This window comes from Pseudonocardia sp. DxW (assembly GCF_058448985.1).
Window position 1 is genome coordinate 279,148 of the sequence record NZ_JBZFLK010000006.1, and the last position, 57,049, is coordinate 336,196.

General features: G+C 73.6%; 56 protein-coding genes and 1 tRNA gene (2 of these 57 running past the window's edge). 24 read left to right on the forward strand and 33 right to left on the reverse strand.

Translation table 11 applies throughout. The annotated features are described in order from the left end of the window. Positions 1-1,352 carry the 5' portion of an aldehyde dehydrogenase family protein gene (locus ACVJO7_RS12055; RefSeq protein WP_344019465.1) on the reverse strand. Its footprint begins 142 nt before the window's first position, so only the first 1,352 of its 1,494 coding nucleotides appear in the window; the start codon lies at positions 1,350-1,352; the stop codon falls past the left edge of the window. Further along, positions 1,352-2,482 (reverse strand): LLM class flavin-dependent oxidoreductase, encoded by a 1,131-nt coding sequence (locus tag ACVJO7_RS12060; protein ID WP_344019467.1) that lies wholly within the window; start codon positions 2,480-2,482, stop codon positions 1,352-1,354. Before ACVJO7_RS12060 ends, ACVJO7_RS12055 begins: the two co-directional genes overlap by 1 nt. A gap of 239 nt (positions 2,483-2,721) precedes the next feature. Here ACVJO7_RS12060 and ACVJO7_RS12065 point away from each other — a divergent pair, with 239 nt between their 5' ends. The 6 genes from ACVJO7_RS12065 to ACVJO7_RS12090 all read left to right on the forward strand — a co-directional run bounded on the left by ACVJO7_RS12065 (position 2,722) and on the right by ACVJO7_RS12090 (position 8,166). Next, entirely contained in the window at positions 2,722-3,633 is a 912-nt protein-coding gene (locus ACVJO7_RS12065) for a MarR family winged helix-turn-helix transcriptional regulator (RefSeq protein ID WP_344019469.1), read from the forward strand. 117 nt (positions 3,634-3,750) lie between these two features. Beyond that, positions 3,751-4,839: a cupin domain-containing protein gene (locus ACVJO7_RS12070; protein ID WP_491672928.1), complete on the forward strand. Its 1,089-nt coding sequence runs from the start codon at positions 3,751-3,753 to the stop codon at positions 4,837-4,839. Further along, entirely contained in the window at positions 4,836-6,074 is a 1,239-nt protein-coding gene (locus ACVJO7_RS12075; RefSeq protein ID WP_491672929.1) for an FAD-dependent monooxygenase, read from the forward strand. The genes ACVJO7_RS12070 and ACVJO7_RS12075 overlap by 4 nt, the downstream gene beginning before the upstream one ends. A gap of 15 nt (positions 6,075-6,089) precedes the next feature. Further along, complete coding sequence (locus ACVJO7_RS12080; protein ID WP_491672930.1) at positions 6,090-7,007, forward strand: fumarylacetoacetate hydrolase family protein; 918 nt, start codon at positions 6,090-6,092, stop codon at positions 7,005-7,007. Further along, positions 7,004-7,663: a nuclear transport factor 2 family protein gene (locus ACVJO7_RS12085; protein WP_491672931.1), complete on the forward strand. Its 660-nt coding sequence runs from the start codon at positions 7,004-7,006 to the stop codon at positions 7,661-7,663. Before ACVJO7_RS12080 ends, ACVJO7_RS12085 begins: the two co-directional genes overlap by 4 nt. Continuing rightward, positions 7,660-8,166: a flavin reductase family protein gene (locus ACVJO7_RS12090; RefSeq protein ID WP_491672932.1), complete on the forward strand. Its 507-nt coding sequence runs from the start codon at positions 7,660-7,662 to the stop codon at positions 8,164-8,166. The genes ACVJO7_RS12085 and ACVJO7_RS12090 overlap by 4 nt, the downstream gene beginning before the upstream one ends. Here ACVJO7_RS12090 and ACVJO7_RS12095 read toward each other — a convergent pair. From ACVJO7_RS12095 to ACVJO7_RS12115, 5 genes are read right to left on the reverse strand one after another with little or no spacing between them, the layout of a single operon-like run. Further along, positions 8,109-8,600, reverse strand: coding sequence for a dihydropteroate synthase (locus ACVJO7_RS12095; protein WP_491672933.1), 492 nt, complete (start codon positions 8,598-8,600; stop codon positions 8,109-8,111). The genes ACVJO7_RS12090 and ACVJO7_RS12095 overlap by 58 nt on opposite strands. Then, positions 8,597-9,418: a methylenetetrahydrofolate reductase gene (locus ACVJO7_RS12100; protein WP_491672934.1), complete on the reverse strand. Its 822-nt coding sequence runs from the start codon at positions 9,416-9,418 to the stop codon at positions 8,597-8,599. Before ACVJO7_RS12100 ends, ACVJO7_RS12095 begins: the two co-directional genes overlap by 4 nt. Next, on the reverse strand, positions 9,415-10,260 hold the full coding sequence (gene folD, locus ACVJO7_RS12105; protein WP_491672935.1) for a bifunctional methylenetetrahydrofolate dehydrogenase/methenyltetrahydrofolate cyclohydrolase FolD: 846 nt from the start codon (positions 10,258-10,260) through the stop codon (positions 9,415-9,417). The genes ACVJO7_RS12100 and folD overlap by 4 nt, the downstream gene beginning before the upstream one ends. Further along, positions 10,257-11,198 carry a formyltetrahydrofolate deformylase gene (gene purU, locus ACVJO7_RS12110; RefSeq protein WP_491672936.1) on the reverse strand — a complete coding sequence of 314 codons (942 nt, stop codon included), beginning with the start codon at positions 11,196-11,198 and terminating at the stop codon, positions 10,257-10,259. Before purU ends, folD begins: the two co-directional genes overlap by 4 nt. Beyond that, complete coding sequence (locus ACVJO7_RS12115) at positions 11,198-12,559, reverse strand: aminomethyl transferase family protein (protein ID WP_491672937.1); 1,362 nt, start codon at positions 12,557-12,559, stop codon at positions 11,198-11,200. The genes purU and ACVJO7_RS12115 overlap by 1 nt, the downstream gene beginning before the upstream one ends. A 122-nt stretch (positions 12,560-12,681) precedes the next feature. On the opposite strand from ACVJO7_RS12115, the gene ACVJO7_RS12120 reads away from it, so the two are divergent. The 3 genes from ACVJO7_RS12120 to ACVJO7_RS12130 all read left to right on the forward strand — a co-directional run bounded on the left by ACVJO7_RS12120 (position 12,682) and on the right by ACVJO7_RS12130 (position 15,780). Next, entirely contained in the window at positions 12,682-13,395 is a 714-nt protein-coding gene (locus tag ACVJO7_RS12120) for a class II aldolase/adducin family protein (RefSeq protein ID WP_491672938.1), read from the forward strand. Between the two features lie 152 nt (positions 13,396-13,547). Then, positions 13,548-15,029, forward strand: coding sequence for an SNIPE associated domain-containing protein (locus tag ACVJO7_RS12125; RefSeq protein ID WP_491672939.1), 1,482 nt, complete (start codon positions 13,548-13,550; stop codon positions 15,027-15,029). Positions 15,030-15,270: 241 nt separating this feature from the next. Next, positions 15,271-15,780, forward strand: coding sequence for a hypothetical protein (locus ACVJO7_RS12130; RefSeq protein WP_491672940.1), 510 nt, complete (start codon positions 15,271-15,273; stop codon positions 15,778-15,780). A gap of 22 nt (positions 15,781-15,802) precedes the next feature. Here the strand turns inward: ACVJO7_RS12130 and ACVJO7_RS12135 are convergent, their stop codons facing one another. The 4 genes from ACVJO7_RS12135 to ACVJO7_RS12150 all read right to left on the reverse strand — a co-directional run bounded on the left by ACVJO7_RS12135 (position 15,803) and on the right by ACVJO7_RS12150 (position 19,433). Next, complete coding sequence (locus tag ACVJO7_RS12135) at positions 15,803-16,741, reverse strand: DUF5996 family protein (RefSeq protein ID WP_491672941.1); 939 nt, start codon at positions 16,739-16,741, stop codon at positions 15,803-15,805. A gap of 42 nt (positions 16,742-16,783) precedes the next feature. Beyond that, entirely contained in the window at positions 16,784-18,286 is a 1,503-nt protein-coding gene (locus ACVJO7_RS12140; protein ID WP_344019499.1) for an MFS transporter, read from the reverse strand. Positions 18,287-18,363: 77 nt separating this feature from the next. Further along, positions 18,364-18,663: a GNAT family N-acetyltransferase gene (locus ACVJO7_RS12145; protein ID WP_344019501.1), complete on the reverse strand. Its 300-nt coding sequence runs from the start codon at positions 18,661-18,663 to the stop codon at positions 18,364-18,366. A 44-nt stretch (positions 18,664-18,707) separates the two neighbouring features. Then, positions 18,708-19,433: a flavodoxin family protein gene (locus ACVJO7_RS12150; RefSeq protein WP_491672942.1), complete on the reverse strand. Its 726-nt coding sequence runs from the start codon at positions 19,431-19,433 to the stop codon at positions 18,708-18,710. Between the two features lie 137 nt (positions 19,434-19,570). Between ACVJO7_RS12150 and ACVJO7_RS12155 the strand changes: the two genes are divergently transcribed. Next, entirely contained in the window at positions 19,571-22,333 is a 2,763-nt protein-coding gene (locus ACVJO7_RS12155; protein WP_491672943.1) for an AAA family ATPase, read from the forward strand. Positions 22,334-22,359: 26 nt separating this feature from the next. On the opposite strand, the gene ACVJO7_RS12160 is transcribed toward ACVJO7_RS12155, so the two are convergent. From ACVJO7_RS12160 to ACVJO7_RS12195, 8 genes are all read right to left on the reverse strand, one after another. Next, positions 22,360-22,701, reverse strand: a complete 342-nt coding sequence (locus ACVJO7_RS12160) for a hypothetical protein (RefSeq protein ID WP_491672944.1) — start codon at positions 22,699-22,701, stop codon at positions 22,360-22,362. Then, positions 22,698-22,952: a hypothetical protein gene (locus ACVJO7_RS12165; protein ID WP_491672945.1), complete on the reverse strand. Its 255-nt coding sequence runs from the start codon at positions 22,950-22,952 to the stop codon at positions 22,698-22,700. The genes ACVJO7_RS12160 and ACVJO7_RS12165 overlap by 4 nt, the downstream gene beginning before the upstream one ends. Positions 22,953-22,957: 5 nt before the next feature. After that, positions 22,958-23,257 carry a hypothetical protein gene (locus ACVJO7_RS12170; RefSeq protein ID WP_344019511.1) on the reverse strand — a complete coding sequence of 100 codons (300 nt, stop codon included), beginning with the start codon at positions 23,255-23,257 and terminating at the stop codon, positions 22,958-22,960. A gap of 4 nt (positions 23,258-23,261) precedes the next feature. Then, entirely contained in the window at positions 23,262-23,768 is a 507-nt protein-coding gene (locus ACVJO7_RS12175; protein WP_491672946.1) for a hypothetical protein, read from the reverse strand. Positions 23,769-23,970: 202 nt separating this feature from the next. Next, on the reverse strand, positions 23,971-25,626 hold the full coding sequence (locus ACVJO7_RS12180) for an FtsZ/tubulin family protein (protein WP_344019515.1): 1,656 nt from the start codon (positions 25,624-25,626) through the stop codon (positions 23,971-23,973). A 119-nt stretch (positions 25,627-25,745) separates the two neighbouring features. Further along, the gene (locus tag ACVJO7_RS12185; RefSeq protein WP_344019517.1) at positions 25,746-26,045 is read right to left on the reverse strand and encodes a hypothetical protein; all 300 of its coding nucleotides are present in this window, start codon (positions 26,043-26,045) and stop codon (positions 25,746-25,748) included. A gap of 10 nt (positions 26,046-26,055) precedes the next feature. Beyond that, on the reverse strand, positions 26,056-27,543 hold the full coding sequence (locus tag ACVJO7_RS12190; protein WP_491672947.1) for an FtsZ/tubulin family protein: 1,488 nt from the start codon (positions 27,541-27,543) through the stop codon (positions 26,056-26,058). Further along, the gene (locus tag ACVJO7_RS12195; protein WP_491672948.1) at positions 27,533-28,417 is read right to left on the reverse strand and encodes a nitrilase-related carbon-nitrogen hydrolase; all 885 of its coding nucleotides are present in this window, start codon (positions 28,415-28,417) and stop codon (positions 27,533-27,535) included. The genes ACVJO7_RS12190 and ACVJO7_RS12195 overlap by 11 nt, the downstream gene beginning before the upstream one ends. A 369-nt stretch (positions 28,418-28,786) precedes the next feature. Between ACVJO7_RS12195 and ACVJO7_RS12200 the strand changes: the two genes are divergently transcribed. Then, a complete protein-coding gene (locus tag ACVJO7_RS12200; RefSeq protein ID WP_491672949.1) occupies positions 28,787-29,203 on the forward strand; it encodes a MarR family winged helix-turn-helix transcriptional regulator in 417 nt (138 codons plus the stop codon). Positions 29,204-29,264: 61 nt separating this feature from the next. On the opposite strand, the gene ACVJO7_RS12205 is transcribed toward ACVJO7_RS12200, so the two are convergent. Then, positions 29,265-30,329 carry a substrate-binding domain-containing protein gene (locus ACVJO7_RS12205; RefSeq protein ID WP_491672950.1) on the reverse strand — a complete coding sequence of 355 codons (1,065 nt, stop codon included), beginning with the start codon at positions 30,327-30,329 and terminating at the stop codon, positions 29,265-29,267. A 320-nt stretch (positions 30,330-30,649) separates the two neighbouring features. On the opposite strand from ACVJO7_RS12205, the gene ACVJO7_RS12210 reads away from it, so the two are divergent. The 9 genes from ACVJO7_RS12210 to ACVJO7_RS12250 all read left to right on the forward strand — a co-directional run bounded on the left by ACVJO7_RS12210 (position 30,650) and on the right by ACVJO7_RS12250 (position 39,489). Then, the gene (locus ACVJO7_RS12210) at positions 30,650-31,687 is read left to right on the forward strand and encodes an aliphatic amidase (RefSeq protein WP_491672951.1); all 1,038 of its coding nucleotides are present in this window, start codon (positions 30,650-30,652) and stop codon (positions 31,685-31,687) included. A gap of 23 nt (positions 31,688-31,710) precedes the next feature. Then, a complete protein-coding gene (locus ACVJO7_RS12215; protein WP_491672952.1) occupies positions 31,711-32,883 on the forward strand; it encodes an AAA family ATPase in 1,173 nt (390 codons plus the stop codon). After that, on the forward strand, positions 32,880-34,913 hold the full coding sequence (locus ACVJO7_RS12220) for a thioredoxin domain-containing protein (RefSeq protein ID WP_491672953.1): 2,034 nt from the start codon (positions 32,880-32,882) through the stop codon (positions 34,911-34,913). Before ACVJO7_RS12215 ends, ACVJO7_RS12220 begins: the two co-directional genes overlap by 4 nt. 236 nt (positions 34,914-35,149) lie before the next feature. After that, entirely contained in the window at positions 35,150-36,034 is an 885-nt protein-coding gene (locus tag ACVJO7_RS12225; protein WP_491672954.1) for a DMT family transporter, read from the forward strand. 38 nt (positions 36,035-36,072) lie between these two features. Further along, the gene (locus tag ACVJO7_RS12230; protein ID WP_491672955.1) at positions 36,073-36,453 is read left to right on the forward strand and encodes a nuclear transport factor 2 family protein; all 381 of its coding nucleotides are present in this window, start codon (positions 36,073-36,075) and stop codon (positions 36,451-36,453) included. Then, entirely contained in the window at positions 36,450-36,890 is a 441-nt protein-coding gene (locus ACVJO7_RS12235; RefSeq protein ID WP_491672956.1) for a MarR family winged helix-turn-helix transcriptional regulator, read from the forward strand. Before ACVJO7_RS12230 ends, ACVJO7_RS12235 begins: the two co-directional genes overlap by 4 nt. Positions 36,891-37,296: 406 nt before the next feature. Further along, a complete protein-coding gene (locus tag ACVJO7_RS12240) occupies positions 37,297-38,526 on the forward strand; it encodes a DUF418 domain-containing protein (protein ID WP_491672957.1) in 1,230 nt (409 codons plus the stop codon). Between the two features lie 2 nt (positions 38,527-38,528). Next, on the forward strand, positions 38,529-38,828 hold the full coding sequence (locus ACVJO7_RS12245; RefSeq protein WP_491672958.1) for a DUF4177 domain-containing protein: 300 nt from the start codon (positions 38,529-38,531) through the stop codon (positions 38,826-38,828). Positions 38,829-38,910: 82 nt separating this feature from the next. Then, entirely contained in the window at positions 38,911-39,489 is a 579-nt protein-coding gene (locus ACVJO7_RS12250; RefSeq protein ID WP_491672959.1) for a TetR family transcriptional regulator C-terminal domain-containing protein, read from the forward strand. 104 nt (positions 39,490-39,593) lie between these two features. On the opposite strand, the gene ACVJO7_RS12255 is transcribed toward ACVJO7_RS12250, so the two are convergent. The 5 genes from ACVJO7_RS12255 to ACVJO7_RS12275 form a co-directional block, all read right to left on the reverse strand. Further along, positions 39,594-39,998, reverse strand: a complete 405-nt coding sequence (locus ACVJO7_RS12255; RefSeq protein WP_491672960.1) for a hypothetical protein — start codon at positions 39,996-39,998, stop codon at positions 39,594-39,596. Positions 39,999-40,041: 43 nt separating this feature from the next. Next, a complete protein-coding gene (locus tag ACVJO7_RS12260) occupies positions 40,042-41,340 on the reverse strand; it encodes an NAD(P)/FAD-dependent oxidoreductase (RefSeq protein WP_491672961.1) in 1,299 nt (432 codons plus the stop codon). Between the two features lie 122 nt (positions 41,341-41,462). After that, a complete protein-coding gene (locus tag ACVJO7_RS12265; RefSeq protein ID WP_491672962.1) occupies positions 41,463-42,743 on the reverse strand; it encodes a PucR family transcriptional regulator in 1,281 nt (426 codons plus the stop codon). A gap of 93 nt (positions 42,744-42,836) precedes the next feature. Then, on the reverse strand, positions 42,837-44,825 hold the full coding sequence (locus tag ACVJO7_RS12270) for a S9 family peptidase (RefSeq protein WP_491672963.1): 1,989 nt from the start codon (positions 44,823-44,825) through the stop codon (positions 42,837-42,839). Beyond that, positions 44,822-46,960, reverse strand: coding sequence for a prolyl oligopeptidase family serine peptidase (locus ACVJO7_RS12275; RefSeq protein ID WP_491672964.1), 2,139 nt, complete (start codon positions 46,958-46,960; stop codon positions 44,822-44,824). Before ACVJO7_RS12275 ends, ACVJO7_RS12270 begins: the two co-directional genes overlap by 4 nt. A 396-nt stretch (positions 46,961-47,356) precedes the next feature. On the opposite strand from ACVJO7_RS12275, the gene ACVJO7_RS12280 reads away from it, so the two are divergent. After that, positions 47,357-47,581, forward strand: a complete 225-nt coding sequence (locus tag ACVJO7_RS12280; RefSeq protein WP_491672965.1) for a hypothetical protein — start codon at positions 47,357-47,359, stop codon at positions 47,579-47,581. A 72-nt stretch (positions 47,582-47,653) separates the two neighbouring features. Here the strand turns inward: ACVJO7_RS12280 and ACVJO7_RS12285 are convergent, their stop codons facing one another. After that, entirely contained in the window at positions 47,654-48,505 is an 852-nt protein-coding gene (locus ACVJO7_RS12285; RefSeq protein ID WP_491672966.1) for a nuclear transport factor 2 family protein, read from the reverse strand. Here ACVJO7_RS12285 and ACVJO7_RS12290 point away from each other — a divergent pair. Further along, entirely contained in the window at positions 48,479-48,970 is a 492-nt protein-coding gene (locus tag ACVJO7_RS12290) for a tyrosine-type recombinase/integrase (protein WP_491672967.1), read from the forward strand. The two genes, ACVJO7_RS12285 and ACVJO7_RS12290, sit on opposite strands and share 27 nt — an antisense overlap. Before the next feature lie 139 nt (positions 48,971-49,109). On the opposite strand, the gene ACVJO7_RS12295 is transcribed toward ACVJO7_RS12290, so the two are convergent. Further along, positions 49,110-49,180: transfer RNA gene (locus ACVJO7_RS12295), tRNA-Gly, on the reverse strand. Positions 49,181-49,332: 152 nt separating this feature from the next. Here ACVJO7_RS12295 and ACVJO7_RS12300 point away from each other — a divergent pair. Both ACVJO7_RS12300 and ACVJO7_RS12305 read left to right on the forward strand, forming a co-directional pair. After that, positions 49,333-49,884, forward strand: a complete 552-nt coding sequence (locus ACVJO7_RS12300) for a sigma-70 family RNA polymerase sigma factor (protein WP_491672968.1) — start codon at positions 49,333-49,335, stop codon at positions 49,882-49,884. Further along, positions 49,881-50,543, forward strand: coding sequence for an anti-sigma factor family protein (locus ACVJO7_RS12305; RefSeq protein ID WP_491672969.1), 663 nt, complete (start codon positions 49,881-49,883; stop codon positions 50,541-50,543). The genes ACVJO7_RS12300 and ACVJO7_RS12305 overlap by 4 nt, the downstream gene beginning before the upstream one ends. Before the next feature lie 14 nt (positions 50,544-50,557). Here the strand turns inward: ACVJO7_RS12305 and ACVJO7_RS12310 are convergent, their stop codons facing one another. The 6 genes from ACVJO7_RS12310 to ACVJO7_RS12335 form a co-directional block, all read right to left on the reverse strand. Beyond that, a complete protein-coding gene (locus tag ACVJO7_RS12310; RefSeq protein WP_491672970.1) occupies positions 50,558-51,733 on the reverse strand; it encodes a peptidoglycan glycosyltransferase FtsW in 1,176 nt (391 codons plus the stop codon). Positions 51,734-51,802: 69 nt separating this feature from the next. Next, positions 51,803-52,381: a class F sortase gene (locus ACVJO7_RS12315; protein ID WP_491672971.1), complete on the reverse strand. Its 579-nt coding sequence runs from the start codon at positions 52,379-52,381 to the stop codon at positions 51,803-51,805. Positions 52,382-52,409: 28 nt separating this feature from the next. After that, entirely contained in the window at positions 52,410-53,108 is a 699-nt protein-coding gene (locus ACVJO7_RS12320; RefSeq protein ID WP_491672972.1) for a CHRD domain-containing protein, read from the reverse strand. Between the two features lie 86 nt (positions 53,109-53,194). Next, a complete protein-coding gene (locus tag ACVJO7_RS12325; RefSeq protein ID WP_491672973.1) occupies positions 53,195-54,079 on the reverse strand; it encodes a ChuX/HutX family heme-like substrate-binding protein in 885 nt (294 codons plus the stop codon). Positions 54,080-54,102: 23 nt separating this feature from the next. Next, positions 54,103-55,830 carry a sulfite reductase subunit alpha gene (locus ACVJO7_RS12330; protein ID WP_491672974.1) on the reverse strand — a complete coding sequence of 576 codons (1,728 nt, stop codon included), beginning with the start codon at positions 55,828-55,830 and terminating at the stop codon, positions 54,103-54,105. Then, a protein-coding gene (locus ACVJO7_RS12335) for a glutamate synthase-related protein (protein ID WP_491672975.1) crosses the window boundary here: on the reverse strand, positions 55,827-57,049 show its end. Its footprint extends 4,060 nt past the window's final position; the window shows 1,223 of its 5,283 coding nt (coding positions 4,061-5,283); the start codon falls outside the window, past its right edge; it ends in the stop codon at positions 55,827-55,829. Before ACVJO7_RS12335 ends, ACVJO7_RS12330 begins: the two co-directional genes overlap by 4 nt.

The window sequence follows — 57,049 nt, forward strand, 5'->3', positions numbered from 1 at the left end:
CCGGTCTCCAGCGCCCGCGCGACGCGATGGGCCCGCCGGACGTCGTCGGTGAACACGCTGCCGGTCAGGCCGTAGCGGACGCTGTTCGCCAGCGCGACCGCCTCGGCCTCCTCGGTCCAGCGCAGCACCGTGAGGACCGGGCCGAAGATCTCCTCGTTCGCCACCCGGTGGTCGGGGCGCACGTCGTCGAGCACCGTGGGCGCGACGAACAGGGCGTCCCCGGCCCCCTCCGGCGGCCCGCCGCCGGTGACCACCCGGGCCCCCTCGGCGCGGGCGGTGGCGAGGTAGCCGAGCACCCGGTCGTACTGGGTGCGGTTGACCAGGGTGCCCTGCACCGCCGCCGGGTCCAGCGGCGGCCGGTACTCCCGGTCGGCGAGCAGCCGGGCGATCCGGGCGACCAGCTCGTCGGCGACCGAGGCGTGCACGAGCAGCCGCGAGGTGGACCCGCAGGACTGGCCGGACCAGGTGAAGTTCATCCCGCGCACGGCGGCCTCGGCGACCTCGTCGAGATCGGCGTCCGGGAAGGCGATCAGCGCGTTCTTGCCGCCCAGCTCCAGGGTGACCGCCTTGACCGCGACCTCGGCCGCGGCGCGCTGGATCGCCCGGCCCACCGGCTCGCTGCCGGTGAAGCCGATCCGGAACACGTCCGGATGCCGGACCAGCGCGTCCGGCACCTCGACGCCGTCGCCGACGACGATGTTCACCACCCCGGCCGGCAGCACGTCCCGGCAGACCTCGGCGAGCAGCAGCGCCGACAGCGGCGTCGCCTCGGCCGGCTTGAGCACCACCGTGTTCCCGGCGACCAGCGGCGCGGCGATCTTGCCCGCGGCGAACATGAACGGATGGTTGAACGGGATGATCTTGGCGACCACCCCGTACGGCTGCCGCTCGGTGAAGTGCAGGTTGGTGCTCGCCGGGACGGTGTCGCCCTTGAGCTCGAGGGCCAGGCCCGCGAAGTAGCGCAGCGCCGCGACCGCGGCGTGCACGTCGGCGGACATGATCGCGATCGGCGAGCCGCCGTCCACCGTGTCCAGCAGCGCGAAGTCGCGGGCCCGCTGCTCGATCGCGTCGGCCAGTGCGTGCACCGCCGCCGCCCGGTCCCCCGCGCTGCGCGCCGACCACCCGGGGAAGGCCGCGCTCGCGGCCGCCACCGCCCGGTCGGCGTCCGCGCGGCCGCCGTCCGGCACGTGCGCGAGCACCTCGCCGGTGTACGGGCTGCGCACCGGGAACGTCCGGCCGCTCTGCGCGCCGACCAGCTCGCCGCCGATCAGCAGCGACCACTCCCGGTCGAGCAGCTCGGCGGCCCGCCGCTCGTTGGCGGCCAACGCATCGGGCGGGGAGACGACCGTCATCAGCGCACCCCCGCCTCGACCAGCAGCGGATGGGTCTCGGCCTGGAAGCGCGCCATGTCCTGGACGTAGCGCGGCCAGGACAGCAGCACCCCGTCGAGCCCGCCCTCGGTGCTCAGCGCGATCAGCGTCTCGGCGACCTGCTCGCGGGTGCCGACGATCGGGTAGCCGGCCCAGCCGGCGATGAAGTGGAACTTCATCTCCTGCAGCGTCTCCGGGTCGAACGACTGGGAGTTCAGGCCCATGCTGGTGACCAGGTTCTGCGCCGCCTCCCAGTCGCCGCGCTCGTTGACGTAGTGGTCGAGGAAGCGCTTCGCCTCGGCCTCGGTGTCCTCCTGGACGATGTAGGCGTTGGTCCAGACCTTGATCTCGCGGCCGTACTCCTCCCGGGCCAGCCGCTTGAAGTCGTCCACCTTGGCGCGCATCGCCTGCGGGTCCTGCTGGGCGAGATCGGCGCTGACGAACACGACGTCGCAGTTGCGGGCGCCGAAGTGCCGGCCCGGGCCCGAGCCGCCGGCGTTCATCAGCACCGGGTGCGGCCCCTGGACCGGCTTCGGCGCGATCGCGGCGTCGGTGACCCGGAAGTACTTCCCGTCGAAGCTGAACGGCTCGTCGGCGGTCCAGAGCCGGCGGACGATGTCGACCCACTCCTGCGCGACCGCGTAGCGGTCGTCGTGCGCGAGCTGCTTGACCCCGAACATCTCGATCTCCGGGGTGTGCCAGCCGGTGACGATGTTCAGCGCGAGCCGGCCGCGGGAGATGTGGTCGATGGTCGTCGCCTGCTTCGCCGCCATCACCGGATGGATGGTCGGCACGTGCGAGGTGACGAACAGCCCGGCCCGCTCGGTGGCGCTGCCCATCCCAGCGGCCCAGGTGAAGCACTCGAAGCCGGCGCCGTTGAAGTTGGTCTCGCCGCCGAAGCCGCGCCAGCGGCCGACCGGCACGAGCGCCTCGAACTCCATCTCGTCGCCCATCCGGGCCAGGGACAGCGTCTGGTCCCAGGTCGCCTCGAGGACGCCGTCGATCGTGGAGATCGCGCAGCCCCCGCTCAGGTTCGACGAGAACGTCCCCAGGCGCAGGGTCCGGTCGTTGAAGACCGGATGGCGCGCCCCGGCGGTGCTTGCAGTGGTCACGGCGTCCTCCTCGACGGCGTTGGTACTCCCGGTCGATCGTTGCCTGTACCGACGACTCTGCGCCGTCGAAAAACAACGTGTACGGATCGATGGTGACGCTACGAGGACCCGCAACCCCGTGTCAATCGCCCTCTACCGGCTGCGTTGCCTGCCTCATCGAAATCCTCCGTATATCATCTACCTATGTACGCTAGGGTCGCTTGTACACGGAAGGCGACGGCAGTGAAGGATCTCCCGGCGTGACGAACCTGCGGCCCGGTCCAGCCGGGGCGACCTCGGCGCCGATGCTGTCGCTGAGCGAGGCCTCCGGTCACCTCATCCGCCGCTCCCAGCAGCGGCACACCCTGCTGTGGAGCCAGGAGTTCCACGGCGACCTGACCGGCCCCCAGTACGCGGTGATCTGCGCGATCGGCGCGGACGACGGCCTGGACCAGCGGGCGGTCGGCGAACGCGCCTCGCTGGACAAGTCCAGCACCGCCGACATCGTGGCCCGGCTCGACGGCCAGGGCTGGCTGCGCTGGACCCGCGACCCGGACGACGCGCGGCGCAAGACGCTGCGCCTGACCCCGCTCGCCCGCACCGCGCTCGCGGACGTGACCCGGCGGGTCGCGCTGGTGCAGCAGCGGCTGCTCGAACCGCTGTCCGCCGCCGACGCCGAGGCGATGCTCGCCGCGCTGCGCCTGGTCGCCTACGAGGGCGACCCGCCGGTCCCGGGCCGGGCCGACGCGTCCGTCCTCACCCTGGGCAACACCCCGGGCCACCTCATCCGCCGGGCCCAGCAGGTGCACACGATCACCTGGGGCGAGGAGGTCGGCCGCACGATGACCGCCCCGCAGTACGCGGTGCTCAGCGCCCTGTGGGCCCATCCGGACGGCATCGACCAGGGCACCGCCGCCGAGCTCGCGTCGGTGGACAAGTCGAGCATGGCCGACATCGTGCGCCGGCTGGTGACGCGCGGCTGGGTCGGCCGCACCCGCGATCCCGCGGACGCCCGGCGGCGGCTGCTCGGCCTCACCGACACCGTGCGCGCCGAGCTGACCGAGCTCACCCCGGCCGTCCGGCGGGTGCAGGAGCGGGTGCTCGCGCCGCTCGACGCGCAGCAGCGGTCCGCGCTGCTCGACGGGCTGCGCGCACTGGCCTACTCGGAATAGCCGGTACACGGAACATTCCGCCGGTCCGTCCCCCGGCGCTTGACGCCCCACATGCTCCGACGTACGGTCTGCTGAGTTAGTACGTGTACATACTTTTTCAGCCAGATCGGAGTGGAGATGGCGACTCGGCGCTTCAGTGCGACCGACCCGGAGCTGGACGAGCTCTACGGTCACCTCGCCGCGCGGTCCGTCCAGCCGCTGTGGGAGCTGTCCGGGCTGCTGACCCGCGAGCCGCGCGTCGCGGGGGTGCCCTTCCGGTGGGCCGGCCGCGAGCTGCGCGAGCTGGGGGCCCGGGCGGGCGACCTGGTCCCGGTGGACCGCGGTGGCGACCGCCGGGTCCTCGCGTGCTGCAATCCCGGCCTGGGCGGGGCGCCCTACGCGGTGTCGACGCTGTGGGCGGCCGTGCAGTACCTGCGCGGGCACGAGGTGGCGCCGGCGCACCGGCACACCCCGGCCGCGCTGCGGTTCATCGTCGAGGGCGAGGGCGTGTGGACCCTCGTCGACGGCGACCCGCTGCACATGGGCACCGGCGATCTCGTGCTCACCCCCAGCTGGACCTTCCACGAGCACCACAACCCCGGCGACCGGTCGATGATCTGGATGGACGTGCTGGACCTCCCGGTCGTCGCCGCGCTCGACGCGGTGTTCTTCGAGGAGGGCCCGTCGGAGCAGGCGGACACCCGCACCGCGCCGCGCTCGGACTCCGAGGGCTGGTTCGGCGGCGGCCCCGGCCTCACCCCGGTCGGCGCGCCCGCGCTGCCCGCGCACCGGTCGCCGCTGCTGGCCTATCGCTGGGCGGACACCGACCGGGCGCTGTCGGCGCTGCTGGACACGGCCGGCACCGGATCCGCGGCCCTGCGCTACGGCGATCCGGTCCGCGGTGGCGACGTGATGCCGACGATGCGGTGCGAGATCGCCCGGGTGCGCGCCGGGGCGTCCACCGGCACCGCCCGGCAGACCGGCGGCCGGGTGCTGTGCGTGCTGCACGGCACCGGGGAGATCGCGATCGGCGACCAGGTGTTCACCGTGGAGCCCGGCGACATCCTGGCCGTCCCGTCCTGGACGCCGTGGGCCGTCCACGCCACCGAGGAGACGGACGTGTTCAGCACCAGCGACGCACCCGTCCTGGAGAGCCTCGGCCTGATGCGCACCGAGACCCTCGGCGCCCCGCTGCCGACCGCCGTCCTCGCCGGGGCGCAGCGATGAGCGCGATCGTCGTCGGCGGCGGGATCGGCGGCCTGGCCACCGCGCTGTCGCTGGCCCGCAACGGCCGGCCCGTCCGGCTGCTGGAACGGGCCGAGGAGTTCGCCGAGATCGGCGCCGGCCTGCAGTTCGGCCCGAACGCCAGCCGCGCGCTGGACGCGCTCGGCGTGCTCGACGACATCCTGCCGCTGGCTGTGCGGCCCGAGCGCGCCGAGCTGCGCGACGCGCTCACCGGCCGGCTGATCACCACCCTGGACCTGGGCCCGGCCTTCGACGAGCGCTACGGCTACCCCTATCTCGTCCTGCACCGGCACGACCTGCTGGAGACCCTGGTCGAGCACTGCCGGCGGCACCCGTCGATCACCCTGGAGACCCGCCGCAGCGTGACCGACGTGCAGCTGCGCCCGGACGGCGCGGGCCTCACCTGCGCCGACGGGACCTCCTACGAGGCGTCGGCGCTGATCGGCGCGGACGGGCTGCACTCGACGCTGCGCCGGCACGTGCACGACGACGAGCCGGTCTGCAGCGGCTACGCCGCCTACCGCGGCACCGTGCCGCGCGAGCTGGCCGGGCAGTCGGCGAGCTCGAACGACGTGGTGCTCTGGATCGGCCCCGGCATCCACCTCATGCAGTACCCGGTGCGCCGCGGCGAGCTGTACAACCAGGTCGCGGTGTTCCGCAGCCGGAACTTCGCGCAGGGCCGGACCGGGCCCGGCGAGTGGGGCGGGCCGGAGGAGCTCGACGCCGCGTTCGCCACGGCGTGCGCCCCGGTGCGGGACGCGGTGTCCCGGATCGGCCGGTCCCGGCACTGGGCCATGTTCGACCGGGCGCCCGCCCCGACCTGGATCAACGGCCCGCTGGTGCTGACCGGCGACGCCGCCCACCCGATGCTGCAGTACCTCGGGCAGGGTGCCTGCCAGGCCCTGGAGGACGCCGTCGAGCTCGGCTACCGGTTCGGGCTGCACTCCGGACCGGACGGCGTCGACCTCGGCCGCGCCTACCGCGAGTTCGAGGCGGCCCGGCTCCCCCGCACCGCCCGCTGCCAGACCTCCGCCCGGCCGTGGGGCGAGCTCTGGCACACCGACGACCCGCTCGTGCTGGCACTGCGCGAGCGCGTGCTCGGCCGGCGCGCCCCCGACGACTACTGGGAGCTCGACTGGCTCTACGCCCCCGCCGCCGCCGGGTCCGCGGCGCCCGCCCTGACCGTGGCCGGGCCGGCGCCCGCCGTCACCCGCTGACCATCCGGAGTCCCCATGCGCTACCTGTCCTTCCTCGATGCCGCGGGATCGCCGCGGGTCGGTGCGGTCGAGAGCGGATCGTCGGCGACGATCCGGGACCTCACCGACCTGCTCCCGGCCGGTGCCGGCAGCCCGATCCGCAGGCTGATCGGCGGCGTCCCGGCCGGCGGGATCGCCGGCCTGCTCGCCCGTGCCCCGGAGGTCGAGGCCGCCACCACGACCCCGCTGGCCGCCGTCCCCGACCCGACCAAGATCGTCGCCGCGCCGGTGAACTACCGCGCCCACCAGGCCGAGATGAACGAGTCCGCGCACATCGACGCGCTCGGCGTGTTCCTCAAGGCGCCGAGCTCGGTCGTGCCGGTCGGCGGCACCGTCCGGCTGCCCTACACCGACCGGCGCTTCGACCAGGAGGGCGAGTTCGCCGCCGTGATCGGGCGGACCACCCGGAACGTGTCCGAGCAGGAGGCGCTCGACGCCGTCTTCGGCTACACCTGCCTGATGGACATGACCATGCGCGGCGGCGAGGACCGCTCGGTGCGCAAGTCCTTCGACACGTTCACCCCGCTCGGGCCGACCGTCGTCACCCCGGACGAGGTCCCGCCGATCGACGAGCTGGAGCTGCGGCTGTCGGTCAACGACGTGCTGCGCCAGCGCGCCGACCTGTCCGACCTGATCTGGGGCCTGCCCCGGCTGATCGCGTACGTGTCGTCGGTGATGACGCTGCACCCCGGCGACGTCGTCACCACCGGCACCCCGGAGGGCGTCGGCGAGGTGTTCGACGGCGACCGGATCGATCTCGCGATCACCGGCCTGGACCCGCTGTGGGTCGGCGTCTCCGCCGCGGGCGCCGTCGTCTGCCCCACCCGGGGCGCCCGGCGCGGCCCGGTCCCGCCGAGCGGGCTCACCCCGGTCGCCGAGCGCGGCGCGCGGTGACCGCGCTCAGCGCCACCGGGCTGGCCCTGCTCGACGACCGGGTCCCCGACCAGGGCCCGCTCGCCGCGCGGGCCGAGGCGGTGCGCACCGTGCTGCTCGCCGAGCGCACCGCCAAGGACCTCGGCCACTGGGCGGTCATGGCGGCCGCGTTCGCGCCGGTCTCCTGCGTGCAGGTGTCCTGGTTCGAGGGCTCCGGCGCGGACTTCGTCGCCAACGCCCGGGCCCGCGCCGACCGCGGCGGCACCCCGTCGTTCCACGAGATCGGGGCGGTCGCCGTCGTCGTCAAGGGGCGGCGGGCACTCGCCGACGCCTCCTGCACGGTGCACATCCGGACGACCGCCGACGGCGTCGGGATCGACCTGGTCAGCCGCGGCCGGCTGTGCTGGCGGGCCGAGGAGGTCGACGGCCGGTGGCGGATCGTCTCGATGGACATGATCTACATCCGGGACGGCCTGGCGCCGGTCGAGCCGGGCGCCGCGGTCCCGCCGCTGCCGGTGCCGGAGCAGGCCCGGTCCAGCTACGGCTTCCTGCAGCGCGTCATGTCGGCGGCCGGCTACCCGGTCTCCGCCGGGCTGCCCGGCGTCGACCGGCCCGATCTGGTGGACGCGCTGCTCGCCGGGCACGGCGGCTGGCTCCTCGACGGGGACGCCCGGTGACCGGCGACCCGGCGGCCGCCCTGCAGACCGCGTTCCGCACGGCGATGGCCGGCGTCTGCACCCCGGTCTCGGTGATCACCTCGGTGGCCGGCGGCCGGCCGCACGGCACGACGGTCAGCGCCTTCACCTCGCTGTCGATGAGCCCGCCGATGGTGCTGGTGTCCCTCGACGCCGGCTCGGACCTGCTCGCGCTGGTCCGCCGGACCGGCACCTTCGGGGTGAACGTGCTCGGGACCGGCCAGGCCGATCTGGCGCTGCGGTTCGCCCGCAAGGGCGCCGACGGGTTCGCCGACGTGGCCTGGTCCGAGCAGGACGGGGCGGCCCGGCTCGCCGGGGCGGCGGCCTGGGTGGGGTGCCGGGTGGCGGGCGTCCACCAGGGCGGTGACCACCTGATCCTGCTGGGCGACGTGCTCACCGCCGAGTCGCGTGACGTCGAGCCGCTGACCTACCACGCGCGGACCTTCGGCACCCACCTCCCGCACCCGTCGGCCGCCGCGTCCTGAGCGCGGGTGCACGCCGCGTCGACCACCCGGATCGCGTCCCGGGCCGGGCCGACGGCGTGCACCCGCACACCCCAGACGCCCTGCTGCGCGGCGAGCACCACCGTCGCCAGCGTCCCCGCGTCCCGGTCGACGGCCGCGGCCCGGCCGGTCAGCCCGCCCACGAAGCGTCTGCGCGAGGTGCCGGCCGCCGCGGTCGCCGCCGGGGTGCGCCCGGACAGCGCGCGCACCACCGGCAGCACCCGGCGGAGCTCCTCGTCCACCGGCACCCGCCGGGCCCCCGGGCGGGTGGACTCCCCGCCGACGTCGACGATGTCGGCACCGGCCGCGGCCAGCGCCGTCCCGTGCGCGACGGCGGCCGCCACGGTGTCGTGGCGGCCGCCGTCGGAGAACGAGTCCGGGGTGACGTTGAGGATGCCCATCACCCGGGTGGTCACGACCGTTCGAGCATCCGGCGCCGCCAGCGCTCGGTCCCGGCGACGTCGTTGAAGGTGAACACGTGGAACCCGGCGATCGGGTTCGCCGGCTCGGCCAGGCCGGCCCGGAAGCCGCGGACCAGCCGGGTCGGGTCGAAGCCGCCGGGGGTGAAGAACCGCCGGAGCAGTGCGCTCTGCTTGCGCAGGAACCGGGCGGAGTCGCCGACGCCGATGCTCGCCGAGATCCGCAGCAGCTTCTGCCGGGCGACCGCGCCCGGGACGCCGACCTGCACCGGGATGCCGACGCCGTGCGCCGCGACCGAGCGCGCCCACGCCGACACCGCGACCGGGTCGAAGCAGACCTGGGTGGTGACGTGATCGGCCAGCGCCGCCTTCGCCTTGAGCGACGCGAGCAGGCTCTCGTCCGGGATGGTGGCGTGGCCCTCGGGGTAGCCGGCGATCCCGATGTCGGTGAAGGTGTGCCCGCCGTCCCGGATCGCGTGCAGCAGGGTGAGCGCGTCGGCGTAGTCGCCGGTCGGCTCGCCGTCGCCGCCGATCACGAACAGCCGGTCGATCCCGGCGCCGGCGATCCGGCCCAGCAGCTCGTCGAGGTGCGCGCGGCTCGCGACCAGCTTCGCGGACAGGTGCGGGGCGACCCGGTAGCCGTCGCCGGCGAGCCGGACGGCCAGGTCGACGCCCGCCTCGATGCCCTTCTGCGGCGAGGCGGTGACGGTGAGCCCGATCGTCCGCGGGACGTGGTCGAGCACCGCCTCCCGGGTCCCGCGGAACGGCATGACCTCGTAGCCGATCGTCTCCAGCGCGGTGCGCAGCGACGTCATCGTGCGGCCTCCCGGGTCTGCGCCGCCGCCACCGTGTTGGCGAGCAGCATCGCGATGGTCATCGGCCCGACCCCGCCGGGGACCGGGGTGATCGCGCCGGCGACCGGCGCCACGCCGGCCCGGTCGACATCGCCGACCAGGCCGTCGGAGGTGCGGTGGATCCCGACGTCGACGACCGTCGCGCCGGGTGCGACGTGCGCGCCGGTGATGATCCCGGGCACCCCCGCCGCGGCCACCAGGACATCCGCGGAGCGGGTGAGCGCGGGCAGGTCGCGGGTGCGCGAGTGGGCGATCGTGACGGTGGAGTCGCGGCCCAGCAGCAGCTGCGCCATCGGCCGCCCGACCAGTGTGGACCGGCCCACGACGACGGCGCGGCGCCCGGCGAGCCCGATCCCGGCGGCGTCGAGCAGGGCGATCACCCCGGCCGGGGTGCACGGCCGCAGCCCGGGCTCGCCGCGGGCCAGCAGGCCCTGGCTGCGGGTGGTGAGCCCGTCGACGTCCTTCTCCGGGGGGATCCGCTCGACCAGCCGGGCCGGGTCGAGGTGCCCGGGCAGCGGGAGCTGCAGCAGGATCCCGGTGACCCGGTCGTCGGCGGCGAGCTCGTCGAGCACCGCGGCGACCTCGGCCTCGGACGCGGTGCCGGGCAGATGCCGGTGCACGTCGCCGATCCCGGCGGCGGCCGCGGAGCGGCGCTTGTTCGCCACGTACACGCCGCTGGCCGGGTCGTCGCCGACCAGCACGGTGGCCAGGACCGGTGCGGTGGTGAGCGCGGCGGCCCGGCGGGCGGTCTCCTCGCGGACGCCGCGGGCCACCATCCGGCCGTCGATCACGGTGGCGGTCACCGGCCGAACACCACCGTCTGGTTGCCGTCGACGACGATCCGGTCCTCGCAGTGCCAGCGCACCGCCCGGGACAGCACGGCGCGCTCGACGTCGGCGCCCTTCTGCACCAGGTCCTGCACGGTGTCGGTGTGCGACACCCGGACCACGTCCTGCTCGATGATCGGCCCCTCGTCCAGGTCCTCGATCACGTAGTGCGCGGTGGCGCCGACCAGCTTCACGCCGCGGTCCTTGGCCTTCGCGTACGGCCCCGCCCCGATGAACGCGGGCAGGAACGAGTGGTGGATGTTGATCACCGGCGCGCCCAGCCGCTGCAGGAAGCCGGCCGAGACGATCTGCATGTAGCGGGCCAGCACGACCAGGTCGACCCGGCCGGCGAGCAATCGCAGGTGCTCCGCCTCGGCCTCGGACTTGTCGCCGGTGACCGGCACGTGCACGAACGGGATGCCGAACGGCTCGACCTCGGCGGCGAGATCGGGATGGTTCGCCACGACCGTGGTGACGTCGATCGGGAGCTCCCGGCGGCGCCACCGCCACAGCAGGTCGAGCAGGCAGTGGTCGGTGCGCGAGGCGAAGATCGCGACCCGCTTGCGGTGCGCGGTGTCGTGCAGCGACCAGCGCAGTCCCAGCCCGCCGGCGATCTCCCGGTCCAGGTCGGCCGCCAGCGCGGGCCGTGCCGCGGCGAGATCGGGCAGCGCGAAGACGGTGCGCTGGGCGAACTGCCCGCCGACGGTGTCGGTGGAGTGCTGGCGCAGCGAGACGATGTTCGCCCCGTGCCGGGTCAGCACCGCCGACACCGCCGACACGATCCCGGGCCGGTCGGGCCCCTGCACGAGCAGCCTGCCGACCCCGGTGGTCCCGTCGAGCCCGGCCGCCGCCGGGCCGCCCGCGGTCAGCGCGGCGGCGCTCGCCCGGCTGCGCCGGGCCGTCACGCCGGCCATCAGTGGCCCAGCGGGGTGGTGCTCACGCGCGCCCGCAGCGTGGTCTGGACGTGCCGTTCGACGTTGCGCTTCGGCGTGCCGCCGTCCTCCTCGCCCCAGACGACCGTGACCTCGGTGCCGTCGGCGGCCGCGGCCTCGTCGAGGAAGCCGACCGACATCCAGGAGCCGATGTTCACGGTGTACCCGCAGAGCGTGGACACCCCGACCGGCCGGTCGTCGACGAGCACGCTGTCCAGGTGGATCCGGGAGTAGCGGCCCAGCGGGGTGTCGAGGTACTTGGCCCGCTTCTCGCCGTCGAACAGGCTGGAGGCGTGGACCCGGGCCACGTCCTCGGGGTTCCAGCGCAGCCAGACCTTCGTCCGGCGCGGGCCCTCGGCGGCGCGCTGCAACGCGTCCCGGCCGACGAAGTCGTGATCGAACCTGACGAGGTGGCCGTAGCCGAAGTCGTACGGGGTCGTGTAGTAGTCCTCGACGGTCGGCGCGGCGTAGCTGCCGCCGATGGACAGCTTGCCCTCGTACCCGTTGCCGGGCAGCCACTCGCGGTAGCCCTTGAGCTCGGGCGCGGTGTAGATCGCCGGGGTCGGCTGCGCGGCGTAGCCGGACTCGATGCCGCCGGTGTAGTACGCCAGCGCACCACCCAGGACCAGCCCGAACTCCTCCCCCGCCGCCACGAGCGCGTCCCAGCAGGGCCGGTAGTCCTCCCAGGGGCCCCAGATCTCCATGCCCATCGACTCGGCGCCGGGGACGCCGGCCATGGTGTGCGACAGGGCCCGCACCGGCCGCCCGCCGAGGGTGAACGAGGTCATCCCGAAGAACCGGACCGGGTCCAGCGGGCCGCCGTGCGCCTTCTCCAGGATCGCCCGCGCGGTGGGGCCCTCGATCTCGAAGCGGAACAGCCTGCGGTGCCCGCCGGGCGGCTGGTCCGCGGTCCGCTCGTCCCGGACGATCTCGACGTCGTAGCCCTGGGTCTCGGCCCGGTAGGTGAGCCAGTTCGCGGTGGCGGTCGGGCCGACCACGCTGACCTCGTTCTCGCCGAGCCCGAACAGCACGGCGGTGCCGATCATCCGGCCCTCCTCGGTACACGCCACGAGGTGCTTGGCCTTGTTCGGCGCCCAGGTCGCGAAGCTGTTGGTGCCGGACTCGGTGAGCAGCCGATCGACGTCCGGGCCGGTGAAGTAGACGTCGGTCATGTGGTGGCTCTGGTCGAACAGCACCGCCGTCGTGCGCCAGGCCGCCTGCTCGTCCTGCCAGTTGGTGATCTGATCCGGGTAGTCGAAGCGGAACCGGTTGGCGGGCGAGTGGCGCAGCATCCGCAGCGGGTCGCCCATCCGCGCCAGCTTCGCCTCGAGGCTCTCGGGCATCGTCGTCTCCATCGTCGAGGCTCAGTCCGTATACGTACTAACTCGGCGGACGGTAGTTGAGCAGTAGTGTTCGGTCAAGCAATGGATTGACGAGGGACAACCGTACGCATACGTTCTCACGTATGGCGCAGAACCCGGTCGACGCCGTCGTCGACGCCCACCGCGCACTGCACGCCGCCGGCCAGGCCGACCTGATCTGGGGGCACGCCGCGCTGCGCGACCCGGACGGGCGCGGCCTGTGGACCAAGTCCGCCGGCTGGGGCATGGAGGAGATCACCCCGGAGCGGGTCGTGCTGCTCGCCGACGACGGCACGGTCCTGCAGGGCCGCGGCCGGCGGCACATCGAGTTCCACATCCACGCCGCGCTGCTGCGCGCCCGCCCGGACATCGGGGCCACCGTGCACACCCACGCCGAGGCCGCGACCGCGTTCGCCGCACTGGACACCCCGCTGCGGCCGCTGTCGCACGACGCGGTCCCGTTCCTCGATCCGGACGTCGTGCGCTTCACCCGCACCGGCGACCTGATCGCGACCGCCGAGCTGGGCGACGCACTGGCCGAGGCGATCGGCGACGTCAACGGCTGCCTGATCCCCGGGCACGGGATGGTGACCGTCGGGGCGGACCTGCCCGCGGCGGTGATGCACGCGGCGCTGCTGGACCGGGCCTGCCGGATCCAGCTGCAGGCGACCGCTGCCGGGGGGCCGGTCCGCTGGTCGCCGGACGGGGAGGTGGCCGACAAGCGCCGGGGGCTGTGGACGTCCGCGCAGCTCGGGGCGGGATACGGGTACCTCGTGCGCAGCGGTGCGGACGGTGGCGCTGTGCTCCGTTCGCACTAATGAGGCGGTGTCGCGAACCTCGTAGTTGAATGGGGGTGATCGACCGACCACGCCGCCCACCATCGGGAGCAGCGATGAGCCGACCCGACCGGCAACCGACCCAACCTCCGGGAGGAGCCCGTTCGGTCGGCCTGCTCGGGGCCCGACGAGCGTTGCGCGAGACCGAGAGCGAGAACGCCGATCTACGACGCCGGGTGGGCGAGCTCGAATCCCTGCTCCACTCGAACGGTCAGCGCGCACACCAGGAGATCGGTGCACTCCGCGACCAGATCGCGCGCCTTCGCCAGGAGAATCTCGGCCTGCGCAACCGGGACGCGGTCGCCTTCGAGCAGGAAGCGGAGGATGCCGCAGCCCGGCTGCACCAGGTCCGCGCGACGCTGGCCGCCGCCACGGAGTCCGTGCGGGCCGAACACGTCCGGGCCCGGGACATCGCCGATCGGAGCCGGTCCGTCCTCGCCGAGGCCGTCGCGGTCGCCGACCGGGTCGTGTCCGCCGCACGTACCCGGGGCGCCCAGCGGGTGCGGATGGTCGATGCCGAGGTCGCGAAGCGTGAGGAGCGGATCGCCGAGCTGGACAAGCAGATCGTCGTCACCGAGGACCTGGCCATGCTCCAGGAGGCCGGGATCTACGAGTTCCGGCACCGGCTCGCGGACGCGGTCGCCTACAAGGCGCGTCTGGAGCGGTTGAAGGACCGGTACAAGTCCTTGCAGCGCAACAACGAAGCTGTGCTGGCCGCCTCGGGCTGGACCGTGAACGGCTCGGCCACGGAAGGCACGCGGATGCTCCGCGACTACACCAAGCTGATGCTGCGCGCCTACAACGCGGAAGCCGACAACTGCGTGCGCACGATGCGGCCGCACCGTCTCGCCGCGTCGATCGACCGGCTGACCAAAGCCCGTGACACCATCGCCAAGCTGGGCCGCACGATGCAGATCCGGGTGAGCGAGCCGTACCACCGGGCTCGGATCGAGGAGCTCGAACTCACCGCCGACTACCTCGCCCACCAGGAACAGGAGAAGGAGCGGATCCGCGCCGAACGCGAACGTCAGCGCGACGAGGACGCCGCGCGCAAGGAGTTCGAGCGCGAGAAGGCCCGGCTGCTCAAGGAGCAGAACCACTGGAAACTCGTGCAGGAGAAGTGGCGCGCCCAGGGCGACGAGGCCAAGGTCGCCGAGGCCGAGTCGAAACTCGATCAGCTACATTCCGCCATCGAGGGCGTCGAGTCCCGCGAGGCGAACATCCGCACCGGGCACGTCTACGTGATCTCCAACGTCGGAGCGTTCGGAGAGCACATGGTCAAGATCGGGATGACCCGCCGCCTCGAACCCCACGACCGGGTGCGGGAGCTGGGCGACGCGTCGGTCCCGTTCAAGTTCGACATCCACGCGCTGGTCTTCAGCTCCGACGCGGTCGGACTCGAGAACCACCTCCACCGCGAGCTGGCCGATCGCCGGGTCAACCGGGTCAACCTGCGCCGGGAGTTCTTCCACGCCACACCGGCCGAGGTCCTCGAGATACTGCGCCGTACCGACCAGGGAGACAACGTCCTGCACTTCACCGAACTCGCGGAGGCCGAGGAGTGGCGCGCGAGCCGCACCATCGCCGGCCACGACGGCACCGCCGTCCCGGCCTGATCCGCCGCTGCCGAGCAGGAGTCACATGTCCCCCAGCACCTGGCGGTCGCCGCCGAACTGGCCGGCCCCTCCCCCCGGCTGGTCGCCGCCCCCCGGCTGGCGGCCCGATCCGGCGTGGGGCCCTGCCCCGGACGGCTGGTCCTTCTGGTCCCGCTCAGATCCGGAACCGGACGGCCCCCCGGCCGACGACGAGCCGGTGCTCGGCCATCGGGCGGCCCGGAAATGGCGCAGGAGCGAGACCGTGCTGAGAGGGTGCCTGGAACCGGACGAAGTGGTGCGCGGCTTCTTCGTCGCGAACAGCCTGCGGCCGCTGACCGACTACATCGCGGTCACCTCGACACGGGTGCTCGCCGGGCAGGTTTCCGACCTCGGCCACAGTCCCCCGACGGTGCGCGCCGCCCGCCTCACCGAGGTCGTCGCCATCGACTCCGAGACCGCGCCGATCACGCGTCTACCCAAGCTCAGCGCACAGCTGCGGGACGGCAGCCGGGTGTTCCTCGGCCAGCTGCTCGCCGGCGAGGACGAACAGTCGCTGCGGGCGGTCGCCCGGCTGCCCGCCGGCACACCACCGCCGCCCGCCGGGGTGGACCGCTCCACGCCCCCACCGATGCCCGCCGACATCGCATCGACCCCCTCGCCACCGGAGGACGGAGAGCGGGCGGAGACCGAAGCGCGCATCCGCAGGCTCGCCGACGAGGCCGTCATCGACGAGGCGCAGGCGCAGTACATCCGCTCGGTGCTGTTGCCCTGATCGCGAGCACGCCGGTCGCCCGTCAGGCCCCGTCGGCCCGCTGCCACCGGAAGGGATCGTCCTCGAGCCCCGCGCGGTCCCAGTGCCCGAGGTCGGCGGCGGCCTCGTAGCTGCTGCGCAGGAACTCGGCGACCGCCCGATCGGGATCGGGCGCGGCGCGGGCGACCTCGTAGGGCAGCAGGAACTGCTGGAACTCGGTGCTGAAGAACGCGCCGTCCGGCCCGACCGGCCGGTCGGCGAACCCGTCGGGGCCGGGATAGGCGTAGGAGTAGAAGGCGCCCTCCTCGCCGCCGCCGGGCCAGAAGCCGCAGCTGGACAACTCGCGGGAGTAGCCCTCGACCATCACCCAGTCCCCGCAGTTGGGCACGCCGCCGGGGTGCGCCGGGGCGGGCCGGCCGGAGAACCGGGTGCAGGCCAGGTCCATGCCGCCCCAGAAGAAGTGCACCGGGCTGACCTTGCCGACGAAGTGCGACCGGAACTCGCCGATCACCCGGTTGGCCTGCAGCAGCTGCCGCCAGAACAGGGCGGCCGCAGCGCCGTCGTAGGAGTCGTGGACGTGGTCCTCGGCGAACGGGACGGCCGGGTCGACCTCGTTGGGGTGCGGCCGGATCGGGGCGTCGATCCCGAGCTCGCCGAGCGCGGCCATGACCCGGGCGTAGAACTCGGCGACCGGCATCGGCGCCAGCGGGACGGTCCGGGTGCCCGTGTCGCTGCTGCGGATCTCCAGCCGGTGGCCGAGGAAGTCGAACTCGATCTCGAAGGCGCCGGTGCCGTACGGGACGGCCGAGGTGGTCAGTCCGCGCGGGGTCACGTAGAGGGCCACCTGCCACCAGTGGTTGACCAGCGGGGCGTGCGCCATCCGGATCTTGCCCACGATCTGGGTCCACATGTGCAGGGTCTCGCGGGTGGCGGTCCAGTCCGCGACCCGCTGGGTCGGCCAGGCCGTCGTCGAGGTGGTCATCGGACGAGTGTCGGGCCGCCCGCGGCGGACCGCATCGGTCGGTCAATCGGTCGGCCCGCGGCCGGGGTGGATCTGCGGGCCGGTGACCGCGCACTGGGCGTAGGAGTCGGGCCGGATCCGGCCGGACGGCTCCGGCCCGTCCGGTCCCGCGGCCGGGCGGCGCAGGAACACCGCCGCCAGCACCGCGGCGATCACCATCAACGCGGCGCTGATCAGCATCGCCGTCCGGAAGCCCGCGCCGAACGCGACCGGGTCGGTGTAGTCCGCGCCGGAGATCCCGGCGGCCACCGGGATCACGGCGACGGCGAGCAGCCCGGCGGCGCGCGCGATCGCGTTGTTCACCCCGGACGCGACGCCGGCGTGCCGGTCCGACGCCGAGTCCAGCACCGTCGAGGTCAGCGGGGCGACCACGAGGGTGAGCCCGCAGCCGAACACGACCACCGGCACCAGCACGTCCGGCCCGAACGACGCGTCCGCCCCGATCCGGGAGACGAGCGCCAGCCCGGCGGCGGCGACCAGGGTGCCCGCGGTGATCGGGATCCGCGGCCCGATCCGCCTGCCCAGCCGTCCCGAGGCGGCGGAGAAGACCAGCATGATCACGGTCACCGGCAGCAGGGTCGCCCCGGCCTGCAGCGGCGAGAGGCCCACGACCACCTGCAGGTGCAGCACCAGGAGCACGAACAGACCGCCGAGCGCCGCGTAGACCATCAGCGTCACCGCGTTCGCGGCGCTGAACTGCGCGTTCCGGAACAGGGTCATCGGCACCAGCGGATGGGTGGAGCGCCGTTCGACGAGCACGAAGCCGACCAGTGCGAGCACCCCGGCGACGCCGATGGACAGCACCACGGCGTCGGCGCCCTGCTCACCGGCCGAGGTCAGCGACCAGGTCAGCCCGGCGAGACCCAGCACGGCCAGCGCGGTGCCCGCGACGTCGAGCCGCGGCGCGGCGTCCGGGTCGCGCGACTCGGGTACGTGCCGGGCGGCCACCGCCACGATGAGCACGGCGACCGGCAGGTTCACCAGGAACACCGCGCGCCAGCTCCACTCGACGAGCCAGCCGCCGAGGAACGGGCCGACCGCCCCGGCGATGCCGCCGAGCCCGGACCAGGCGCCGACCGCGGCGGCCCGGTCGGCGCCGCGGAACGAGGCCGAGATGATCGCCAGGCTGCCGGGGGTGAGCAGAGCACCGCCGACGCCCTGCAGGGCCCGGGCCGCGACCAGCATCTCGATGCTCTGCGCCGCCCCGCAGAGCAGTGACGCCACGGCGAACCAGACGACCCCGACCACGAACACCCGGCGCCGGCCGAACCGGTCCCCCAGCGAGCCGCCGAGCAGGATCAGCGAGGCCAGGGTCAGCGTGTAGGCGTTGACGGTCCACTGCAGACCGGCGAAACCGGCGTCGAACTCGTCGCCGATCCGCCCGAGCGCGACGTTGACCACGGTGGCGTCGAGCATCGCCAGGCCGGACCCGAGCACGGTGGTGAACAGCACCCAGCGCCCGCGTGACGTCCCCATCCGCAGGCCGGGCCCGTCCACTCCGGTCACCCCGATCCCCTTCCCCGATGCCGCGCCGGCACCACACGGTGGCACCGCGGCGGCGCCGCCGCGAGCCGGGGCGCCGGTCAGTCGGTGACCCGGCTGGCCGCCCGGTACTCGAGATCGGCGTACTCCGGGTGGCGGGCCAGCCAGCCGGCGATGAACGGGCAGACGGCGAGCACCCGGAGCCCGTCGGCGCGGACCGACGCGATCCCCTCCCGGGCCAGCGCCGAGCCCACCCCCTTCCCCTCGAAGGCGGGGTCGACCTCGGTGTGCACGAACGCGACGAGCTGCGCCGTGCGCGCGTACTCGGCGACACCGGCCAGGGTCTCGCCCTCGCGGGCCTCGAATCGGTTCGCGGCCCGGTTGTCGGTCACGACGATCATGTGACGTCCTCTCTCGGTGATCGTCCCGGTGGTCGTCCGCGGGGTCAGCGGTACTCGGGATTGGGGTGGCCGGGGCGGGCGCCGGCGTCCCACGCGGTGCGCTGGTTGCCGTGGGCCGGGAAGCCGCCGGCGTTGCGGATCATCGACGCGGTGTGCATCAGGTTGTAGGCCATGAAGGTGATGTTGCGGTTGGTGAAGTCGTTCTCCGGGCCGCCGGACCCCTCGTCGAGGTAGGACGGGCCGGGCCCGACCTCGCCCAGCCAGCCGGCGTCGGCCTGCGGCGGGATGGTGAAGCCGATGTGCTGCAGGCTGTAGAGGATGCTCATCGAGCAGTGCTTGAGGCCGTCCTCGTTGCCGGTGAGCAGGCAGCCGCCCACCCGCCCGTAGTAGGCGTACTGGCCGTGCTCGTTGAGCACGCCCGAGTAGCCGTAGAGCCGCTCGATCACCCGGCGGGTCACCGAGCTGTTGTCGCCCAGCCAGATCGGCCCGCCGATGACCAGGATGTCGGCGGCCAGGATCCGGGTCAGCAGGGCGGGCCACTCGTCGCCGTCCCAGCCGAACCCGGTCATGTCCGGGCGGACGCCGGTGGCGATGTCGTGGTCGACCGCGCGGATCTGGTCGACGTGGACGCCGTTCGCCTCCATGATCGCGACGCTGCGGTCGATCACGCCCTGGGTGTGGCTGAGGCCCGGCGAGCGGTTCAGTGTGCAGTTGACGTACACGGCGCGCAGCTCGGTGAAGTCGGGCTCGGCGGTCGGGGGCGTGCTCACGCCCCGAGTGTCGGGGGGCCGGGCCGGGAGCGAATCGGTCGGCGGATCGGTCGCCCGGTCGCGTCGCCCTGTCCGGCACCGGAGATCGGTTGGTTACGCTGCACCGGGTCGCCGGGTGGGCCCGTGGGAGGGCTGCGGTGACGACGGAGCTGGTGGGCCGGGGCGCCGAGACGGCGGCGCTGGACCGGCTGCTGGCCCGGGCGGCGGACGGGGCGGGCTCCGCGCTGCTGCTGTGGGGCGAGCCGGGGATCGGCAAGACCGCGCTGCTCGACCACGCGGTGGGCGCTGCCGCCGGTTCGACGGTGCTGCGCTGCCGCGGCACCCGGATGGAGGCCGGGCTGGCGTTCGCCGCCCTGCACGAGCTGCTGTGGCCGGTGACCGACCGGCTGGACGCCCTCCCCGCGCCGCAGGCCGCCGCGCTGGGGGGCGCGCTGGGCCGGACCGGGGAGCCGGCCAACCGCTTCCTGATCGGTGCGGCGGTGCTGTCGCTGGTGTCCGACCTGGCCCGGCGACGGCCGGTGCTGGTCGTCGTCGACGACGTCCAGTGGATCGACGAGGCGTCCGCGCACGCACTCGGGTTCCTGGCCCGGCGGGTCGCGAGCGATCCGGTCGTGGTCCTGCTCGCCGGGCACGAGGAGCCGGCGACCGGGCCGTGGGACGGGCTGGCCGCCCTGGAGATCGGCGGGCTGGCCGACGACGACGCCCGCTCGCTGGTCGCCGCCGCCGCGCCCGGCGCCGATCCGGCGCTGGTCGACGCCACGGTCCGGACGGCGGGCGGCAATCCGCTGGCCCTGCACGAGCTACCCACCCTCGACCGGGCGCCGGCCGACACGCCGCTGCCCGCGCCGGGCCCACCGGTGCCGATCGGCCCCCGGTTGCGGCGGGCGTTCCGCGACCGGGTCGCCACCGTGCCGGAGCCGGCCAGGGCGCTGCTGCTGCTGGCCGCGGCCGAGGACCGGGGCGACCGGCACGTCGTGCACCGGGCCGGGGCCGAACGCGGCGTCGACGACTCCGCCTGGGACGACGCGCTGCGCTCGGGCCTGCTGCACGCCACCGGTTCCCGCGTGGAGTTCCGGCACCCGCTGATCCCGGCGGCCATCTACGACGGCGCCCCGCTGGGCGACCGGCAGGCCGCGCACCGGGCCCTGGCCGCGGCCCTGCCCGCGGACGCGGTCGAGGAACGCGCCTGGCACCTGGCCGCCGCCGCGGACGCGCCGGACGAGGAGGTCGCCGCGCTGCTCGAGCTCGCCGCGGCGAAGTCGCTGCGCTGCGGGGCCGGCCCGGCCGGCGCGCGCACCCTGCGGCGCGCCGCCGAGCTCTCGCCCGCGCCGGCCCAGGCCGCGCGCCGGTTTGCCGCCGCCGCCCGCGCCGCCTGGGAGGCCGGGCACGCGGAGGCCGCCCGGCAGCTGCTCGACGACGCCGAGCGGCTGGAGAGCGGGACCGACGTGGCCCGGGCCAGCAGCGGCCTGCGCGGCATCCTCGAGTTCGCCACCGGCATCCCGGAGCGCGCCCACCACCACCTGATCCGCGACATGGACGCCGTCGCCGGCAGCCGGGACGCGGTGCAGCTGGGCTCGGTGGCCGTCCGCGCCGCCTGGTCGGCCGGCCGGTCCGACCTCCAGCAGCAGGCGCTGCAGCGGCTGCTGGCCGTGGACGCCGACGACGACCCGGCGCTGGCCGGGCAGCTGCCGGCGTTGCGGACCCTCTGGTCCTGCTACGACCGGGCCGGCGGGCCCGCCCCGATCACCCCGGCGGCGGCCCGGGCCGCCGCCGACCGGCTCGTGTCCGTCGCCTGGGAGCTGCTCCCACCGGCCCCGCTGGTCCAGCTCTGGGGCGTCGTGCAGCCGGTGCGCGACCTGCTGCGGGTGCAGGCCGCCGCGCTGCGCGACCGCCACGAGCTCGCCGCGCTGGCGGTGGTCCTCGCCCAGGGCGCGGTGCTCGACCTGGACGCCGGACGCTGGGGCGCCGCCGAGGCCGCCGCGGTCGACGGCCTGCAGCTCGCCCGGGAGGTCGGCGCGGACCACGTCGCCACCCAGTGCCACGGCACCCTCGGGCTGCTCGCCGCCGCCCGCGGCGACGACGGCGCGGTCGACGGGCACGCGCGATGGGCGCTGGAGGTCTCGGCGCCGCGCGGGGTGCGGGCGCTCAGCGGCGCCGCGTACTGGCCGCGCGGCCGGGCGGCGCTGTTCGGCGGGCGCCCCGACGAGGCGCTTGACCACCTGATGCCGCTGGCCCGGCCCGGTCACGACGCCGCCCACCCCACGTTCGCGCTGCTCGCCGCCGCGGACACCGCCGAGGCGGCGGTGCAGGCCGGGCGCCTCGACGTCGCCGCGACCCGGCTCGCGGCGGTGCAGGACTGGGCCCGGCGCTCGGGGGCGGCCTGGGCCGAGGCGACCGTGCACCGCCTGCAGGCCCTGACCGGCGGGTCGGGGACGGCCGAGGCGTCCTACCGACGGGCGCTCGACCTGGCGGAGACCGCGGGCACCCCGTTCGAGCAGGCCCGCACCCGGATGCTGTACGGCGAGTGGCTGCGCCGCGCCCGGCGCCGCTCCGACGCCCGCCGCCAGCTCGCCGCCGCCGCGGCCGTGTTCGACCGGCTCGGCGCCGATCCGCTGCGCAAGCGGTCGCTGCGCGAGCAGGACCTGGCCGACGCCCCGCCCGCCCGCCGCGGGCCGGGACCGGCCGCCGGGCTGACCGCCCAGGAGCTGCGGGTCGCCCGGCTGGCGTCCGACCGCCTGACGAACCGGGAGATCGCGGCACAGCTCCTGATCAGCCCGCGCACGGTCGGCCACCACCTGGCGAACGTCTATCCCAAGCTCGGCATCAGCTCCCGGACCGAGCTGGCCCGGATCGACCTCGCCGGGGACCTGCGGATCGGCGCGGACGCCCGCGGCCGCTGACCGGGGCGGTCCGGCCGGGCGCCGGCTCAGCGCCCGCCGGGGCCCGCCGCGAAGGCACCGAGGTGGAGCAGGACCACCGCCGCCAGGTTGGGGAGTCGGGTGCACCCGGTGGTGACGTCGGTGCCCGACGCGTAGTGCGCCCGCATCAGCTCGGAGAACCCGACCGGCGAGACGTCCGCCGGGGCGTCGGCCAGGATCCGGTTCGCCGTGTCGATGTCGGCCCGGGTCAGGCAGGCGGACCACAGGCGCTGCCGGATGCAGATCCGCTCGGCCCCGACGCTGTCGACGGTGAGCCGGGAGGACCCGACGAGCGGGCTCAGGCTGTCGCCGGGCGCGAGGCGGCTGACGACGTCGGTCCAGGCGATCACGGGGTCCTCCTCGGTGGGGTGCGGCATCGGCGCGGATCCGGGGGCCAGACCAGCCGGCGCGCGTGGGCCGGCACGAGCAGCGACCCGGCCGCCGCCGCGCCGGCCCCGCGGGCCCGGCGGACGGCCAGGATCATCGCCGGGAGGTCCTGGTCGACGACGGTGCGGGCGGGGCGGCCCGGCCCGTCGCCGATCCCGCAGTCGGCGGTGAACTGCGCGGCGGCCTGCGGCGGCAGCGCGAGATCCGGCGGCACCGGCGCTACTCCAGGAAACCGAGGTCTTTGAGCACGTGCGCCGCGGAGGTGGCACGCACGTCGGCGACGAGTGTCCGGTACTCCTCCACGAACAGCCCCGCGTGCCGGCTCATCCGGTCGGCCTCGACGAGATCGACGGCCTTCTCCAGGTCCGCGCGGCGCAGGGTGTCGCGCCAGAGCGCGTTGCGGATGTGCACCCCGTCCGCGTCGACCCCGGTGACCTGCAGGGTCTTCCCGCCGGCGACGGTCGGGATCCGCGCGCCGCCGTCGTACTTCCGTTCCACGTCCGCCCAGATCAACGGCATGCGATCAGTCCTGTCCCTCCGGATCCGGGGTGCCGGGCAGGCCCGGCGCCGCGAGCGTCCTCATGAAAACCAGCGTCGCCGCCCGGCGTCGTGCGGCGTCGTCCTCGTCGCAGCCCAGCCCGCGGGCGAGGGTCTCGACGTCCTCGGCCCGCAGGCACACCGCGACGAGCACCTCGCGGTGCTCGGCGGGGATGGCCGCCAGCCGCGACCGCAGCTCCGGCCACCCGCAGACGCGGGCCAGCCCGCCGGTGTCGGCCTCGACGATCCGGGCCTCGGCCAGGGTCGCGATCCGGCCCGAGTAGGGCAGGCCGAAGTAGCGGAACACCAGCGGCCGGGAGACGAGCCCCGCGACGACCTGGACCGCGACCTGGTCGGCCAGGCTCGCGTCGACCAGCCGGTGCGTGCAGGTGTAGAGCACCGCCTCGTAGGTGGAGCGGACCCGCTCCAGCCATTCGGCGAACTCCCGCTCGTCGTCGGTGACGGTGGGCTCGCTCGTCGTGTCGGCGTACACGGTCGCTCAGCGCCCCGCCGCCGGCGGCGCGGCGGTGCCCACCGGGTGGGCGTCTGCGACTCCGGGCATCGGGATCGTCGCCTTTCGCGGTCGCCGCGGCCGACCGGTCGGTGGGTGGGGTGCAGGGACGGCGGACCGCGGCCCCGGCCGTCCGGGTCGTGCAGGGCGGGGCGGGCGGACGGCAGCCGCCCGCCCCGGTCCGTCACGGAGTCGGCACCACCGTCTTGGTCATCATCGCGATGTGCTCGGCCTGGACGACCGTGAGGTCCTTGGAGGCCGGCGCGTCCCCGCGGATGGCCTCGTGCGGCACCACGACCCAGCAGGCACAGCCCCAGATGCACTCGCCCGCCATGCCGTCGAAGCGGATCGACTGCTCGGAGAGCATCACCCCGAGATCGAGCAGCCAGGAGTGCATGAGGAGCTTCTCCTCCCACGACTCGATCTTGTCGTAGGCGTCGCGGGCGGCGAAGAACGCGGTGAAGTCGCTCTTCGCGACGCCCGGGATGACGATGTTGGAGTACGCGGTCAGCTCGTCGAAGAACTCGCCGAGCGTGGTGTTGACGGTGCCGTCCTCGCCGTCGAGCACGTACTCGCCGAGGGTGGACTCGAGCTTCTTCTGCAGGGTCTCGTTCCACAGCTCCCGCGGCGACACCGTGTGCGCCTCGATGTAGTCGGTCTTGAATCCCTCGCGCAGGCCGGAGAACTGCGGGATGTAACCGATCCACTTGCCGACGACCTCGCGCCACTTGCTGCGCGGCTCGCCCGGGAGCACCTCGACCCCGGGGTGGGTGAACTTGGCGACGTCGAACACCGTCCAGGTCCGGTCGCCGGAGATGTTCCGCTCGTGCGGCGCACCGGTGAAGCCGGCCGGACGGAGCATCTTGAACAGCAGCCGCCCGTAGTCCTGCACGACGAACCGGGTGAACGAGTCGTTGACGAACTTGCGGGTGACCATCTTGCGCAGGTGGTCGCGGACCGCGGGCTTGCCGGCCTTGGTGTAGGAGCCGAGCCGCTGCCAGGAGTGCTCCTGGGGCAGGGCGAAGAAGCCGCCGGTGAACGGGTTCTTGTAGAGGTCGCCCCAGACCGCCATGACGCCCTGGTTCTTGGCGTCGTCGAGCATGCAGTCGATCTCGTTCATCGTCGGGAACAGTGCGGCGTCGCCGCCCGCGTGCTCCTCGTCGCCGGAGAACGGCATCGCCGCGACGCCGACGACCGGGATGCGGCGCCCGAGCTTGACGTTCGACAGGTGCCGGGCCAGGTCGACCACCATGCCGGAGCCGGTCCCGCCGGCCATCGAGAAGAAGACCAGGACGATCGACGGGAGCTTGGTCGCGTTGATCGAGGCGACGAAGTCGTCGAGCTCCTTCTCCAGCGACTTCTCCTCGCCGTAGTAGTAGTGCCCGTAGATCGCCTTGGACACCGCGCGCGGAATCGACTCACCGGCCTTCGGCATCTCCATGTCGGCCGGCAGCCACGGCTCGTAGTTCGGGTTCCAGTAGTAGCGCGGGTACTCCATCTTGAGGTACTCACGCCAACGGTTGAGGCTGGTCAGGAGGTCCTTCTTCTCCGGGACGTCCAGCGAGACGGCGCGCACCTGGGCCCGGTCGGTGGGGATCCCACGCTCCTCCAACCGCTGGTTGAAACCGCCCATGTACTCCTTGAGCTCGTGCTGGTCCTGATCGCCGATGTCGATCGAGAGACCGGTGAACCGGGCACGCGGGTCCTCGAGCATGTCCTCGATCTCACCGGTGCGCAGCAGGGCCTCCACCATGTAGGCGCCGGCCTTGCCGATGCCGATGGCGTGGATGCAGTGCGGGGACTGCGCGCCGGTGGCGCTGTGGTACATGGACAGAGCCATTGCTGGCCTCCTCGGGATGTCATGGGTCATCGCCACACGGCCGGTGCGGTCGTGTGCCGATCGGTGATGGGGGGTGAACCGGTGGTGCGGTGGCTGTGTCGTGACCGGTCCCGGCCGGCCTAGCTGACGTAGCCGAGGTCCTTCAGGATGGTCGCGGCCGTGGTGGGGCGTTCGTCGGCGATGTAGGTCCGGTAGTAGTCGACGACGTCGCCGTAGTTGCTGGTCATCTTCCCCTCGTCGAGCAGGGTCATCGCCTTCTCCAGGTAGGCGCGGGTGATCTTGTCCTGCCAGAGCCGGTGGGAGACGTAGACGTACTCGTCGTCGGCGCCGGTCACCTCGAGCGTGCGGGCGCCCGGCATGGACGGCAGCTGGGCGCCACCCTGGTAGCGGGCGACGATCTCGGACCAGTCGGTGGCCATCGCCCGCTCCTCAGCCCGACGCCGGGACGCCGACGCCGGACGAGGCGACCGCGGCGACGTCCTCGTCGCTGATCGGTGAGGCCACGCTCTCGCCGCGGATCGCGGCGTGCGGCACCACGACCCAGCAGGCGCAGCCCCAGATGCACTCGCCGCCCATCCCGTCGAACCGGATGGAGGGCTCGCAGAGCATCACCCCGAGATCGAGCAGCCACGAGTGCATGAGCAGGTGTGCCTCCCACTCGAGCGGGTCGTAGAGATCGCGGGAGGGCACGAACAGCCCGAGATCGAGCTTCGACGCCCGGGGCAGCACCACGCTGACGACGCCGTCGCCGGGGGTGTCCACGGACTCCACGACCGGCTCCACCCGGGTGGCGGCGACGCCGGGGATCGCGCCGGCCACGGCCGCCGCGGCCGCCTCGGCCGCCGGACCGGTGCCGAACACCCGAGCCTCGGCGTACTCGGTGGCGAAGCCCGCGGTCAGCCCGAGCCCGGACAGGTCGCCGGCCTCGGTCAGCGGGCGGGTGGCCAGCAGGTTGATCCACCGGTCGCTCTGCTCGCCCCGGATCGCCGGGTGCCACTGGTCGCCGGGCACCGCCAGCCAGTTGAGCGCCTTCAGGGTCTCGTAGAGGTCCTTGCCGCCCCCCGCGGTGCTGAACGAGGCGATGGCCTCGACCGGGCTGTGCGTGCCGTCGTCCGGCACGGCGAAGAAGCCGCCGGTGAACGGGTTCTTGTACAGGTCGCCCCAGACGGCCATCACGCCGTTGTTCTTCTCGGTGTCGATCATGCAGTCGAGCTCGTTGATCACCGGGAAGAAGGTCGCCTCGGGCTGCTGCGGCAGGACGCCCATGCCGATCACCCAGGGCCGCCGGCCCAGCTTGATCGAGGAGAGGTGCCGGGCGATCTCGACGACGATCCCGCTGCCGACGGCCTCGGCCATCGAGAACGCGACGACGACGAGCGGGGTCTGCTCGCTGGTGAGCACACCTTCGGCGAACTGGTCCATCGCCGTGGTGATCTCGCGGTTCTGGTAGTATTCGGCACCGTAGATCGCCTTGGCGATCGCCCGGGACATCTCCGCGCTCGATCCGGGGATCTCCAGGTCCCCGGGCAGCCACGGCTCGTAGTTCGGGTTCCAGTAGTAGCGCGGGTACTCCATCTTGAGGAACTCGCGGTACCGGTTGAGCGCCGAGGACAGGTCGGGCCGGCTCGGGATCGGCAGCTCGACGGTCCGGACCGCCGGATCACCGGCCGCCACACCGGACAGGCTGCCGGCGCCGATGTCGACGGCGAGTGCGGTGAACCCGGGCGGGGCGATGCCGGAGATCGCGGAGACGACCTCCGCCCCGGTCGAGCCCAGGCCGAGCACGTGCAGCGAGAAGGGACCCTCGTGGTCGCCCGCGTGATGGACCTTCTCCTTGCTCAGCGCCTCGATGCGGGCGAGCGCGGTGTCCGCCGCCTCGTGGCCGTGGCCGTGGCCGTGTCCATGATCATCGGACATAGGTGTCTGCCTTTCCGGGGATGCTTCCTGGGGGGTGAGAGCCGCGCGCGGCCGCGAGGCGTGAGAGGGAGCCGCGCCGGACCGAGTCGGCCACCGCACGACCCGCGTCGGCCCGCCGGCTCCGGGCGGCCCGCAGGCCGGGCACGGAGAGCTCGGCGTGCTGGACCTCGTAGTCGATCCCGCCGCACAGGCCGAGCACGCGCCCGTCGTGACCGACCAGCGACGAGTGCCCGACCCACTGGCGCGACCCGACGGTGCCCGCGGCGTTCGCCGAGGCCACGTAGCAGCCGTTGGTCCAGGCGAGCCCGCGGGCCGCCTGCACGATCCGGCTCGGGCCGGCGCCGGGGGCGGTCCAGCAGAGGATCACCAGCTCGGCCTCCCGGAGCCCGGGATCGGTGAGCGCCGGCCGGGGGCCGTCGGCGAACGCCAGGGCGGTGCGCAGCCCCCCGGGTCCGTCCACGATCCGCGGCCGGCGCGCGGCGTCGCCGCCCGCCGGTCCGCTCACGTGACCGGCGACGACCGTGCCGCGGTCGTCGAGCAGGACCATGCGGTGGGACGGGTCGTCCCGGGTCGCGCCGGCGCTGACCGACACGGCGAGCCAGACCTCGGCCGCCGCGCAGGCGGGCCCGAGCACGTCGAGCGCCTCCTCCGGGAACGCCAGCGCGGGGCGCTCCCCGGTGCCCGTCCCGATCCCGTGCACGCCGTACTCGGGGAGGACGACGAGATCGGCCCGGTAGGCCCCGGCGAGACCGGACACCACCCCCGCGGTCCTGAAGTAGGACAGCCGGGCGTCGGTCCGGGTCCGCACCGTGGGAACGAGCTGGTTGACGACGACGACGCCGATCGTCCCGCCGTCTCCGACCTCGAACGACATGTTGCCCTCCTCTCCTCGTCGACCACTGGAGATGAACCTACGTGAATATCTGCGTTTGGCAATACCTTCTGTGTGAAGTAATTTGGGCGCAACGGTCCCCGCGCGGCCCGGGCCGGTGTGACCGGCCCCGGGATCGACTGGAACGTGCGGACGACCTAGCTTTACAATGACAGTGTTTACGGTGACAGCAGTGTGTCGCGGTGCCCGACCCGATGAGGTCGGCCCGCCCGCACGGGTTGTCCGACGCGGGACAGGCCGCTGTGGGGGTGCGGGGATTCGATGGGCAGGACCCGACAGGTCACAGAAAGTACAGGGAGCACAGCAGGCATCGGGGGCACGGCTGACGCCGGGCCCGCGCCCCGGCTGCAGATGAGCCGGCTGCTGGGCCAGGTCGAACGACAGATCGCCCGGCTGCTCGAGGGCACGCTGAGCACCGAGGGCCTGACCGTCGACCAGTGGCGGACCCTCGATCTCCTGGCCGACGGCAACGGGCATCCGATGTCGGAGCTGGCCGGCTCCCTGGTGGTCCCCGGCCCGACCCTGACCAAGATCATGGACAAGCTGGTCGACGCCACGCTGGTGTACCGGCTGGTCGACGACCGCGACCGGCGCCGCGTGCTGGCGTTCCTCTCCGAGGAGGGGCGGATCCTGCACACCGCGATCGAGCCGCGGGTGGCCGCGGTGGAGGCCGAGGCGGTGGCCGGCCTCGGGGCGGACGCGCTCGTGCTCACCGATCTGCTCGCCCGGCTGGCCGAGCAGAACGCCCCGGTGGGCGCGCGCGGCTAGGCGCGCCCCGGGCCGGGCGTCGCGCTGCGGACTCGGCGTCCGGCGGGGCCGGCCGCCGGAGCTACGCACCGCCATGGATCTCGGCCAGGACGTCGAACTCGAGACCGTCGGCGCGGGCCAGGTAGATCCGCTGGACCAGGTGCTGGTCGCGGACCCGCACCGCTCCGCGCGGACCTTCGTAGGCGACCCGGTCCGCCACCGTGGACAGTCGCGGGACGTCGGTGGAGCCGGCGGCCGCGGCCAGCTGCGCCAGCAGGGTGATCCCCTCGTAGCAGGACTCGCCCGGCGAGGCCAGCGCGGGAGCCGTCGGGCCGATCGTCTCCAGGTAGCGGCGCTCGAAGTCCAGGCCGTACCCGGTGCCGAGGGTCTCGAAGTAGCCCGCGGCCGAGTAGAGCTCGTGGGTGTTCGCCGCACCGGTCGCCAGCAGCATGTTCTCGTCCATCAGCGGGCTGAGCCGGACGCAGTGGTCGTGCAGCCGCATCTCGGTGAACGCGCGGTTGAACCGCACCGCGTCGGAACCGAGCAGGAACATCAGCACGCCCTGCACCCGGGCGCGTTCGACCCGCCGCAGGACCTGGCCGAAGTCCTCGGTCGCGAGCGGGGTGAAGATCTCGTCCCGGATCTCGGCCCCGACGTGCTCGGCGTAGCTGTGGGCGTAGCGGGCGGACGCGCGCGGCCAGACGTAGTCGTTGCCGACGATCGCCCAGCTCCGGATGCCCATCTCCGCCGACATCCAGCGCATCGCGGGCAGCAGCTGGTCGGTCGGGGTCTCGCCGGTGAGGAAGACACCGGGTGACCGCTCGCCGCCCTCGTAGACCGCGGTGTAGACGTAGGGCACCCGGCCGCGCAGCCGGGGCGCGAGCGTCTCCCGGACGGCCGAGGTGTGCCAGCCGGTGACGGCGTCGACCAGCCCGGCGTCGACCAGCGCGCCGACCTCGCTCGCCACCCGGCCCGGGGACTGCCCCCCGTCCACGGTCCGCAGCCGCACCTCGCGGCCGAGGATGCCGCCGGCCTCGTTGATCTCGATGGCCGCGAACCGGCCGCTGGCCTGGCAGGACGGCCCGTAGATGCCCGACGGTCCGCTGGCCGGCACGACGAACGCGATCTCGATGACATCTGCGGTCACGCGAATCTCCGTCTCGTCCGCACCCGACGATGCGCTGAGTCTGCACCCGTCGTATTGCCTGCATGTTGACGACCTGTAGGCCGATCGGGCGACCGGCCGGCATGCCGGAACCGGGGGTCGGCGGCCCCCGGTGCATCACCTTGACACAGCCGTACCTTTATAAATATCTTCATCGTGAAATTCCTCCGGGTGGTTCCACCCGGAGGCTCGCCGGTCGCGCGGGCAGCTGGGCCGAACGCCGTAGTGCGAGGTCACAGCCGTGCGAACCACGTCGTCGTGCGCGCCCGTCCCGACCGGCCCGTCCCTCGCCAGGAGGAAACATGCGTCACGGAGACATCTCGTCGAGCCCGGACACCGTCGGCGTCGCGGTCGTGAACTACAGGATGCCCCGGCTGCACACCAAGGCCGAGGTGCTCGACAACGCGGGCCGGATCGCCGACATGATCATCGGCATGAAGCAGGGCCTGCCCGGCCTGGACCTGGTCGTGTTCCCCGAGTACTCGACCATGGGGATCATGTACGACCAGGACGAGATGTACGCGACCGCGGCCACCGTCCCGGGCGAGGAGACCGAGATCTTCTCCGACGCCTGCCGCCGGGCCGGCACCTGGGGCGTCTTCTCGATCACCGGCGAGCGCCACGAGGACCACCCGAACAAGCCGCCGTACAACACCCTGGTCCTGATCGACGACGAGGGCCGGATCGTCCAGAAGTACCGCAAGATCCTGCCCTGGACCCCGATCGAGGGCTGGTACCCGGGCGACTCGACCTACGTCGCCGACGGCCCCAAGGGCATGAAGATCTCGCTGATCATCTGCGACGACGGGAACTACCCGGAGATCTGGCGGGACTGCGCGATGAAGGGTGCAGAGCTGATCGTCCGCCCGCAGGGCTACATGTACCCGTCCAAGGACCAGCAGGTGATCATGGCGAAGGCGATGGCCTGGGCGAACAACTGCTACGTCGCGGTCGCCAACGACACCGGCTGGGACGGGGTCTACTCCTACTTCGGGCACTCGGCGATCATCGGGTTCGACGGCCGCACCCTCGGCGAGTGCGGCGAGGAGGACTACGGCGTGCAGTACGCCCAGCTCTCGCTGAGCGCGATCCGCGACGCCCGGCGCAACGACCAGTCCCAGAACCACCTGTTCAAGCTGCTGCACCGGGGCTACACCGGCGTGCACGCCGCCGGTGAGGGCGACAAGGGCATCGCGGAGTGCCCGTTCGACTTCTACAAGCTCTGGGTCACCGATGCCCAGAAGGCCCAGGAGGCGGTCGAGGCGATCACCCGCTCGACGGTCGGGGTGGCCAGCGCACCGGTCTACGACCTGCCCTACGACAAGACCCGGAACGCCTGAGCGACCGGTACCCGGACCATCCCGTGCCCTATCTCAGCGACCGGTTCCACGACCGGGACACCGATCTCCGCGCCCCCGGTCCGGCCGCACCGGCAGCGGGCCCGAACCGGACCGGAACCTTCGACGCCACCGCGGTCACCACGGCGATCGGGCAGCGCGTGCTCGGCCAGGCCGCGGCGCTGGAGGCCGTCGGGCACGCGCTCGTCATCGCCCAGGCCGGGTTCCAGGACCGGGACCGGCCGATGGCGAGCGTCCTGCTCGTCGGACCGACCGGGGTCGGGAAGACCGAGCTCGTCCGGCGGCTGGCGGCGGAGATCCGGTCCGGCCCGGACGACCTCTGCCGGGTCGACATGGGCCAGCTGGGCCAGGAGCACTACGCGGCGTCCCTGGCCGGCGCCCCGCCGGGCTACGCCGGGAGCCGCGAGCACGCGAGCGTGCTGGACCGGGCCACCGTCGAGGGCACCGCGCTGACGCCCGGGATCGTGCTCTTCGACGAGGTGGAGAAGGCGCACCCGCTGGTGCTGCGGGCGCTGCTCGGCGCCCTCGACCACGGCCGGCTGACCCTGGCCGGCGGCGACCGGACGATCTCGTTCCGCAACACCTTCGTGTTCATGACCTCCAATCTCGGGTCGGCCGATCTCGCCCGCCGGCAGGGCCGGGCGTGGCGCCGGGCGCTCGGCTCGCTCCCGGCGAGGGGGCCGGTCGGCCGGCGCGCCCGGGCGGCGCTCGGGCACCGCGACGGCGCGATCGTCGACCGCGCCGTGCGCGACTTCTTCGAACCCGAGTTCCTCAACCGGCTCGACGAGGTCGTCCACTTCGGCGCCATCTCGCCCGGGACGGCGGCGCGGATCGTCGCGCTGCGGCTGGACGACGTGCGCGAGCGCTTCCGGCGGCGCGACGTCGAGCTCGTGATCGGCGACGGCGTCCTCGAGGTGCTGGTCGACGCCGGTTTCGACACGGTGAACGGCGCGCGCGGCCTCGGCCGGAGCGTGCGCCGGAACGTGGTCGTGCCGGTCGCGCAGGCGCTGGTGCGGCACCGCCGGGCCACCGACGGCGCGCGGCCGCCGCTGACCCTGCGGATCGATCCGACACCCGGCGGGGGCCCGGACCCGCTGGTCGTCCGGCCGCACTCCCCCGGCCGGACCGGCGCGCACGGCGCCGCGGCGGCCGGCCCCGGGCGGGCGGAGCCGGCGTGAGCGGCCGGCTGGCGGACGCGACCAGTCCCTACCTGCTCCAGCACGCCGACGATCCGGTCGACTGGTGGCCGTGGTCGGACGACGCCTTCGCCGACGCCCGCCGGCGCGACGTGCCGGTGCTGCTCTCGATCGGCTACGCGGCGTGCCACTGGTGCCACGTGATGGCCCGGGAGTCGTTCGCCGATCCGGAGACCGCCCGGCAGATCAACGCCGGCTTCGTCGCGATCAAGGTCGACCGCGAGGAACGCCCGGACGTCGACGCCCCCTACATGGCCGCCACCCAGGCCATGACCGGGCGCGGCGGCTGGCCGCTGACCTGCTTCCTGACCCCCGACGGCGAGCCGTTCCACTGCGGGACCTACTACCCGCCGACCCCCCGGTCCGGGCTGCCCGGGTTCCGCCAGGTGCTGACCGCCGTCACGACGGCCTGGGAGCAGGACGGCGCGCGGGTCCGCGAGGCGGCCACCCGGATCACCGCGAACCTCGCCCGGCACGCCGCCGAGGAACGGCCCCGGGTGCCGGTCGGTCCGGAGATCCTCGACCGGGCCGCCGCGACGCTGCTGGACGAGGCCGATCCCGAGCACGGCGGGTTCGGCGCGGCACCCAAGTTCCCGCAGGCGCTGTGCCTGGAGTTCCTGCTCCGCCATCACGAGCGCACCGGATCGGCGCGGGCGCTGGACGTCGTCGAGCTGACCTGTGAGCGGATGGCCCGGGGCGGCCTGTACGACCAGCTGGCGGGCGGCTTCGCCCGCTACACCGCCGACGCCGCCTGGGCCGTCCCGCACTTCGAGAAGATGCTCCACGACAACGCGCTGCTGCTGCGGCTCTACGCGCACCTCGCCCGGCTGACCGGATCGGCGCTCGCGCACCGGATCGCCACCGGGACCGGGGACTTCCTGCTCACCGGGATGGCCGTCGACGGCGGCGGCCTGGCCTCCGCGCTCGACGCGGACGCCGACGGCGAGGAGGGCCTGACCTACCTGTGGACGCCGGGGCAGCTGATCGGCGCGCTCGGGCTCGGCGACGGCATGTGGGCCGCCGACCGGTTCGGCGTCACCAGCGCCGGCACCTACGGGCAGCGACGGTCCACCCTGCAGCTGCCCGCCGACCCGGACGACGACCAGCGGCTGCGCCGGGTCCGCGCCGCGCTGCTCGACGCCCGGCGGCGGCGCCCGCAGCCCGCCCGCGACGACAAGATCGTCACCGCGTGGAACGCGATGGCCGCCGTCGCGCTCGCCGAGGCGGGCACCGACCTGGGCCGCGACGACTGGGTGTCCGCCGCCGCGGACCTCACCCGGCTGCTCCTCGGACTGCACCTGCGCGACGGACGGCTGTACCGCTCGTCGCGGCACGGGCGGCCGGGCACCGCGGCCGGGGTGCTCGAGGACCACGCCTGGCTGGCCGAGGCCCTCCTCGCCCTGCACCGGTCGACCGGCGACCCCGCCTGGCTCGACACCGCGGGCACCGTCCTCGATCTCACCCTGGACCGGTTCGCCGATCCCGACCGGCCCGGCCGCTTCCACGACACCGCCGACGACGCCGCCCCGATCCTGCACCGGCCGCGCGACCTCGTCGACAACGCCACCCCGTGCGGCAGCTCGGCGCTCGCCGGTGCTCTGCTCACCGCCTCGGTGCTCGTCGACGGGGAGCGGTCGCACCGCTACCGCGAGATCGCCGAGGCCGCGCTGTCCACGATGGGCGGGGTCCTCGCCGAGCACGCCCGGTTCGCCGGCCACTGGCTGAGCACCGCCGAGGCACTCGTGCACGGCCCGGTCCTGGTCACCGTCGACGGGGACCCGCGCGACCCGCGGTTCGCCGACCTGGTCGGCCACGCGCGCAAGCGGGTCCCCGGCGGGGGCGTGGTCGTCGCCGGGCATCCCGCGGTGCCCGGCGGGCCGGCGGTGCACCGGAGCCCGGCCGCGCACGTCTGCCGCGGGTTCGTCTGCGAGCGGCCGGTCGGCACCGTCGCCGAGCTCGACCGGCAGCTCCCCGGTCCGGGGCTGTGGGACGGGGTCGCGGGTCCGGGGTGAGAGCCGGGCCCGTGCTCGTGGGGTGCTCCGCCCCGCCGCAGCCGGGACCGGCTGCGAACTACGGGGACCCGGCGGTCCGCGCGCGCTACCGTCGTCGACGTGACCGGGCTCCTCGTCCTTCCCCCGCCGCGCTCCTGACCGGAGCCGGTGTCACCGACCGCGCCTGAGGCGCGGCCGGTCGTCCGCCCCTGCTCCGCTGCGCCCGGCCGTCACCTCTCTCCGCGCAGGAGCCCCCGTTGTCCTCGTCGTCCACCCCTGCCCGCACCCGGGCCGGGGTCCTCCAGGTCTGTTCCGCCGGTGCCCTGTGGGGCACCGCACCCGTCGCGTTCGCCGCCGTCGGCGACCTGCCCCCGCTCGCCGTCAGCGCATGGCGGATCACCGTCGCCGCGGCCGTCCTCGGCCTGCTCGCCGCCGCGACCGGCGCCACCGCCGCGGTGCTCACCGCCGTGCGGGCCGCCCCGGTGCCGGTCGTCGTCATCGGGCTCGGGGTGGCGGCCTACCAGGCGCTGTGGTTCGCCTCGATCCCGCTGGCCGGCGCCGCCGTGTCCACCGTCGTCGCGCTCGGTCTCGCGCCGGTCGTCGTCACCGCCTGGGAGGCGCTGCGGACCCGCCGGACGCCGTCGCCCGGCCGGCTCGCGACGATCGCCGTCGCGGTCGCCGGACTCCTGCTGGTGGCAGGCGTCGACGCCGGGACCGGTACCGCCCCCGCGGCCGGCGTGCTGCTCGCGGTCGCCTCCGGGCTCACCTACGCCGCCGTCACCGTGCTCGGCCGGCACGCCGCACCCCGGATGGCGCCGCTGGTGCTGACCACGGCGACGACGACCGTGGGCGCACTCGGGCTGCTGCCGCTCGCCGTGCTCACCGGGCCGGTGGCGACCACCGCACTGGTCTCGCTGCTGGCGCTCGGTCATCTCGGCGTCGTCACGATGGCGGGCGGGTACCTGCTGCTCTACGCGGGCCTGCGCACCGCATCGGCCGGCACCGCCGCCGTCGCGACGCTGCTGGAACCGGCGACGGCCGCGGTGCTCGCCGTACTGCTGCTCGGGGAGTCGCTGCCGGCGCACGGGGTGGTCGGGGTCGTGCTGATCCTCGGCGCGGTCACCGTGCTGCGGAACCGCTGACGCCGGCACAATCCATGCGAATCGCATATGATTGCCCGATGGAATCCCACGTCGAAGCCGTACTCACCGAGTGGCACGACGCGGTGAACGCCGGCGACACGAGCCGCTCGGCCGCCGCCGTCGGCGACCCGGTCGTCGTGCTGGGACCGCACGGGGCGGGTCCGATCACCCCGTCCCGGTTCGCCGAGTGGGTGCGGCATTCGGGCATCCGGCTGACACCGGTGTCCTGGCACCCGGTCAGCGACCGGGTGATGGTGGTCGAGGAGGACGCCGTCTGGCCGGGCGAAGAGAGCGCGGTCCGCGTCGCGACGATCTTCCGCGTCGTGGACGGCACGGTCACCGCCGCCCTCCGGCTCCCGGACCTTCGGTCGGCCCTCGAACTCGCGCACCTCAACCGCGAGTTGGCCGCGACCGAATGACCACGCCGGGAACCGGACAGCTGCTGTTCTCCTTCGTCCGGCACTGGTCACGCCGCGCGGCCACGCACGACGCCTCCGTCGCCGAACGGGGCCGACTCGTACTGGTGACCGAGGCTGTGGCGGCGCTGCACGGCCGCGGCCGGCCGCCGACCGTGAATGCGATCGCCGGCGAGATCGGCATCGACCAGAGCGGCGCGTCACGACTGATCACGAGCGCCGTCGACGCCGGGTATCTCACGGTGACGACGGGGGCGTCGGACGGCCGCCGACGTGAGGTGTCGGTGACCCCCGCCGGACGCCTGGTCCTCCGGCAGGCGCACGCATGGCAGGAGGAGGTCTTCGACGAGCTGACCGCGGGCTGGAGCGAGAAGCGGCGCCGGGACTTCCACACCGCCATGGCCGATCTCATCGCCCGGTCCGACCAGGTCAGCGGGTGAGCCCGCGGGTGCAGGCGGTCCGCTCGCCCGAGCGCGCGGGCGGTTCCGGCCGCACCCCCGTGCAGAGCCGGGACCCAGGGGTGGTCGGGGCGTCGAGGTGGACCCCGCCCCGCCGCCGACGCCCATCGGCGTCCACGGACGGATGGCCCGCGTCCCGGCCACTTGACCATGCCGCGGCGGCACGGTGTCACCTGGACCGCACCGCCACGGACCGTCAGGAGGCCGGAATGGTGTCCCTGGATGCCGAGGACCACGCGCGCGCCGTGGTGCCGCAGCTCTCCGACGGCCGCCGCTTCGTCTACCGGGCCGGGGCCGCGACCTGCCGGTCGACCCGGCGGCTGGCATCCGGCCCGTCGCGCCGCCTGCTGACGTCACCATCCACCACCTTCGTGCCGGGAGGCATGCCGTGTCCCTACCCCTCCACCGACCCAGACCGGACGACCACGACCCGGCCCGCGCCGCGACGCCGACACCGGTCGCCGAGCGGTCGGTAGCTCCCGACCTGGCCAGGGGGATGATGCTGCTGCTCATCGCACTCGCCCACGCCCCGTGGTTCCTGTGGAACTCTGAGCTCGGGTCGACCCTGATGCACCCGGCCGAGGGCGGGACCGCCGACCGCGTCGCGCAGGCCGTGACGATCGTGTTCGTCGACGGGCGGGCCTGGACGCTGTTCGGGCTGCTGTTCGCCTACGGGATCGGTCAGCTCTACGCCCGCCGCAGCGCCGCAGGCAGCACCGACCGCGAGATCCGCAGGCTGCTGCGCACCCGTCACTGGTGGCTGCTCGCCTTCGGCCTCGTGCACGCCGTGCTGCTCTGGCAGGGCGACATCCTCGGCACCTACGGACTGCTCGGACTGCTGCTCGTCCCGCTGTTCCTGCACCGCAGCGACCGAGTCCTCAAGGTCTGGATCGGGCTGCTGCTCGGGGTCGCCGCTCTGGTCAACATCGGCCTCGCCGTGCTCGGCCAGCTCGTACCCGCCGGGGCGGGGGCGATGGCGCCGCAGCAGCAGGCCGCCGCGGAGACCGGGTACCTCACCTCGGCGCTGCTCCGGCTGGCGCTGTGGCTGCCGTCGCCGATCTCGTCGCTGGTCGGGCTCGTCATGCCGGCCGCGTTCCTGATCGGGCTCCTCGCGGCCCGGCACCGCATCCTCGACGAACCCGGCCGGCACCTCCCGCTGCTGCGCCGCACAGCCGTGATCGGTCTCGCGCTCGGCTGGGGCCTGGGGTCGCTGCAGGCACTGCTCCACCTGGGCGTGCTCTCGGTGCCCAACCCGTCGGCAGTGGTCTCGTTCCACCTGCTCACCGGCATCTTCGCCGGTGTCGGCGTGGCCGCCCTGTTCGGGCTGATCGCACACCGGGTCGGTACCCGCCGCCCCCTTCCGGTCCGGGCGCTCGTCGCGCTGGGCCGCCGGTCGCTGTCCGGCTACCTCGCCCAGTCGTTGATCTTCGTCCCGCTGCTGGCGGCCTGGGGTCTGGGGCTCGGGGCGCACCTGACCAGCGCCACCGCCATGCTGGTGGGGATCGGCGTGTGGCTGCTGACCGTCGTCGTCGCCTACCGGTTCGACGTCGCGGGGGTCCGCGGTCCGGCCGAGGTGCTGCTGCGCAGGCTCACCTACGGCGGCCGCCGAACGACTTGACCATGCCGCTGCGGCACGGTCTTCACTGGACTCGCGCCGGGTTCCGCCCGCAGCATGCTCACTCGACCGCTGAGGGCGACCCGGCCTCCATCGAACTGCACCGCAAGGAGGAAGCCGTGTTCGAGCACAAGATCCTGAAGTTCACCTGGGGCTGGAAGGGGTTCGACTACAACACGATGGAGCAGGAGCTCAACGAACTCGGGGCCCAGGGCTGGGAGGCCGTCGGAACCATAGTACCCAGCGTCGGCGCCGGGCAGTCGATCGAGATCGGGATCATCGTCAAGCGGGCGCGGAGCAACTGAGGGCGGGGCCGATCTCCGCTGGAGGACTGAAGGTCGCTGACGAGTAGACCCGGATGCCCGGCGTGCGCAGGTCGCCGACGCCGTGATCGACGAGATCGCCGCACACGGACTTCGCTCGGTGACCCTCGCGCGGATCTCGGCGCGCTCCGGCTTGGCCATCGGGAGCATCCGGCACTATTTCGGTGACAACCTGCGGGAGGTCATGTCGTTCACGTTGGGCGTCCTGATCAAGCGCGCCGAGCACCGCAACCCGGGGCTCTCCGACGATCCGGCCAGCCGGGTCGCCGAGGCGATCGTGCTCACCGCGCCGACCAGCGAGCAGGAACACAAGGAGAACATCGCACTCGTCGAGTACCGCGTCATGGCCCGCACCGACCCGGAGTTCGCAGCCGAGGTCGCCACGACCTCGCTCGCGACCACTGAGGCGATCCGCTCGCTACTGCGCGCAGCACTCGCCGACCGCACGATCGACGAAGAAGCACTACACCGCGAAGCACTTCTCCTGCTCACCCTGGTGGAAGGCTCCTCACTCGGTTCGGCTCTGGTCTCCACCCCACTGCGCGAGGCAGACGTCCGCGCCGTCGTGACGAACACCCTGCACCGTATGCGCGACGCGTACCCGCCTCGCCGGGAGGTGCCGGTAGATCACCTCGAGACCTGAGCCGGCGCACGATCGCCACCGGTGGGTTGCGAGGGGCGGTCCGGTCATCCCTGCGACCTCGTCCTGCCGATGCCCGGCCGCGACCTCGGACATCGGAGACCCCGCTAGCAGCTGGGAAGCTCGGACTCGATGGTCGCGACCCGCTGTGCCGTCCGGTAGGCGTCGGCGACGCGATCGGCAACGGACGTGTCGCCCCGCAGCTCGAGGGCGTCCTCGCCGGAGATCTCACCGGCGCGGGCCGCCCGGGCAGTCCGGATCGCGGCGGCCCAGTCGCCGACGTAGGTGAGATCAGCGGCGTGTACCGGTGCCAGGGAGAACCGGGCCCCGGTGCCGCGCTCGAACGCCAGCACCCAGTGCACGGTGCCGCCGTCCGGACCGTCGTGCAGCTCGTAGGCGATCGTGTAGTCGCGGTCCAGCGCCGCGCACGCCTCCCGCACGTCGGGTGAGCTGCCCAGCAGATCGTTCATCCGAGATACGTGCTCGCTCGACATGAAGACCACTGTGGACATACTGCTGTCTCCTCGAGTCGTCGCGTCGTACGTCATGCCCGACTCATCCCATGACGGTGCCGCTGCTGCCGGTGTTGACCGCACGCCGCCGGGAGAAGGCCGCGAGATCGATCACGGCACCGGTCCGCTCGGCGACGAACTGGACGGGATCGGTGTCGTGATCGCCGCCGCCCTCGACACGGTCGATGATCGCCGTCATGAACCGGCCGACGACCGGGGCGTTCTTGAACTGGTTGCCGCTGGTTCCGATCGCGACGTAGAAGCCGGGCAGATCGGTCCGGTCATAGACCGGGGTCCAGTCGTCGGCGACGTCGTACACCCCGACCACCCCGCGGGCGCGGTGCGGAACCTGCAGCTCCGGCAGCCGTCGCGCCGCCCGCACTGCCTGGGCTTCGAAGACCTTCATGGTGGGGTTCGGATGCGCGTCGTCAGGACACTCCAGCCACTGGAAGGGGTCGCATTCGGGTTCGGTGCCGCCGATGAGCAGTCCCCCGCCGACCTCGCCGCGCAGGTAGATGCCGAGGTCCATGTCGGCGACGGAGGTGCCCTCGCCGCCCTCCGGGTGAAGACCCGCCGGCGCGCGGACGTGAGCGACCTCCTGGCGCATCGGCGTCAGCGAGATCGTGAAGTCCGAGCCCACCCCGGCGAGCCGGTTGATCGCCGACGACCAGGGTCCCGCGGCGTTGACGACCACGTCCGCGTCGATCCGGGTCCCGTCGTCGAGCAGGACCGCGCGGACCCGATCGCCGCGCTCGATCGCCGTGACCGCGCGGCGCAGCAGGAACCGCGCGCCGTGACGTCCCGCGGCCCACGCGAGGTTCCGGGCCGCGAGCTGCGGGTCGCTGACATAACCCGCATCCGGGGTGTGGACCGCCCCGACGGTGCCCTCGGCGTCGTCGAAGAAGCGCTCGTCGGCGATGGGCTTCGGCGGCCAGTAGCGGCCGACGTCGATACCCGGGATGCGCTGCGCGAGCGTCGCGGAGTCCCACTCCTCGAAGGGCACGCCTGCCCGCTCCAGGTGTGGGACGAACATGCTGCGCGGGGCCACGGCGACGTCGAGAAGGGCCAACCCGGTGCGGACGTACCGGGTCATCCCGGCCGGGTCCGCGCCCCCGAGATGGTCGGCCCACGCCTCCCAGGCGAACCGGGACTCCCAGGCCGCCGCGACCCCGGCCCGGGTGGAGAAGTTGAATCGGACCACAGCGCTCGACGCGCTGGTGGAGCCGTGCCCGACCCCGCCCGCCTTGTCGACGACGACGACCTGCCGACCGCCGCGGGCGAGCTCGAGTGCGATCGAGGAGCCGACCACTCCGGCTCCGATGACCACGGCGTCAGTTCTCATGGGCGTCCTTGTCCGGAGGGCCTGCATTCGCGACCAGCATGGTCGGGACCCCGGGCGCGACGACAGCTGCAGCTGTCACGTGGTTCGGACCTACCGGAACGACAGGTGTCGACCTCGGCGCGCTACCGGCTCGGTCGGTCCGGTGACGTCACCAACCGGTCGTACGTGCCCGCCAACCGAGCGATCTTGATCCCCAGGTGGAAGGCGAGGCGGTCACCGCCGCTGGCGAAGCTCAGGCCGGTGAGCTGCTCGATGCGCGACAGACGCTGGTAGAGCGTCGCCCGGTGGATGTGCAGCTCCGCGGCGGCCCGCTGCACGTCGCCCGCGAGGTCCAGGAAGGTCTCCGCCGTCTCCAGGAGCTGCCGGGCACCCCGGTGCTCGGCCAGCCGGAGCAGGGGCACCGGATACGACGAGATGTCCAGATCTCCGGGCGCGAGCATGGCGAGCAGCCCGTAGACGCCGATCCCCTTCCAGGTCACCACGTCCGCGAACTCCGGCAGGTGCTGCGCGGCGCGGTTCGCGATCACCGCGTGCTGATAGGCCTGGCGGGCCTCCGCCAGGCCGTCGTCGTGGCTCTCCGTGCCGGCCGTCCAGCGGTCCCCGGTCGCCCGGACCAGCTCGGCGGCGACGCGAGCCGCGACCTGCTCCACCTGGTGGCCGGCCACCTGCTCCCCCACGACGAGGACGACCAGGCCGGTGCGACGGACCCACACGAGCGTGCTGCGTTCGGGTGCGCGCCGCAGAACCTGGTCGGCGGCCTGGGCCAGTGCCGTGGCGAGGACCCGGTCGACGTCGGCGTCGTCGGCGGTGGGGCGGCAGCCGATGACAGCGACCTCGACGTGGTCGGCCTCGCGGAGCAAGTCGTCCTCGCGCAGCTCGGAGAGCGCGTCGCCACGGGTGGCCACATCGGACGACACGAGGCCTCGCAGGAGCACCTCCATCCGGGCTCGCCGGCGCTCCAGCGCGAAGTCGCGACGGTAGAGGCGCAGTCCGATCTCCTCGGCGACCTCCACGGAGTCCGCGATCTGCTCCTCGGGCAGTGGAGCGTCCTCGATCAACCACAGGAACCCGAGCAGCAGGCCCGCGCACCGGATCGGCACGCACAGCCGGGGTTTGATACCGGGGAGCGGCACGGTCAGGCGGGCCGGCTCGGTGAGCTGCCAGACGTTCTGCGCCTGCACCAGCTCGCGGACCTCGTCGCCGACATCCCGGCCGAGCACCGAACGGACGCGTGTCTCGTCCTCGTCACCGAAGTGCCTGCTGGCCGCGAGCAGGCGGATGCTCGGGTCGTCGACCGCAACCGACCGCTGCAGTCGCTCGGCCAGCGCGTCGACGGCCTCCTGCAGGCCGGCCTCGTCCTCGGTCCCGGCCGTGTGCAGCCGGTCCCATGCCCGCTTCGTCACGACCGCACGACCTCCAGACGTTCACACGACGCAATCGCAGCATAGGCATCCGGCGACAGCACAGGAGTACATGCGCACCGGCGGGAGCCTGCGCTACCGGGCCGGCATGTGGAGCTCGAACCAGTCCACGGCCCGGGCCAGGAAGTCGATCTGCGCCGGGTAGGCCCGCACCCCGTGCCCCTCCTGCGGGTAGATCGCCAGCACCGACTCGACGCCGTGTGCCCGCAGCGCCTGGTGGAACTCCTGGGCCTGGCCCGGTGGGGTGCAGTTGTCCAGTGCCCCCGCGACGTTCAGGCACGGAGTGCGGACCTTGCTGGCGTGCAACACCGGGCTCCGGGTGTGCGCCCGGGTTCCGTGCTGCTCCGGGTCGGCGTCGAGGAACCGGTTGCCCCACGCCGCGATGTTGCTCGTGAAGCCCTGGCTGTACCAGTCGGTCACCGGGGCGATCGGCACGGCGGCCGCGAACCGCCGGTCCTGGGTGACCAGCCACGACGACATGTAGCCGCCGTAGCTGCCACCGATCAGGCCGACCCGACGCTCGTCGACCACACCGCGGTCGACGAGCGTGTCGATCCCGGAGAGGAAGTCGTGGGTATCGGCCCCGCCCATGTCGCCGACGACCATTCCGGCGAACTCCTGGCCGCGCCCGGCACTGCCGCGCGGGTTCGGGTTGAGCACCGCGTACCCGCGGGTCACCAGCAGCGGAACCCACGACGAGCGCATCGACCACTGGTTGCGGAACGCCCAGATCGGCCCGCCGTGGACGTTCACCACCAGCGGAAACGGACCGTCCCCCGCCGGCGTGCACAGCACCCCCTCGATCTCCGTGCCGTCCGGGGCGTCCCAGGTCACTGCCTCCGCGGTCCCGGCGACGGAACGCAGGTAGTCGGTCCCCGGGTGGGCCACCGAGGCGAGCACCCGGTCGCCGTCGGGACCGGATACGACGAGCTGCTGCGGCAGCTCGTAGGACTCCTGGATCGTGCACACCCTGCCGTCGCCGGTGAACACGCCGTCCGGGTGGAAGGTGCTCCCACCGCACGCCGACGCCGTCGAGAAGATCTCCGACACCTCGGTCGTCCCGTCGCGTGCGACGTCGATGACGCCCGCGACCGAGTCCAGGTGCCGCAGTCCGACATAGCCGAGCCGGGTGTCGTCGAGCCACTCCAGCCGGGTGACGTCGGTACCGCTGACGTCGACGCGCCGCACCGCCCCCGACGCGGGGTCGATGACCAGCAGGTCACCGGCCACCACCCAGCGGTCGCTGCACACCGCCTCGACCACCGACAGCCACCGGCCGTCGGTCGAGCCGGTCGGCAGGGCGAGCTGGACGTCGCTGCCCAGCACCTTCCGGGTCGAGCCGTCCGGCTCGAACAGGCTCAGATCCGCGCGGTACCAGTTGTCCTCGCCGGGCCCGTCGGAGGTAATCGCCGCGACCCGCTCCGGCCCGCACCAGCCCGCCTCCCAGCAGTTCACCCCTTCCGCGGAGAGCCGGTCGAGCGCACCGGTCCCCGGCGTGTACAGCCAGAGGCTGCGCCAGGACTGCTCGCCGACCCCGCCGTCGATGCGGGGGAACCACGACGGCGTCTCGTCGGCGCTGCGCCGGTTGATCCCCGATCCCTGCCCGCCGGACAGGTCGGCGCCGAGACCCGCGACGCCCAGCAGGATCCGGCTACCGTCCGGTGACCAGTGCAGGTACTCGACCGTGCCGGGCACCTCGGGCGCCGCCTGCGCCTCACCCAGCCTGCCGTCGACGAGCAGGTGGAGCTGGGACACCCCGCGCTCGGTGCGGTCGGCCAGGAACGCCAGTGTGTGCCCGTCCGGCGAGAACCGGCCCGACCGCGCCGACGCGCCCGCGGCCGACACCTGCCGGAAGCGGCCGTCCTCTGCCGTGTAGAGCGCGGTGCGCGGCACCCCGTCGAGCCCGTCCAGGACCTCGGCGGTCACCACCGTGCGCTGCCCGTCCCGGGTGACGTGCGGCTCCCGGATGCTCGACGGGCCGCCGAACCCGGGCTCGTGCAGTGCCTGCAGGTGTGCGAGGACCCTGTCGTACTGCGCCTGCTGCTGCGTGCTCCGCTGTGTCATCGGGCCCTCCCGGATCCTGCCGTCGTCTCCTGTGGGCGAGTCTCCCCGGCGGACGGATCGACGGGCGTCAGATCCAGCCGCTGCATCAGGAAGGCGAGCCAGTGGGTGGCGTGGGTGATGCCTTCGGACCGGGAGGTCGCCATTCCGTGCCCGACGCGGTCCCAGACCCGGAGCAGCTGCGGTGCGGTGGTGTCCGGCACCGCCTGCACCCGGGCGACGAACTTACGGATCGGCCCCGGCGGGCACGCGACGTCCGCACCGCCCGCGTGCACGTACAGCGCCGGGTACACCGTACCGTTCTCGATCAGCTGGTACGGCGAGATCCCGGCGAGCCGGGTCACCTCGTCCGGGTCGTCGAGGTCGCCGTACTCGCCGCCGATCGCGAACCGGCCGTAGGGATGGCGATGGCAGCCGACGACATCGAGGATCGGGCACTGGGCGACCACCGCCGCCCACAGCTCGGGGCGCTGGGCGAAGGCCACCCCCGCCATGAGCCCGCCGTTGCTCCAGCCGGTCACGGCGAGCCGGTCCGGCGTCGTCACTCCGGTGCGGATGAGGTCCTCCGCGATCGCGTACAGGTCGTCGAAGCTGTTCTGCTTGTTCCGGAGGCGCCCGGCGTCGGCCCAGCCCGAGCCGAGGTCCCCGCCCCCGCGCTGATGCGAGATGACCAGCGTCCCGCCGGCCGCGACGAACGCCGCGACGGGCCCGGGGAACTGCGCGGGCCAGGCGACCCGGCCGCCGCCGTAGGCGGTGATGAGCGTGGGCGAGGGCTGCGTCTTCTCCGCGGTCTTCTCCGCGCCGGCCGGCCGGACGACGTGGTAGGGCACCTCGGTGCCGTCCGCGGACCGGGCCCAGTGCAGCGAAGCGCCGGCCCCGGGCAGGTGAACGCGGGGTTCGCGCAGAGTGGTCAGCTGTCCCGAACCCGGGCGGTAGCTGTACACGCCCGGTGACGACGTCGGGGTGGAGAACGCGAAGAGGAACTCCTCCGGGTGCTCCGGCGGCACCAGCGAGGCGTTGGGCAACACGTCCAGCGGGAGCGCTCCGCGGCCGGGCAGCGGTACCTCCTCCAGTTCGCGGCCGTCGAGATCGAAGACCCAGGCACGCGCCTCGGTGTCGACCGATCCGGTCACCACCAGCCGGTCGCCGATCAGCCGGACATGGCTGAGCACGCGGTCGGACGCCGCGACCAGCTCCTGCCAGCCGGCGGGGTCCGACGGCGCCGGGGCGTCGAACGGGATCGCGACGATCCGGCCGAGGCGAGCGTCGTGATCGGTGACCGCGATGTACCGGTCGCCGTGGATCACGCCCGCGACCGACGCGTCGATCCCCTGGACGAACGGTCGCCACGCCCGCCCGGGCAGGTCGCACACGTACTGCGGCAGTGGCCACACCGCGGAGACGACCGCACGCGTGCCGTCCGCGGAGACCTGCACGGTGGTTCCATGGGGGACGTCGAACGGTTCCGGCGCGTCGGGAGGAGGGGTGCCGACGGAGTGGAAGTACGTTCGCAGGGCGAACGTCTCGGAGGACATGTCGGCGGCCGTGTAGAAGAACCCGGAACCGTCCGGAAGCCACTGTGGAACGGTCAGCGGGCCCATGGTCCGCTGCGGGATCCGGTCCGCGAGGCGATCGCCGGTCTCCGCGTCGAGCAGCCTGACCTCGCCGAGCTCGGAGCCGTCCTCGCAGACCGCGAACGCGACGATCCGCCCGTCCGGTGATGGCGCGAACCACGAGATCTGGCGATTGCCGTCGGAGTTCGGGTCGTAGAGGGCCGTTCCGGGGAGGTCCGGCCCGTCGGAGACGACGAGAGCGGCCCGTTCCGGGTAGTCCGGAGCGGGCGACCGGTCGAGGCGGAACCAGCGACCACCTGCGAACCGCGGCGCCGGCTCGACCATCCAGTTGCTCGAGCCGGTCCCGTCGGCGGCGAACGCGCCGACCGACGCCTGCAGCGCGGCGAGATGCGGCCACCCGTCGATCATCGTGTCGGTCAGCGACTGCTGTTCCCGCTGCCAGGCGGCCACCTCCTCGGAGTCGTCCTCCAGCCAGCGATAGGGATCGGGGAACCCGATGCCCGCCACGACGTCCTGGACGTCGACGGTCCTTGCTTCCGGGTACTCGGGACGTTCAGCGGGCATCCTCGGGTCCTTCCTGATCGCGAGAAGCCGACCGATTGTGGTCTCCGGGTCGCCGCGTGCGCAGCCGACGATTGCCGACACTCCCCCGCGTCGAGCACGACATCTGTGAGTCGGGCGCGGGGCGCAGGCCGGTCAGGTGTAGCACGGGAACCGATGTCCACGAGATCGACGCAGTTCGCGAGGGTGACCGACGAGAGTGCCCGGCCGCTCGATTCGTCGTCGTCTCGGGCGCGGTCTCACTGTGACCCCTGCGGTGACCTCTGGCACGGGTGCCCCGCCGGTGCGGTCGAGATGCTCCGCGCCTCCTCGTCCACCCCGAACGCCCGGGAGTCCCGATTCCGACCCTGACCCGCCGATCCGCCCGCCTGCTGGGCCACTACCTGGAGATGTGCCGCCGTGGTCGTCGGCCTGCTGCTGCTCGACCCGCTCTGGCCCGAGGTCTGGACATCCCGCCCCGACACCGGCGCCGCGATCATGGCCGTCAACATGATCATCGCCATGGGGGCGTGGATGCGCATCCGCCGCCACCGGTGGGGCCCGACGGAACCACCCGGCATCCGCCCGCCGCGATACGCCCGCACATCGCATCCGGCCACGACAGCATCGTCGGTGCGCCGATGAGCAAGAGCATCGGTGCATCGTCGGCCCCGAAGGAATCGATGCCCAGGGTGATCGCGCCGATGTCGATGGTGGTCATCGGTCAGGGCCGCTTCCCGTAACCGAGCGCTTCGACGATCCTGCCGTCCGCACGAGCATCAGGTTCACTCCCCGATAGTTTTCGGCTCCGGCAATCCGCCAGCGGATGACCGCCCGGTCGCCGTGGATGTCGACGCGCTCGACGGTGAACCGGATCGTGGGAGCGAGTACCAGGCCCTGCCAGCCGGCCAGGCACTCGGCGTAGCCCGTCCAACGGTTGCCCTCGGGCTCCGGGCCGGTCCCCTCCATGACGCAGTCGTCGGCGATGAGATCGACGAGTTTCTCGGGGTCCCGCTCGAGGAACGCTGCGTTGTACCGGTCGATCACGTCTGCGGTGTCGGGCTTGGCTCCATCGTCGATCGAGGCGCGTCCTCCCGACAATTCCCTGGAGGGAGTCGCGGTGCCGCAGATCCCCCGTGACCATGACGGTGTGGGAACTCCCTTCCCGATCGAGCTGCGCCGCCGTCGCTCGGCGTGCCGGATGAGCCAGATTGAGCTCGCGATACGGGCGGGCACCACACAGCGGCACGTCAGCGCCGAGGTGACCACGCCGAAGTTGCCGCCGCCGCCCCGCAGCGCCCAGAACAGGTCCGGGTGGTGTTCGGCGTCGGCCCGCACGAGGGATCCGTCGACGAGTACGACGTCGGCGCCGAGCAGGTTGTCCGCCGCGAGCCCGAAGCGCCCGATCAACGGGCCGTAACCCTCGCCGAGGGTCAGCCCGACCATCCCGACCGCTCCGGAGGTGCCCGTCACGGCGGTGAGCCCGACTCTTTCGGCGGCCGACACGACATCGGACGACAGTGCACTACCCACGACGACGGCGTGACGGGCCTCGGCGTCGATGTGCACGGTCCGCATGCCGGTCAGGTCGACGACGGCGTTCCGGTCCTCCGGGTCTCGCGCGCACTCGCCGAGCTGAACAGCGGGCAGCGGGCCCTGAAGGGGCCGAAGTCCGCCGCCGGCCGGCGCACTGTGGCCCTGCCGGCCGCAATTCTCCCGGAAATCCGCGAACACCTGCGGCTGTACGCCGAGCCCGGTTCCGACGGCCGGCTGTTCATCGGTCCCAAGGGCGCGTCGCCCCGTCGCAGCGCGTTCAACAAGATCTGGAAGAAGGCTGTTCAAGCTGCCGGAGCGAAACCGCTGCTGCACCTACACGACCTGCGACACACCGGCGGGACGCTGGCCGCGCAGACCGGCGCGACGCTGCGCGAGGTGATGTCCGAATCGGGCACGGCAGCGCACGGGCAGCGCTCATCTACCAGCACGCGACCAGCGAGCGCGACCACAGGATCGCCGAGGCGCTGGACCTCATGATCCGCGAAGCGCGAGCGGCCGGAGAGGAGGCCGCGAGATGACCTCGCACCACTGATCTGGCACGAAACTGGCACGAACGCGGAACGGCGCCCCTCACAAGATCGGGAGTGGGCGCCGTTTCCGCTGGTGGACCTACCTGAGCGGGCGACGGGAATCGAACCCGCGTAGCCAGTTTGGAAGACTGGGGCTCTACCATTGAGCTACGCCCGCATGCCCGATCGTGCCGATCGGACGTCCACGAGCGTATCCCACTTCGAAGCTCTGAACATCCCCGCCCCCGGGTACGTACCGACATCCGGGTAAGGACGTTCAGGAGGTTCCGGACACCGATGATGATGGCGCGCAGACGCGGGCTGCGGTCCGTGGGCTCCCCTCCGGAGGCTCCGCCGCCGGACCCGGGGCTCGACACCGAGGCCGGGCTCAGGGCCGCGTACAGCGCCCACGGCCCGGAGATCTACCGTTACGCGCTGCGCCAGCTGGGCGACGACGGCGGCGCCCAGGAGGCGGTGCAGGAGGTGTTCCTGCGGGCCTGGCGGCGGGCCGACTCCTACGACCCGTCGCTGGCGAGCCTGCGGGTGTGGCTGTTCGCGATCGCGCGCAACGTGGTCGTCGACGAGATCCGCCGGCTGAACGTGCGACCCTGGCGCAGGCAGCTCACCGACGAGCCGGAGTCCGGACGGGACTCGATCGGCCCGGCCGAGGACACCCTGGTCGACACCTGGCTGGTCGAGGAGGCGCTACGGCGGCTCCGGCCCGAGCACCGGCAGGCGATCGTGCAGGCGTACCTGCGCGGGCGTCCGCACGCGGAGATCGCGGCGGAGGCGGGGGTGCCGGTCGGGACGATCCGGAGCCGGGTGTTCTACGGGCTGAAGGCGTTGCGGCTGGCGATGGACGAGATGGGGGTGGAACCGTGACTCCGGACGAGCACCGGGCCCTGCGCGAGGCGCTCGGCGACTACGCGCTCGGGCGCCTGCCCCGCGACGAGGCGGCGGCGCTGCAGGCACACCTGGATGGCTGCGCGGACTGCCGCGCCGAGCTGGCCGAGATCTCCTCCGTGCTGCCCGCGCTGCGCCGGGTCGATCCGGCGCGCCTGGACCACACGCCGTTCCCGCCGCCGGACCTGGGCGACCGGATCGTGTCCGCCGCCCGCGCGGAGGGTGCCCGTCCGCGGCGCCGGCCGCGCTGGCTCCCGGTGGCGGCCGCCGCGGCGGTCGCGGTGCTGGTCGGCGGGGCCGTCGGCTACGCGGCCGGCGACTACGACGGGATCCCGCGGGAGCCGGTCGCGGTGCAGGCCATGGACCCGGCGGTGCAGGCCACCGCGGTCGCCATCCCGCACACCTGGGGCGTCGAGATCGTGCTCGACGCCGACGGGTTCCGGGCCGGCTCCACCTACCGGGTGGTGGTCGAGGCGGACGACGGCCGGGAGGTCGGTGCCGGCGAGTTCATCGGGACCGGCGACAACCCGATGATCTGCAACCTGAACTCGTCGGTGCTGCGGTCGGACGCGTCCGGCTTCAAGGTCCTCGACACCTACGGCGAGACCGTGCTGCGGGGTGACCTGACGGCCACCTGACGGGCCGGCCGGGCTCACCGCAGCCGGCGGGCCGCGTTCGCCATCAACCCGAGCAGGAACAGGGTGCTGACGAGCGCGGTCCCGCCCGCCGACACCAGCGGCAGCTGCTGCCCGGTCACCGGGAGCAGGCCGACGACGTAGCCGACGTTCATCGCCGCCTGCACGACCACCCAGGTCGCGGTCGCCGCCGTCGTCAGGCGCAGGAACGGGTCCTTCGTGCGCGCCGCGATCCGCAGTCCCACCCAGCCCAGCAGGGCGTACAGCGACAGCACCAGCAGCCCGCCGACCAGCCCGAGCTCCTCGCCGATCACGGCGAAGATGAAGTCGTTCGCGGCGTTGGGCAGGTAGTCCCACTTCGCCCGGCCCTGGCCGAGGCCGGTGCCGAACACGCCGCCGTCGGCCAGCGACAGCAGCGCCTGCCGGGACTGGTAGCCGGCGCCGAGCTCGTCGCCGGCGCCGAGGAACGTGGTGATCCGGTCCCGTCGGTACCCCGACGTCAGGCCGAGCACCGCGGCGCCGGCAACGGCGCCGCCGCACATCGCGGCCAACGGGCCGAGCGGGGTCCCGGCGAAGTACAGCAGCGCCAGCACGATCACGCCGAGCGCGACCGTCGTGCTGAGCGCGGGCTGCATCATCATCAGCGCCGCGATCAGCAGCCCGACCGGCACCAGCGGCAGGACGGCGTAGCGCGCCAGCCGCACCGTGCGGCCGCGCAGCGCCAGCACGTGCGCGCCCCACAGCAGCACGATCACCTTGGCCGCCTCGCCGGGCTGCACGGTGAACCCGCCGACCGAGATCCACCGCCGGGCGCCGCCGCGGACCTCGCCGATCCCCGGGACGAGTACGGCGATCAGCGCGGCGACGCAGCCGAGCAGCAGGATCGGCGTCCAGGCCCGCAGCCACGACGGCCGGACCACCATCCCCAGGCCGAACGCGGCGATCCCGACCACCAGGAAGATGATGTGCCGGACGAATACGGTGAGCACCATGCCGTCGGCGACGGTGCGCCCGCCCGCCGATGCGGACAGCACCATCACCACGCCGACCAGGAGCAGCGTCCCGGTCACGCCCAGCACCAGGTGCAGCGGTGGCACCCGGCCGAGCCGGGCCAGCCGGGCCCGGAGCGACGCCGCGGGACCGGCCGGCCGGTCACCCGACCCGGACCGCGTTCTCGACCTCGGTGACGTCACTCGCTCAGTGTCCGGCAGATCCGGGCATCGGCGACGTAACCGGCCGGCACGGCGCGCCCTGCAACGGTGTCACCCGGCCCGGGCGTGCACCACGAGATTGTCGATGTAGCTGCGCTCCCCGCGGTCGAATTCGCCGGCGCAGGTGACCAGCCGCAGCACGTCGCTCGACGTGGCGCCGAACACCTCGAACGTCGGGAACTCGTCCTTGGGCATCTGCTGGGTCCGCTCGACGACGTACTCCTCGACGGTGCCGTCGCTGCGCCCGACCTCGATCACGTCACCCGGCCCGAGATCGCGCAGGTCGAAGAACACCGCGGGCCCGGCCCGGGAGTCGACGTGCCCCAGCAGGACGGTCGGGCCCGGGTTGGTGCCGCGGTCGAACCAGCCGACCCGCGAGAAGTCCTGCGGGACCTCCGCGGTGTTGTCGTCGGCGACGCCGAGCCGCAGCAGCTCCGGCTCGTCCACCCCGATCGCCGCGATCCGCAACGACGTCGGCAGCACCTCGCCCTGCTCCGCGACGACCGGTTCCTGGGTGATCGGCGCGGTGGGCGGCTCGGGCGCGTCCGGCGCGTCGGTCGCGGCGGGCGCGCCGCACGCCGTCAGCATCAGGAGCAACGCGACGACGCCCGGGAACAGTGCCGACAGCACTGGTCCCGGGCGCCGGTCACGCGCGTGCTCAGCCCTGCGCACGGCTCCGGCGGACCAGCACGACGCCGGCCCCGGCGGCAGCGGCCAGCCCGGCCGCACCGATCGCGTACATCGCGGCGTCGTTCGAGGTGCCACCGGCACCGGTCTCGACACCACCCATCGGGACCTCGGTCAGCTGGCCGCGGACGGTGCCCGCCGCGTAGTCCGCGGTGTGGGTGTCGGCGGTGAAGCCGGCCGGGTTCGCCTCGATCTGGCTCAGGGTGAAGCCGGTCGCGGTGTCCTCGCCGTTGTCACCCTCCAGACCGGTGGTGAACGGGCCCTGCAGGCAGCCGGACGAGGTGCGGGTGTCGCCCTCACCGGTCGGGTCCGGGAACGCCAGCCGCGGCGGGCCGGGCTCGCCGACGTTCGCCTCGTGGATGTGCGTCGCGGTCTTCGCCGGGCTCTCGTACTCCCCGGTCACCCCGCGCAGGGTGATGTCGTAGCAGATGATCTCGTCGTCGCTGTTGATCCGGAAGTTGAACTCACCGGTCGCGCCGGGCTCGCCCGGGACGGACTCGCCGTCGTTGTTGATGATGGTGTCGGGGGTGGCCATCACGGTGTACATGCTGGTGAAGGTGTCCGGCTCCGGCACCTCCGTCTCCTGGGCCATGGCGATGCCCGCGGTTGCGGCGAAGGTGAGGGCACTCGCGGCCGTGACGGCGGCCAGGCGGGGGAGGGTGCGACGCATCTCGGAGTCCTTTCTGACTTTTTCATCCTTGATGCCGGTCTCTACGGACCCGCCGCCCCCGGCGTTCAGCCGTCACCCGATCGTGATCAGCGGGGCCGCCCGAAGACGTCCGCGACCATCCGCTCCCACGCCGCGACCGCGTCGGCCGGCGGCAGGCCGAGCTGCCCGAGCAGCCCCAGGCACTCGCCGTCGGCGCCGGTGAGCAGCACCGTCGACACCGGGCCGTGCACGCTGTGCGTGCGGACGACCCGCAGCTCGGCGACGTCGCCCGGGCCGAACGCGAACTGCGCCGGACCCGACACGACGCCGACGACGTCGCCGGTCTCGACGTGGTCCACCCGCCCGACCGTCGCCTGCAGGCATCCGCGGTTCGGCACCGCGAACCCGACCGGGACGCCGTGCTCGCACAGCGCGCACAGCAGCTCGACGACGGGCAGGAACCCCGACGGCGGCACCGACGGGCGGGCGAGCCGGTCCAGCAGGTCCGCGTCGCCGGTGGTGACCAGGTCGAGCAGGCCGAGATGGTCGAGCTCGCCCGGGTCGTCCGGGAAGACCGGCGGCTCGGGGGCCGGGCCGGGCGAGCGCGGTGCCAGGGCCATCACGTCGACGACGAGCGCCGCCGGTTCGGACACCAGGTGCGACCGGTGCACCGCGGTCCCGTCGTCGTCGAACATCCACAGTCCGGCCGGCTCCCGGGAGTCGTCGTCGGGGGCGGTGCTGATCAGGGCCGACACCGCGCTGCGGGACAGCCGCAGGTTCACCAGCCCGGCCCGGACCGGGAACGCCTCCCCGGCGAACGTCGGCGGGGCGAAGGTGCCCAGCTCGGTGATCAGCGCGCTGCCGTTGGCGGTGGTGGCGACGACGTCCTCCAGCAGCGGCAGGTGCCGGGCCAGCGAGTCGGGATCGAGATCGAGCCGGGTACCGACGCGGTGCGCGAGCAGCAGGTCGAGCTCGGTGCGAGGCAGGGTCACGGGGATGCTCCGGATCAGGTAGCTCAGTAGACGTCACGCAGGTAGCGCTTGGCCCGCTTGAGGTCGGCGACGAACGCCTCGGCCCCGTCGGCGTCCAGACCGCCCTGCTCGGCGACGACCGCGTGCAACGCCGCGTCGACGTCGCGGGCCATCCGGCTCGCGTCGCCGCACACGTAGAGGTGCGCGCCGTCGGCGAGCCAGGCGTAGAGCCGGGCGCCGTGCTCGCGCATGCGGTCCTGGACGTAGATCTTGGCCGCCTGGTCGCGGGAGAACGCCAGGTCGAGGTGGGTGAGCAGGCCGGACTCGGCCCACCCGGTCAGTTCGGAGCCGTAGAGGAAGTCGTGTTCGCGGTGCCGGTCGCCGAACAGCAGCCAGTTCCGGCCGGTCGCCCCGCGGGCCGCGCGTTCCTGCAGGAACGCCCGGAACGGCGCGACCCCGGTACCGGGCCCGATCATGATCATGTCGACGGCGTCGTCGGACGGCGGGCGGAACGTCGAGTTGGGCTGCAGGAACACCCCCGCCGTGTCGCCGACGGCGAGCCGGTCGGCCAGGTGGGTCGAGCAGACCCCGCCGACGGCGCGATCACCGCACCGGTAGCGCACGCTCGCGACGGTGAGGTGGATCCGGTCCGGCGCGGCCAGCGGGCTGGACGAGATCGAGTAGGCCCGGTGCTGCAGCGGCCGCAGCAGCCCCAGCAGCTCGTCGGCATCGCACCGGAACCGGGCGGTCCGCAGCAGGTCGAGCAGGTCCCGGTCCCACAGGTACGCCTCCCGGGCGGCCTTGTCCGGATGGGCCAGCGCGGCCCGCAGCTCGTCGTCGGAGCCGCGTTCGGCGAGCACCGCGAGCAGGTCGCGGGACGGCGTGACGATCTCGTGCGCGTGGGTCAGCGCCTCGCGCAGCGGGCGGCCCCCGGCGGGGGCGTCGCCGTCCGCGCCGAGCTGCTCCAGCAGGGCGTCGACCAGCGCCGGGTCGTTGCACGGGAGCACGCCCAGCGCGTCCCCCGCGGCGTAGCCGATCCCGCTGTCGGCGAGCGCGAACTCGTGGTGCCGGATGTCCTTGTCCGAGCCGGGCCCGGACAGCCGGACGCTGTGCGCGAGCACCGCCGGGAACGGGTTGCGCCGGTCCCACCGCGGCCCCGCCGCCACCGGGGGCGCGGTCCCGCCCGCGGCGAACGTCGCGAGGACCCAGCCGTACCACTGCTCGGCCTGGTCCTCCCACATCACGTCGCAGTCGACGCGGTCCAGCGCGCGGGTCGCGCCGAGCTCGGCGAGCCGGGCGTCGATCAGCTTCCCGGCGGCGCAGAAGTCGTCGTAGGCGGTGTCGCCGAGCGCGCAGACCGCGTACGTCGTCGATTCCAGCCGCGGCGCGTCGGCGGACTCGATGAGCTGCCGGAACAGGTCCGCGTCGTCCGGCATCTCGCCCTCGCCGTAAGTGGAGCAGACGATCACCACCCGGTCCATCGCGGCGAGCGCGGCGGCGTCGACCTGGTCCAGCTCGACCGGCTCGGCGGGCGCGCCGGCGGCGCTGAGCCGGCTCGCGACGGTGCCCGCGACCAGCTCGGCGTTGCCGGTCTCGGTGCCGTAGAGCACGTGCACCGGTGGGTGCGCGGTCGCCCCGGCCGGCTCGGCGCGGGTCACCGCGGTGCGCGCGCCGGCGAGGTACCCGGACAGCCAGATCCGCTGCTCGGGCGTGAACGGCGCGTCCGCGGAGATGCCGAGCGCCTGCAGGTCCTCCGGCAGCTGCGCGGTCACGGGGCGGCCACCAGGTCCGGCGTGGCGCGGGCGGCGAACAGCTCCTCGAACCCGGGGATCCGCCCGAGCGCTGCGGTGTTCGCGGCGTCCCTGGCGATGATCCAGCCGAAGGTGCCCGGGCTGTCGGTGCCGCAGACGTCGCGGCGGGCCAGCGCCGCCTTCAGGTCGCCCACCCGCTTCGCGGAGACGAGTACGGCGAGCTCGCCGTCGTCGTAGCCGGTCAGCGCGTCGCGGGCGTAGCGGACCAGCCGGGCGCGGACGGCGTGGTCCTCGGTGAGCAGCAGGGTGCGCGGATCGGCGCTGCGCCGGCGCGCGACGTCCTCCGCGATCCGCTGCACGGTCAGCCCGTTGACCAGCGCGTACATCCGCTCGTCCGGGTCGGTCGGCACCGCTCCCCCGGCGACCGGGACGCCGTCGCGCTGGGCCAGCTTGTGCCGGCGCAGCTGGTGCGCGGCGAGCGCGTCGGCCAGCTCGTCGACCAGCTCGGCGCGGCTGTTCGCGGCGAGCACGGCGTCGGCGTCCTGGTAGAGCCGCAGCGCCCGCGGGGTCGCGACCAGCACGTGCGCGCGCTCGGTCGCCCAGTGCTCCAGCAGCCGCGCGCCGAGCGCCGAACCGGTGGCCTCGACGTGCCAGCCGAGCAGCAGCCGCACCGCGGTCTCGTGGAACCCGCCGACCGCGGCGACGTCCACCGAGTCGGTGCTGAACGCGGCCACCCGGCCCGGGTCGTACTGGTAGAGGAAGCCGCCGGACATGCCGTTGCCCAGCCCGGCGCCCGCGGTGCCGAGGTTCAGCACGGCCCCGCCGGTCATGTACTCGCAGCCGAAGTCGCCGAGCCCCTCGACGACGGCGGACGCGCCCGAGTTGCGCACCGCGAACCGGTCCCCCGCCTCGCCCTCGACGAACAGCCGGCCGCCGGTCGCACCGAACAGCGCGAAGTTGCCGATCAGCACGTTCTCCCCCGGGCCGCGGCCTCCGCCGGGCGAGCCGCCCGGGGACCGCACGGCGACCGTCCCGCCGCAGGCCGCCTTGCCGACGCCGTCGTTGGCGGTGCCGGTGTGCTCCAGCCACATCCCGTCGTTGCACAGCAGCCCGAACGACTGCCCGGCGGCGCCGCGGGTGCGGATCCGGACGTAGCGGTCCGGCAGGAACCGGCGGCCGCGGTCGTCGGTCAGCGCCGGGGCCTCGATCCGTTCGTGGTCCAGCATGCGTTCGACGTCGA

Excerpts from the sequence above, each read along its gene's own strand:
- ACVJO7_RS12170 (WP_344019511.1), bottom strand. The coding sequence starts at position 23,257 with ATGCCGTTGATCTGGGCGGACGTGGAACGGAAGTACGACGGCGGCGCG.
- ACVJO7_RS12100 (WP_491672934.1), bottom strand. The coding sequence starts at position 9,418 with ATGACGTCGCTGCGCACCGCGCTGGAGACGATCGGCTACGAGGTCATG.
- ACVJO7_RS12195 (WP_491672948.1), bottom strand. The coding sequence starts at position 28,417 with ATGTCGTTCGAGGTCGGAGACGGCGGGACGATCGGCGTCGTCGTCGTC.
- ACVJO7_RS12185 (WP_344019517.1), bottom strand. The coding sequence starts at position 26,045 with ATGGCCACCGACTGGTCCGAGATCGTCGCCCGCTACCAGGGTGGCGCC.
- ACVJO7_RS12275 (WP_491672964.1), bottom strand. The coding sequence starts at position 46,960 with ATGCCCGCTGAACGTCCCGAGTACCCGGAAGCAAGGACCGTCGACGTC.
- ACVJO7_RS12120 (WP_491672938.1), top strand. The coding sequence starts at position 12,682 with ATGGCGCAGAACCCGGTCGACGCCGTCGTCGACGCCCACCGCGCACTG.
- ACVJO7_RS12135 (WP_491672941.1), bottom strand. The coding sequence starts at position 16,741 with ATGACCACCTCGACGACGGCCTGGCCGACCCAGCGGGTCGCGGACTGG.
- ACVJO7_RS12235 (WP_491672956.1), top strand. The coding sequence starts at position 36,450 with ATGACCACGCCGGGAACCGGACAGCTGCTGTTCTCCTTCGTCCGGCAC.
- ACVJO7_RS12260 (WP_491672961.1), bottom strand. The coding sequence starts at position 41,340 with ATGAGAACTGACGCCGTGGTCATCGGAGCCGGAGTGGTCGGCTCCTCG.
- ACVJO7_RS12245 (WP_491672958.1), top strand. The coding sequence starts at position 38,529 with ATGCCGCTGCGGCACGGTCTTCACTGGACTCGCGCCGGGTTCCGCCCG.
- ACVJO7_RS12210 (WP_491672951.1), top strand. The coding sequence starts at position 30,650 with ATGCGTCACGGAGACATCTCGTCGAGCCCGGACACCGTCGGCGTCGCG.
- ACVJO7_RS12180 (WP_344019515.1), bottom strand. The coding sequence starts at position 25,626 with ATGGCTCTGTCCATGTACCACAGCGCCACCGGCGCGCAGTCCCCGCAC.
- ACVJO7_RS12190 (WP_491672947.1), bottom strand. The coding sequence starts at position 27,543 with ATGTCCGATGATCATGGACACGGCCACGGCCACGGCCACGAGGCGGCG.
- ACVJO7_RS12230 (WP_491672955.1), top strand. The coding sequence starts at position 36,073 with ATGGAATCCCACGTCGAAGCCGTACTCACCGAGTGGCACGACGCGGTG.
- ACVJO7_RS12255 (WP_491672960.1), bottom strand. The coding sequence starts at position 39,998 with ATGTCCACAGTGGTCTTCATGTCGAGCGAGCACGTATCTCGGATGAAC.
- ACVJO7_RS12075 (WP_491672929.1), top strand. The coding sequence starts at position 4,836 with ATGAGCGCGATCGTCGTCGGCGGCGGGATCGGCGGCCTGGCCACCGCG.
- ACVJO7_RS12080 (WP_491672930.1), top strand. The coding sequence starts at position 6,090 with ATGCGCTACCTGTCCTTCCTCGATGCCGCGGGATCGCCGCGGGTCGGT.
- ACVJO7_RS12145 (WP_344019501.1), bottom strand. The coding sequence starts at position 18,663 with ATGATCGTCGTGACCGACAACCGGGCCGCGAACCGATTCGAGGCCCGC.
- ACVJO7_RS12070 (WP_491672928.1), top strand. The coding sequence starts at position 3,751 with ATGGCGACTCGGCGCTTCAGTGCGACCGACCCGGAGCTGGACGAGCTC.
- purU (WP_491672936.1), bottom strand. The coding sequence starts at position 11,198 with ATGGCCGGCGTGACGGCCCGGCGCAGCCGGGCGAGCGCCGCCGCGCTG.
- ACVJO7_RS12115 (WP_491672937.1), bottom strand. The coding sequence starts at position 12,559 with ATGCCCGAGAGCCTCGAGGCGAAGCTGGCGCGGATGGGCGACCCGCTG.
- ACVJO7_RS12270 (WP_491672963.1), bottom strand. The coding sequence starts at position 44,825 with ATGACACAGCGGAGCACGCAGCAGCAGGCGCAGTACGACAGGGTCCTC.
- ACVJO7_RS12200 (WP_491672949.1), top strand. The coding sequence starts at position 28,787 with ATGAGCCGGCTGCTGGGCCAGGTCGAACGACAGATCGCCCGGCTGCTC.
- ACVJO7_RS12320 (WP_491672972.1), bottom strand. The coding sequence starts at position 53,108 with ATGCGTCGCACCCTCCCCCGCCTGGCCGCCGTCACGGCCGCGAGTGCC.